This is a genomic window from Paenibacillus antri (assembly GCF_005765165.1).
In the GTDB taxonomy this organism is placed as follows: domain Bacteria; phylum Bacillota; class Bacilli; order Paenibacillales; family YIM-B00363; genus Paenibacillus_AE; species Paenibacillus_AE antri.
The window spans coordinates 1-53,294 of sequence record NZ_VCIW01000034.1; the positions used below are offsets into that span (position 1 = coordinate 1).

Sequence of the window (53,294 nt, forward strand, 5' to 3'; positions counted from 1 at the left end):
CCCGAAGGACAAGATCCGCTCGACTTGCATGTATTAGGCACGCCGCCAGCGTTCGTCCTGAGCCAGGATCAAACTCTCCAAAAAGGGTAGTTCAATATGCTGCGCTCATTACAAGCTAGCTTTACTTCTTTAAAAAAGCATATGCGCTCATGTTCAGTTTTCAAGGAGCAAGCTTGTCTTACTCAACCCCGCCGTTAATTCGACAGGAATTATAGATTATCATGAATTCCGTTCCGTTGCAACTGTTATTTATTTCAAACCGTTGCTATCTTGCCCGACCGCCTGTCTTTCTCAGCGGCGGAAATATAATATACCACGGCATCCGAATGATTGCAACCCGGTATCTTTTTCCAAATGAACAAAAGCCCCATACAAGAATCTCCATGGAGCGCACGGTGGAAGTACCGATATGGAATCCGTTCCGACGGCGATCCGCCTTCGCGGCTCAGACAAATCGCCTCACTTAGCATTCATCGTTCAACAGAAAAAAAGAAGCCGCCCGGGAAACCCGGACAGCTTCTTATTGAATTACTTGGAGATCGTTGCTACAGCGCCTGCGCCAACCGTACGGCCGCCTTCGCGGATTGCGAAGCGCGTGCCTTCTTCGATAGCGATCGGAGCGATGAGCTCAACCGTAACCGTAACGTTGTCGCCCGGCATAACCATCTCCGTGCCTTCCGGCAGGTTGATGATGCCCGTAACGTCCGTCGTACGGAAGTAGAACTGCGGACGGTAGCCCGTGAAGAAAGGCTTATGACGGCCGCCTTCTTCTTTCGTCAAGACGTAGATCGAAGCGGAGAAGTTCGTGTGCGGCTTAACCGAACCCGTCTTCGCCAATACTTGACCACGCTCGATGTCTTTACGATCAACGCCGCGGAGCAATGCGCCGATGTTGTCGCCCGCTTGTGCGGAATCGAGCAACTTACGGAACATCTCGACGCCCGTAACGACCGTCTTGCGAGTTTCTTCGGCAAGACCGATGATTTCGACTTCGTCGCCGACTTTAACGACGCCACGCTCGACGCGGCCCGTTGCAACCGTACCGCGACCCGTGATCGTGAATACGTCCTCGACCGGCATCAAGAACGGCTTGTCTACATCGCGCTCAGGAGTCGGGATGTACGTGTCGATTTGCTCGAAGAGCTCGACGATCTTTTGCGCCCAGTCGCCTTCCGGGTTTTGGAGCGCTTCGCGAGCGGAACCGCGGATGATCGGAGTGTCGTCGCCCGGGAACTCGTACTCGTTGAGAAGGTCGCGGATTTCCATCTCGACCAACTCGAGCAACTCTTCGTCTTCAACCATGTCGCACTTGTTCATGAATACGACGATGTAAGGAACGCCTACTTGGCGGGAGAGCAGGATGTGCTCGCGCGTTTGCGGCATCGGGCCGTCAGCTGCGGATACGACGAGGATCGCGCCGTCCATCTGAGCAGCACCCGTGATCATGTTCTTAACGTAGTCGGCGTGTCCAGGGCAGTCGACGTGTGCGTAGTGACGGTTCGGCGTCTCGTACTCAACGTGTGCCGTGGAGATCGTGATACCGCGCTCGCGCTCTTCCGGAGCTTTGTCGATTTGGTCGAACGCTACGGCTGCACCGCCGTATTTCTTCGACAATACCGTCGTGATTGCTGCCGTCAGCGTCGTTTTGCCATGGTCGACGTGTCCGATCGTACCGATGTTTACGTGCGGCTTCGTGCGTTCAAATTTTGCCTTTGCCATTGGAAAGTCTTCCTCCTTAGAGAAAAAGAATTATAATTAGGCGCCCTTCTTCGCGATGATCGCATCAGCGATAGATTTAGGCACTTCTTCATAGTGAGCAAGTTCCATCGCGAACACGCCGCGACCTTGCGTACGGGAACGAAGCGTAGTCGAGTAACCGAACATCTCGGAGAGCGGAACTTTCGCACGGATAATCTGCGCGCCTGCGCGGCTATCCATACCTTCGATCCGACCGCGGCGAGAGTTCAAGTCGCCCATAACGTCGCCCATGTACTCTTCCGGAACCGTAACTTCTACTTTCATGATCGGCTCGAGCAGAACCGGCTTACACTTGTCCTTCGCCGCTTTAAGCGCCATCGAACCGGCGATCTTGAACGCCATTTCGTTGGAGTCGACGTCGTGGTAGGAACCGTCGACGATCGTCGCTTTGATATCGACGAGCGGGTAGCCGGCGAGAACGCCGTTCTTCATCGACTCTTCGATACCGTTTTGTACGGCTGGGATGTATTCGCGCGGAACGACGCCGCCGACGACCTTGTTTTCGAAGATGAAGCCCGTGCCCGCCTCAAGCGGTTCGAACTCGATCCAGCAATGGCCGTACTGACCGCGACCGCCGGACTGACGCACGAACTTGCCTTCGACTTTCGCCGGGACGCGGAACGTCTCGCGGTACGCGACTTGCGGCGCGCCTACGTTCGTTTCCACTTTGAATTCGCGCTTCATCCGGTCGACGATGATCTCGAGGTGGAGCTCGCCCATCCCCTGGATGATCGTCTGGCCCGTCTCTTCGTCCGTGTAATACCGGAACGTCGGATCTTCTTCCGCGAGCTTCGTGAGCGCGACGCCCATCTTGTCTTGGTCCGCTTTGGACTTCGGCTCGACGGCGATCGAGATAACGGGCTCAGGGAAGTTCATGGACTCGAGGATAACCGGGTTCTTCTCGTCAGTGAGCGTGTCTCCCGTAATCGTGTCCTTCAGGCCAACCGCTGCGGCGATGTCGCCCGCGTACACTTCTTGAATCTCTTCGCGAGAGTTCGCGTGCATCTGCAGGATCCGGCCGATCCGTTCCCGCTTGCCCTTCGTCGCGTTCAATACGTACGAACCGGAGTTCAACACGCCGGAATATACGCGGAAGAACGTCAGACGACCGACATACGGGTCCGTCATGATCTTGAAAGCGAGCGCCGAGAACGGCTCGGAGTCCGAAGACTTCCGAACGACTTCCGTACCGTCTTCCAGAACGCCGCGGATATCCGGAACGTCCGTAGGAGCAGGAAGGTAATCGATAACCGCGTCGAGCATCGGCTGAACGCCTTTGTTCTTGTAGGAAGAGCCCGCGATGACCGGGTAGATTTTAACTGCCACGGTACCTTTGCGCAGAGCAACCTTAAGCTCGTCGACGGTAATTTCTTCGCCTTCGAGGTACTTCATCGTCAAGTCTTCGTCGAGCTCGGCGACCTTCTCGATCAAATGCGTACGAAGCTCTTCGGCTTGATCCTTGTACTCTGCCGGAATGTCCGCCAGTTGTTCGAGGCTGCCCATGTCGTCCGTGAAACGGTAAGCGACGTTGCCGACAAGGTCGATATATCCGACGTAGTCCGCTTCGGCGCCCATCGGCAGCTGAATCGCGACCGCGTTCGCGCCGAGTCGATCTTTCATCGTTTGGATAACGTTCAAGAAGTCGGCGCCGATGATGTCCATCTTGTTGACGTATGCGATCCGCGGTACGCCGTAGCGCTCCGCTTGACGCCATACGGTTTCGGATTGCGGCTCTACGCCTTCCTTAGCGGAGAACACCGCGACCGCGCCGTCGAGTACGCGCAGGGAACGTTCGACTTCGACCGTGAAGTCTACGTGTCCAGGCGTGTCGATGATGTTGACGCGATGGCCTTTCCATTGCGCCGTCGTAGCAGCCGACGTGATCGTGATGCCGCGCTCTTGTTCTTGTTCCATCCAGTCCATCGTCGCGGCGCCTTCATGCACTTCGCCGATCTTATGAACGCGTCCGGTAAAGAACAAAATGCGCTCGGTCGTCGTCGTCTTGCCCGCGTCGATGTGGGCCATGATGCCGATGTTGCGCGTGTTCTGCAAAGAGAACGCTCTTGGCATTCGTTAGCTCTCCCTTCTATCCTAGTTTTGAATAAATCCTACCAACGGTAGTGGGCAAACGCTTTGTTCGCTTCGGCCATCTTGTGCGTATCTTCGCGCTTCTTGACCGATGCGCCCGTGTTGTTGCTGGCGTCGATGATTTCAGCGGCAAGGCGCTCCGTCATCGTCTTCTCGCCGCGATTGCGCGAGTAGTTGACCAACCAACGAAGACCTAACGAAGTGCGGCGCTCCGGCTTCACTTCGATCGGAACTTGGTAGTTTGCACCGCCGACGCGACGAGCTTTGACTTCGAGTACCGGCATGATGTTCTTGATCGCCGCCTCGAATACTTCCATAGGCTCGTTGCCCGTACGTTGACGAATCAATTCGAACGCGTCGTACAGGATCGTCTGGGCGACCCCGCGCTTACCGTCGATCATGATTCGGTTAATGAGACGAGTTACCAACTTGCTGTTATAAATCGGATCCGGAAGCACGTCGCGCTTCGGAACTGGACCTTTACGTGGCATAGTTATCCCCCTTTCGCAACCAATTCATTCCTAGTCGCTATTCTTGTCTTGCAAATTTTTGTAGATTACTTCTTCGCTTTCGGACGCTTCGTGCCGTACTTGGAACGAGCTTGCATCCGGTTGTTAACCCCTGCAGTATCGAGCGCGCCGCGAACGATGTGGTAACGGACACCCGGAAGGTCCTTAACACGACCGCCGCGTACGAGTACGACGCTGTGCTCCTGAAGGTTGTGGCCGATCCCGCCGATGTAGGCAGTAACCTCGACCTTGTTCGTCAAGCGTACACGAGCGTATTTCCGAAGCGCCGAGTTCGGCTTCTTCGGCGTCATCGTGCCGACACGAGTGCAGACGCCGCGCTTTTGAGGAGCGCTGAGGTCCGTCTCTTCGCGACGCAGCGCGTTGTACCCTTTTTGGAGGGCCGGCGACTTCGACTTTACGACTTTCGCTTTACGACCTTTGCGTACGAGCTGGTTAATAGTTGGCATATGTTGCACCTCCTTCAATACGTTTGTAAAACAAATGTTAAGTCCACAGATCCAGGTGAGTCATATGTGAACAAAAGAGAATGTTCTTGTCTCGGAAATCCGCGGACAAAAACATGGTTTCATTCATTCACTATAGCGGCCATTGCGGCGCCGACCTCGATTCCGCAAGCTTTACCGAGTTGTTTCATGGAATCGACGTACGTCACTTCAACGCTCATCTTCTTCGCTAGAGTCACAATTTTGCTCGTCAGCTTCGGATCTGCGTCCCTTGCAACAAACACCTTGGCGGCTGTACCGATCTCCACCGCTTTCGTCGTTTGCTTGGTGCCGATGCGCAGTTGTCTACCGCGCAGTTCTTCATCATAAGACATTGTTGAAATATCCTCCAAAGAACATCTCGCATGAGACCGTACCTTTTTGGCACACTGTAACATATTATCACCGGGTCTAGCCCATGTCAAGACGAAAAGCGTAACGAATATTGGCAGCCATAAGGCCGGCAGGCCGAACGAATTCGACCTGCCGAAAACCTTGCCCTTATTCTACGGCAACGGGCTCCGCAGCCGTATCGACGTCTTCTTCCGGCGCCGCATTCGGGTCTACGACCTTGATGCCGCGGTAACGAGACATCCCCGTACCGGCCGGAATGAGCTTGCCGATAATGACGTTCTCCTTGAGGCCGAGCAATTGGTCTACCTTGCCCTTGATCGCGGCGTCCGTCAATACGCGCGTCGTCTCCTGGAACGAAGCCGCGGAGAGGAACGAGTCCGTCTCGAGCGACGCCTTCGTGATCCCGAGCAAGACGGGACGCGCGACGGCCGGCTCTCTGTCGTCCATAAGGGCGACGCGGTTCGCTTCTTCGTATTCGTGGATGTCGACGAACGAGCCCGGCAAGAGCGTCGTGTCGCCCGCGTCGACGATGCGGATTTTCCGCAGCATCTGACGGATCATTACCTCGACGTGCTTGTCGTTGATTTCTACGCCCTGGTTCCGGTATACGCGCTGCACTTCCTGCAGGATGTAGTTCTGCACCCCGCGGATGCCCTTGATGCGGAGCATCTCTTTCGGGTCGATCGAACCGTCCGTGAGCTCGTCGCCCGCCTCGATCGTCTGGCCGATCGTGACGCGAATCCGAGAGCCGTACGTAACGGAATACGTCTTCGATTCCGCTTCCCCGGTCACTTCGATCTCCCGGCGGTCCTTCGCTTCGCGAATTTCCTTCACGACGCCGTCGATTTCGGAGATGATCGCTTGGCCCTTCGGGTTCCGAGCTTCGAAGAGCTCCTGAATCCGCGGCAAACCTTGCGTGATATCGTCGCCAGCGACGCCGCCGGTGTGGAACGTACGCATCGTGAGCTGCGTGCCCGGCTCGCCGATCGACTGCGCGGCGATGATGCCGACCGCTTCGCCGATTTCGACGAACGCGCCGGTAGCGAGGTTACGGCCGTAGCACTTCTTACATACGCCGTGACGCGTGCGGCACGACAACACCGAACGAATCTGAAGCTTCTCGACGCCCGCGTCAATGATCGCGTTCGCTTCCGCATCGCGGATCAACTGATTGCGGACGACGATCACTTCGCCCGTTTGCGGATGACGCACCGTTTCGAAAGCGTAACGGCCTTCGATCCGGTCGTACAGGTCCTCGATGACTTCTTTGCCGTCTTGGATCTTGCCGACGATGAAGCCCTTATCCGTGCCGCAATCGTCCTCGCGGACGATAACGTCCTGCGCGACGTCGACGAGACGACGCGTCAGGTAACCGGAGTCGGCCGTCCGAAGCGCCGTATCCGCCAGACCCTTCCGCGCGCCGTGCGTCGAGATGAAGTACTCGAGGACGGTCAAGCCTTCGCGGAAGTTCGACTTGATCGGCAACTCGATGATCCGGCCGGACGGGTTCGCCATCAGGCCGCGCATGCCGCCGAGCTGCGTAATCTGAGACTTGTTGCCCCGCGCTTTGGAGTCGACCATCATACTGATCGAATTGAACTTATCGAGCGACTTCATGAGGATGTCGGTCAATTCGTCCTTCGCCTTCGACCAGATCGAGATGACGCGGTCGTACCGCTCTTCGTCCGTGATCAGACCGCGTCGATATTGGTTCGTAACGACGCGTACCTTCTCTTCGGATTCGGCGAGGATACGCACCTTCTCCGGCGGCACGTTCACGTCGGCCACCGCGATCGTGATGCCTGCGCGCGTGGAATACGTGAAGCCCAGCTGCTTGATATTGTCGAGAATGACGGACGTCTGCGTCGTATGATACTTGCGGAAGCACTCCGCAATGATCGCGCCCAGATAGTCCTTGCCGACGGCTCCCTTGAAGTTCGCGGACATGATGCGTTCGCGGACGTTGGCGCCCTTTTCGAAAATAAAGTAATGATCCGTCACGCCGTTCAGCAGGTTCGACTTCGTCGGTTCGTTGATGTACGGGAAGTCCGCCGGGAAGATCTCGTTGAAGATGATCTTGCCGACGTTCGTCACGAGCAACGCCTTCTGTTGTTCTTCCGTGAACGACGTCTTGTTGAGAGCAGAAACCGGGATCGCTACCCGCGCATGGAGCGAAACCGCGCCGCGCTGGTAAGCGGAGATGACCTCGTTCATGTTCCGGAAGATCATGCCCGTACCCTTGGATTCAACGTTATCGAGCGTCAAGTAATAGCTTCCCAGGACCATGTCCTGCGAAGGCGTGACGACCGGCTTGCCGTCCTTCGGGTTCAGGATGTTGCCGGATGCGAGCATCAGGATGCGCGCTTCCGCCTGCGCTTCCGCGGACAGCGGCACGTGCACGGCCATCTGGTCGCCGTCGAAGTCGGCGTTGTACGCGGTACAAACGAGCGGATGCAGCTTGATCGCGCGGCCTTCCACGAGAATCGGCTCGAACGCCTGGATGCCGAGACGGTGAAGCGTCGGCGCGCGGTTCAGCAGCACCGGATGCTCCTTGATGACTTCTTCGAGTACGTCCCACACTTCCGGGGAGACGCGCTCGACTTTACGCTTCGCGCTCTTGATGTTGTGCGCGAGACCTTTGTTCACGAGCTCCTTCATGACGAAAGGCTTGAACAGCTCGAGCGCCATCTCCTTCGGCAGACCGCACTGATACATCTTCAGCGACGGACCGACGACGATAACGGAACGGCCGGAGTAGTCGACGCGCTTGCCGAGCAAGTTTTGGCGGAAGCGGCCTTGCTTGCCCTTCAGCATGTGGCTCAGCGACTTCAGCGGACGGTTGCCCGGTCCGGTGACCGGACGGCCGCGGCGGCCGTTGTCGATGAGCGCGTCCACGGCTTCTTGGAGCATGCGTTTCTCGTTCTGTACGATAATGTCCGGCGCGCCCAGATCGAGCAGACGCTTCAGACGGTTGTTCCGGTTAATGACGCGGCGGTACAAGTCGTTAAGGTCGGACGTCGCGAAGCGGCCGCCGTCGAGCTGTACCATCGGACGAAGCTCCGGCGGAATGACCGGCAGGACGTCCATGATCATCCAATCCGGCTCGTTGCCCGAGTTCCGGAACGCTTCCAACACTTCCAACCGCTTAATGGCGCGGTTGCGGCGTTGGCCTTGGGCGGTCTTCAGCTCTTCCTTCAGGGCGTCGACTTCCTTCGGAAGGTCGATGTCCTGCAGGAGCTTCTTCACCGCTTCGGCGCCCATGCCGGCTTGGAACGCGTAGCCGTACTTCTCCCGGTAGCTGCGATATTCCTTCTCGGAGAGCAGTTGCTTCTTCTCGAGCGGCGTATCGCCGGGATCCGTAACGACATAGGATGCGAAATAGATGATTTCCTCCAAGGAGCGAGGAGACATGTCGAGCGCGAGACCCATCCGGCTCGGGATGCCTTTGAAGTACCAGATGTGCGAAACCGGCGCGGCGAGCTCGATATGGCCCATCCGCTCGCGGCGCACCTTCTGGCGCGTCACTTCGACGCCGCAGCGATCGCAGACGACGCCCTTATAGCGGACGCGCTTGTACTTGCCGCAATGGCATTCCCAGTCCTTCTGCGGTCCGAAGATCTTCTCGCAGAACAAGCCTTCCTTCTCCGGCTTCAACGTCCGATAGTTGATCGTCTCGGGCTTCTTTACCTCGCCGCGGGACCACGAACGGATTTTATCCGGGGAGGCGAGCCCGATCTTCATAAATTCAAAGTTGTTGACATCCATCAAGGAGCAACCCTCCCTGCTATTTTGTTCGATCTATGGCGCCGGTAAGCCGCAAGACGCGGCGGCCCGCCGGCGACGAAACCAAATCCTAGACGGCGGTCGATCGGAAAATTACTCGATGCCGACTTCGGATCCTTCAAGATTCAGGTTCAGCTTGTCGTTGGACACGTCCTCGTCGTCGTCGAACTCTCTCATTTCGATTTCTTCCTCGTTCTCCGACAAGATCTTCACGTCCATGCCCAAGCTCTGGAGCTCCTTGATCAACACTTTGAACGACTCCGGTACGCCCGGCTCCGGCACGTTCTCGCCCTTGACGATCGACTCGTACGTCTTCACGCGACCGACGACGTCGTCGGACTTCACGGTCAGAATTTCCTGCAGCGTGTAGGCGGCGCCGTAAGCTTCCAGCGCCCATACTTCCATCTCGCCGAAGCGCTGGCCGCCGAACTGCGCCTTACCGCCGAGCGGCTGCTGCGTAACGAGCGAGTACGGCCCCGTGGAACGCGCATGGATTTTGTCATCGACCATGTGCGCCAGCTTGATCATGTACATGACGCCGACCGTTACTTCGCGTTCGAACATGTCGCCCGTCCGGCCGTCGTACAGCTTCGTCTTGCCGTTGCGCTGCATGCCCGCTTCTTCCATCGTGTCGAAGACGTCGTATTCGCGCGCGCCGTCGAATACCGGCGTGGCGACGTGAATGCCGAGCGCCTTCGACGCCATGCCGAGGTGAACCTCGAGCACCTGACCGATGTTCATCCGGGACGGAACGCCCAGCGGATTGAGCACGACTTCGACCGGCGTGCCGTCCGGCAGGAACGGCATATCCTCTTCCGGCAAAATCCGTGCGATAACCCCTTTGTTCCCGTGTCGTCCGGCCATCTTATCGCCTTCGGAAATTTTCCGCTTCTGGGCGATGTAGACGCGAACGAGTTGGTTGACGCCAGGAGGCAGCTCGTCGCCGTTCTCCCGCGTGAACACCTTCACGTCTACGACGATGCCGTCGGTACCGTGCGGCACGCGAAGCGACGTATCGCGCACTTCCCGCGCCTTCTCGCCGAAGATCGCGTGGAGGAGACGCTCTTCCGCGGTCAGCTCCGTCACGCCCTTCGGCGTCACCTTGCCGACGAGGATGTCCCCCGCGCCGATCTCCGCGCCGACGCGGATGATGCCGCGCTCGTCGAGGTTCTTCAGCGCGTCTTCGCCGACGTTCGGAATGTCGCGCGTGATTTCTTCCGGTCCGAGCTTCGTATCCCGCGCTTCGGACTCGTACTCTTCGATATGAATCGAGGTGTAGACGTCTTCTTTGACGAGCTTCTCGCTCAGAAGAATCGCATCCTCGTAGTTATAGCCTTCCCACGTCATGAACGCGACGACCACGTTGCGGCCGAGCGCCAATTCGCCCATCTCGGTGGACGGGCCGTCCGCCAAGATGTCGCCGACTCTGACGATGTCGCCCTTGCGGACGATCGGACGTTGGTTGATGCAAGTCCCTTGGTTGGAACGAATGAACTTGTGCAGCTTATGCTTCACGAGATCGCCGTTCACGAGCTTGCCGTCCACCGTCTCCTGGCGGCGAACCCAAATCTCGTTCGCGGACGCGCGTTCGACGAAGCCGTTCACCTTCGAGACGATACATACGCCGGAATCCTTGGCGGACTTGTGCTCCATGCCCGTGCCGACGAGCGGCGCTTTCGGGATGAGCAGCGGCACCGCTTGGCGCTGCATGTTCGAACCCATCAGCGCGCGGTTCGAGTCGTCGTTCTCGAGGAACGGAATGAGCGCCGTCGCGACGGAGACGACCTGCTTCGGCGAGACGTCCATGTAGTCGACGCGATCGCGCGGCAAGATCAAGTTCTCGTCTTTGTAACGGACGATGAGCGAATCGTTCTTGAACGTGCCGTCTTCGGCCAATTCGGCGTTCGCCTGAGCGATAACGTAGTTATCCTCTTCGTCCGCCGTCATATATTGAATTTGATCGGTGACGATCCCGGTCTTCGGATCGACCCAACGGTACGGCGTCTCGATAAAGCCGTATTCGTTAATGCGGGCGAACGTCGACAACGAGTTGATGAGACCGATGTTCGGACCTTCCGGCGTCTCGATCGGGCACATCCGGCCGTAGTGCGAGTGGTGAACGTCGCGAACCTCGAAGCCCGCGCGTTCCCGCGTCAAACCGCCGGGACCGAGAGCGGACAGACGACGCTTGTGCGTAAGCTCCGCGAGCGGGTTCGTCTGGTCCATGAACTGCGACAGCTGGGAGCTGCCGAAGAACTCCTTGATCGAAGCGATGACCGGTCGAATGTTGATCAGCGCCTGCGGCGTAATAACGTTCGCGTCTTGAATCGACATCCTCTCCCGCACGACGCGCTCCATCCGGGATAAGCCGATGCGGAACTGGTTCTGCAGCAGCTCGCCTACGGAACGCAGACGACGGTTGCCCAAGTGGTCGATGTCGTCCGTGCTGCCCACGCCGTAGAGCAAGTTCATGAAGTAATTGATCGACGCGATAATGTCCGCCGGCGTAATGTTCTTCACGTTCTTGTCGACCTGCGCGTTGCCGATGACCTTCACGACTTTGGCGTCTTCGGCCGGCGAGAAGATCGAGATCGTCTGCAGCGGAATCGAATCGTCTTCGGTAAGACCCGAAGCGACGCGATACTCCACGTTCCCGATCCCCTTCTCGATATGCGGAAGCACTTCGTCGAGCAGACGGCGGTCGAGCATTTGGCCCGCTTCCGCGATGATCTCGCCCGTCTCGAAGTCGATCAACGTCTCGGCGAGGCGCTGGTTGAACAGACGGTTCTTGATGTGAAGCTTCTTATTGATTTTATAACGTCCGACGTTCGCCAAGTCGTACCGCTTCGGATCGAAGAATCGCGCGATGAGCAAGTTCCGCGCGTTCTCGAGCGTCGGCGGCTCGCCCGGACGAAGACGCTCGTAAATTTCGATAAGCGCCTTCTCGGTCGAATCGGTGTTGTCTTTCTCGAGCGTGTTGCGAATATATTCGTTATCGCCGAGCAAATCGATGATTTCCGCGTCCGTGCCGAAGCCGAGAGCGCGCAAAAGCACCGTCACCGGAATTTTCCGCGTGCGGTCGATTCGGACGTACACGATGTCCTTCATGTCCGTCTCGAGCTCGAGCCATGCGCCGCGGTTCGGAATCACGGTCGCCGTGTAGCTCTTCTTGCCGTTCTTGTCCAACTTCTTACTGAAGTAAACGCTCGGGCTGCGCACGAGCTGGCTGACGATAACCCGCTCCGCGCCGTTGATAATGAACGTGCCGGTCTCCGTCATAAGCGGGAAGTCGCCCATGAACACTTCTTGTTCCTTCACTTCGCCCGTTTCCTTATTGATGAGGCGAACCTTCACGCGAAGCGGCGCCGCGTACGTGACGTCGCGCTCCTTCGACTCGTCGACCGAATACTTCGGCTCGCCGAGGCTGTAATCGATGAATTCCAACGCCAGATTGCCTGTAAAGTCTTGGATCGGCGAAATATCCTGAAGCAATTCCCTCAGGCCCGTCTCCAAGAAACTCTCATACGACTTCTGTTGGATCTCGATGAGGTTCGGGATTCCCAATACTTCTTTGATGCGAGCGTAGCTTCTACGTTCACGACGACCGAGTTGCACCACATGTCCTGCCAACTTACGTTCACCCCTCATGTCTACTGGACTGCCGAATAGAGTAACGAACAGCGCGAAAACAAGCAAAATTGAAACAAGAGGCGCCATGCTTTCGAATCGGAGCGCATATCCTGTGCGGACAGAGCGTCGAATCGACCCGGATCACGGGCGCCGTCCTATGATGGACCGCGAGACCGTCGTTCCTCGGAAGCGTCTCTTATTGGGTAACGGAATGGGAAAAGAGAAAAAAAGAGCCCCGCCGCGCAGAAGCGCACCCCGCCGCGATATTCCGGCGCAGTCGTTCTTCCTGGCGGTAGCTGAAAAATTCCATATCATTTATCGTAGTCGGAAATCTTTGGCAATATACGTCAAGACGGAAAATTTCGAGGATTTTTTGGCTTCTTTCACGGCGTTAAAAAATTTCTTGACATTTTACCGAACTAAAGACAGGTGAGGCATTTTAATGCTGACAATTACTAATGCTACCATACCGCACATATGAAGTCAACAAAAAGGCGTTGACAAAACGTCAATTATGCTTTATGGCTTGAAAGATCCGATACCCCTTCTCTTTCGTCGCTTCACGTACATCGCCAAATCGTTCTTCCAGCTTCGCGAACGCCGACGGCGCTCCTTGCTTCTTCTGTATGACGACCCATAACGATCCGCCCGGCTTCAATCTCTCGAACGCCCCGTCGAAGATGCTATGAACGATAGACTTCCCCGCCCGGATCGGCGGATTCGTGAGAATCGCGTCGAACGTCGCGCCCGGGTCCAACGCCTCGTACCGATCGCTTTGCAGAATGCGCACGTTGCGAATCCCCAACCGCTCCGCGTTCTCCTTCGCGATTTCGACCGCTCTCTCGTTGACGTCCAGCATCGTGACCGTTCCTTCGCTCGCGAGCGTCGCCGCGACGAGCCCGATCGGCCCGTACCCGCAGCCGACGTCCAGCACGTCCGCGTCTTTCGGTATGCTCATCGCTTCGATCAATACCCGGCTGCCGAAGTCGACTTCGCGCTTCGAGAAGACGCCCGCTTCGGTAACGAACCGGTACGGTTTGCCGCGCAGCGTCGCTTCGACCGTCTGGCGTTGCGATGCTGTAATCGGCGTCTTCGTATAATAATGCTCGCTCATCCTGGGCGGGCTCCTTTCTCTGGTGCGAGTTTGGAAAATGAATGCTTTGCGGCGCCGGGCCGACGGCCTCGTCCCATACCCTCCGCTTGCTCCGTGTAGTTGCGTTGTCTGATTAAACTTTCTCACATGAAACAACGCAACTCCACAAAGTCGCCGCTCCGGCATGGGCCGAGTCCATCGGCTTCGCGCCTAAGTTAAACCCCATCGTCCCCCGAAAGGAGTCCGATCGGAATCGCTCCGCGTGAAGCAAAACCCCCTGCGAGCGCGAACCGCACTCGCAAGGGGCTTTCAAGCCGATAGGCTCTTCGATTACTTCACTTCTACTACTGCGCCTGCTTCTTCAAGCTGCGCTTTGATCTTGTCCGCGTCTTCGCGGGAGATCTTTTCTTTGATCGGCTTCGGTGCGTTGTCGACCACTTCTTTCGCTTCTTTCAAGCCGAGGCCCGTGATTTCGCGAACGACTTTGATAACGTTGATCTTGGAAGCGCCGGCGCTCGTCAAGATAACGTCGAATTCGGTTTGCTCTGCGACTGCTTCCGCAGCTGCGCCGCCGCCAGCCATTACCATAGGAGCTGCTGCAGTTACGCCGAACTCTTCTTCGATAGCTTTCACGAGATCGTTCAATTCAAGAACGGTCATACCCTTAATGGCTTCAATGATTTGCTCTTTGCTCATTTGGATAACCCTCCAATTAATTTGTAAGTTTTATGCTTGTTCTTTCTGTTCTCCGACAGCTTTAACCGCAAGCGCGAAGTTGCGCATCGGAGCCTGGAGTACGCTGAGGAGCATGGACAACAGTCCTTCGCGGGACGGAAGGTCCGCAAGCGCCTTGATTTGAGCCGCGTCTACGACGCGACCTTCGACGACGCCGCCTTTGACCTTGAGCGCATCGTTCTTCTTCGCGAAGTTGCTCAAGATTTTCGCCGGAGCGATGATGTCCGAGCTGAACGCGATCGCCGACGGACCCGTCAGGTGCTCGTCGAGCTCCGTCAGTTCCGTTGCGGCCGTCGCGCGGCGAGTGAGCGTGTTCTTGATTACGTGGAGCTCGACGCCCGCTTCGCGAAGCTGCTTGCGCAGTTCCGTCGATTGCGCGACCGAGAGGCCACGGTAATCGGCAACGACCGTGCACGCGCTGTTGCGGAGCTTATCCGCCACCTCGCTGACGAGTTGTTGCTTTTCCGCTAAAACCTTTGCGTTAGGCATTGGGTGACACCTCCTGTAAGAATGGGTAAGCAGGGTGTAAACGAGAACAGCCTCCGTAGACACGAAGGCTGCATGAGGACGTCGCCGGCCGGGCGTCCTTGCGGACGCAACTCGACCCGGGAAGTCGTATCATAACACCTCGGCAGGGAATTAAGCCGCCGAAGCGGCGCCTGCTGTCTACGGTTGGTTTATTCAAGTTTAGAATGACCGGGAAGATTCCCGTTCCGCTTGCGCGACGATTCGATTAGCGGTACGCTGCCGCGTTCACGCGAGCGCTCGGGCCCATCGTGGACGAAACGGCGATGCTCTTCAAATATACGCCTTTAGCGGATGCAGGCTTCGCACGGTTCAACGCGTCTACAAGCGAACGGAGGTTTTCGACGAGCTTGTCGGCATCGAACGATGCTTTGCCGATCGGCGCGTGAATTTGTCCGGCTTTGTCGAGGCGATACTCGATTTTACCTGCTTTGATTTCTTGCACGGCTTTCGTTACGTCGAACGTAACGGTGCCCGCTTTCGGGTTCGGCATAAGACCTTTACCGCCGAGGATCCGGCCGAGCTTACCGACTTCGCTCATCATGTCCGGCGTAGCTACGCAGACGTCGAAGTCGAACCAGCCTTGCTGGATTCGGTTGATCATGTCTTGATCGCCGACGAAATCGGCGCCAGCCGCTTCCGCTTCTCTCGCCTTGTCGCCCTTGGCGAATACGAGGACGCGCTTCGTCTTGCCTGTGCCGTGCGGGAGCACGACGACGCCGCGAACGGCTTGGTCTTGCTTTCTCGGGTCTACGCCGAGACGAACGGCGACTTCGACGGTTTCGTCGAATTTCGCTTTCGCGGTTTGCTTCACGAGTTCGATCGCTTGAGCCGGTTCGTACACCGTCTCCTTGTCGATCAACTTCGCGGCTTCTTGATATTTCTTGCCTGGCATTGGTTTTCCTCCTTAGTGGTATTAGCGGAATGTCCTCCCACTGTTTGGCGGAATCGATTAGTCTTCGACTACGATTCCCATGCTGCGAGCCGTACCTTCCACCATCAGCATCGCCGCTTCCACGGACGCTGCGTTCAGGTCAGGCATCTTCTGCTCGGCGATTTCGCGCACCTTCGCGCGTTTGACCGTAGCGACCTTCTTCTTGTTCGGTTCGCCCGAACCCTTCTCGATGCCAGCGGCGACGCGGAGCAATACCGCTGCCGGCGGCGTCTTGGTTTCGAAGGTGAAAGAACGATCTTCGAATACGGTGATGACGACCGGAATGATCAAGCCCGCTTGATCGGCCGTACGAGCGTTGAACTCCTTACAGAACGCCATGATGTTAACGCCTGCTTGACCGAGGGCCGGACCGATCGGCGGAGCCGGATTCGCTTTCCCTGCAGGAACCTGCAGTTTGACCATCTTGATGACCTTTTTTGCCATTGTTGTTACACCTCCTCGCCAGAGTGATCCTCGCACCGTCGACGGGCGATTCGCCGTCTCGACGGGCGCGGCGAAACGGGCCGCGAAACTCTCCCACAAGCGACGTCAACGCCGCCAGGAGTGTCGTCTATTAAATCTTCTCCACCTGAGTGTAGTCGAGCTCAAGCGGCGTTTCTCTACCGAACATGTTGACGTGGACCTTCAGCTTGCCTTTGTCCGTAAGAATCTCTTCGATCGAACCGACAAAGTTCGCGAACGGACCCACTTTCACGCGAACCGACTCTTTCAATTCGAAATCGTGCGTCTCGCGCGGCGCCTCTTCCATGCCCATATGCTTTAATATCGCTTCCGCCTCTTCAGGCATTAACGGTATCGGCTTCGAGCCGGAACCGGTAGAGCCGACGAACCCCGTCACTCCAGGAGTGTTTCGCACAACGTACCAAGAATCGTCCGTCTGGATCATCTCCACCATGACGTATCCCGGGTATACTTTGCGCGTCACCGTCTTCCGTTTGCCGTCCTTCGTAACCACTTCTTCTTCCGTCGGAACGAGCACGCGGAAAATTTTGTCCTGCATCTCCATCGATTCGACGCGCTTCTCCAGGTTGGCTTTCACCTTGTTCTCATACCCGGAGTACGTGTGAACGACGTACCATCTCTTCTCCATATTCGGAGCGGCTTTCTCCATCATCTTCGGGTCACCACCGGAATCGATTTGTTATTCCAAAATCGCGCGGATTACGTTGGAAATCCCGAAGTCCAAAACGTAGAAATAGACCGTCACGAAGATGCAGCAGAACAGGACGACGAGCGTGTAGCTGATCAATTCCTTCCGGCTCGGCCATTTCACTTTCTTCAGCTCGGCCCAAGCCTCACCGAAGAACGAGAACGTCGATCCGAAGCTTTGCTTCAAACGAGCTAGCACAACAGCACACCTCCAGAAATTACCGCGTTTCGCGATGGGCCGTATGGGAATTGCAGTACGGGCAGAATTTCTTCAACTCGATGCGGTCCGGATGAGAGCGCTTGTTCTTACTCGTCGTGTAATTCCGCTGTTTGCAGCTTGTGCAAGCCAATGTAACGATTACCCGCATGTGGACACCTCCTGGACTAGCCTTCTAAACAGAAGCGTGATATTTTCGAACCCTTCTTGCGAAAAGGTCCAAACAAAAAAAAGCAGCATATTTTTGGGCTACCTGAACTACTTTATCACAGGGGGTATGCCGTGTCAAGAAAAGTGTTGACATGCAAGTCTTTCCGGGCTTCGCCCGCGATCCGCGAATAGTGTTCAGTATTGGCAATAATTACTCGGGCTAAACCGAAGAAAAAAAAGGACCCGGACGATTCCCGCCCATGGGTCCGCTTTCAGTAGCTGATATTGCGCACTTCCAAATAACGCTCGAGCTTGCGCTTCACTCGCTGCAGCGCGTTATCGATCGATTTCACGTGCCGATCCAAGTCGACCGCGATCTCTTGATACGACCGCCCGTCGAGATATAGCATCAACACCCGGCGCTCCAGATCGCTTAATATTTCGCCCATCTTGTCTTCCAGCCCGCTGAACTCTTCCTGATTGATGATGAGCTCTTCCGGGTCCGACATCTTCGAGCCGCAGATGACGTCGAGCAGCGTCCGATCCGAATCCTCGTCGTAAATAGGCTTGTCCAAAGAAACGTATGAATTCAACGGAATATGCTTCTGGCGCGTAGCGGTCTTAATCGCGGTAATGATCTGACGGGTGATGCACAGCTCGGCGAACGCCTTGAACGACGCCAGCTTGTCCCCGCGGAAATCGCGAATGGACTTGTACAACCCGATCATGCCTTCCTGGACGATGTCTTCCCGGTCGGCCCCGATCAAAAAGTAAGATCGCGCCTTGGCGCGAACGAAGTTGCGATACTTGTTGATTAAGTGCTCCAACGCCTCGCTGCTGCCGGCTCGGACCGCTTCGACCACATCTTCGTCGGGTATAAGTTCGTACTCGGACTTGATTGACGCTCTGAAGTCGACGCTCACTTCTATCCCTCCGGCCTGCTTGGAGCAGCCTTGACGATACCGCTCAAAAGATAAGACAAGTATAACTGATGCTTTAAAGAACCGTCAACCTTCCAAATCCCGAGAACCCTTTATTTTACTGGCCTTTCCGCCATTTTTCAAACAGCTCCCGTAGGTCGCCGCTCAGATGTTTGTCGAACGTGTTGCGCTGCGACAGAGGCTTCTCCTGCACGCGTTCGGCGACCTCCCGCTGACTTTGGCGCACCTTCACGAGCAGCTCGCGCGCCGACAGCCGCAGCGCGCCGCTCCCGAAGGCGACGTTCTGCTCCGTAAAGTCGGACGTCGCCACATAAATTTGCCGCCGCCGGCGCGCCAGCTGCTTCACGAGCCGTTCGATGCATTCGTCGGCGGTTTCCTTCTCCTTGGTATAATACACCTCTACCTTCCGCAGGTTGTATTGGCGTCCCAAGCCGGGAACATTATAGGCGTCGAATACGATGATGCATTTCATCCCGGAATATCCTTGATAGTCGGCGATCGCCTCGATCAGGAGATCCCGGGCCTCGTCCAGGTTGCGCTCGCGCAAATCGCGCAGATGCGGCCACGCACCGATGACGTTATATCCGTCGACGATGAGGACGTCATCCATTCTTCCCGCGTCCCGCCGCCGCAGGAGCCGCGGCCCGGCGTTGACGCACCGCTTCGTACAATAAGAGCGAAGCGGCTACCGATGCGTTAAGCGAGTTGATCCGTCCGAACATCGGCACCTTCACGAGAAAATCGCAGCGCTCCCGCACCAGGCGGCCGAGGCCGTGGCCCTCGTTACCGATGACGATGCCGAGCGGAATTTTCATGTCGGCCGCATACACGTCCTGCGGAGCCGAGCCGTCCGCGCCGGCGATCCAGACGCCGCGTTCCTTCAGCTCGTCGATCGTCTGCGCGAGGTTCGTCACCCGCACGACCGGCACGTGCTCGATCGCGCCGGCCGACGTCTTGGCGACGGTCGCCGTCAGCCCCGCAGAACGTCGCTTCGGCACGATGACGCCGTGCGCTCCTGCGCAGTCGACCGTCCGCAGAATCGATCCGAGATTGTGCGGATCCTCGATCTCGTCGAGCAGCACGAACAGCGGCGGCTCCCCGGACGCCTCGGCGGCCGCGAACAAGTCGTCCAGCTCCGCGTACGCGCGCTCCGCGACCATGGCCACGATACCTTGATGGCGGACGCCGACGGCCGCCTGATCGAGCTTGCGCTTATCGACCTGCTGCGTCACGATGCCGGCGGCCCGCGCCTCCGCGAGCACCGGACCGATCCCCTGCGAATCCGCGCTGTATATGATCTTATGGATCGTCCGCCCGGACCGGACCGCTTCCAGCACCGGATGGCGCCCGGCTACCACTTCTTCACTCATGCGTTAACCCCTTCTCTTCGTTCTCGGCCTCTGCAGGCGGCGCGACCGGCGATTCCAGCCCGACGGAAACCCGCATCAGCCGCTCCAACCGATCGTAGCGCCGACATAAATATAAGTACCCGATCAAACACTCGAATCCCGTGCTGTGCCGGTAGTCGAGCACGTCCGTATTTTTCGGGGCGGCGTGCGACTTCGCGTTCCGCCCGCGACGGAGCATGTCCCGCTCCTCCTCGGACAGCTCCGGCTCGATGAGGCGCACCGCCTTCGCCTGCGCCTTCGCCGAGACGAAGCCCGCCGTCTCCCGATGCAGCTGATTCGGCCGCCGGCTCGGACGCGAGAGCACGTACTGCCGTACGTACATGTCGTATACGGCGTCCCCTAAGTATGCGAGCGCCAGCGGGCTCACGTGGTTCGGAGCTTCCGCCGGCGCGAAAAATTGAAAACCCTTCAAATCGACGATCGCCATGGGCGCCTACCCTACTTTCGCTTCCATCGAATGCCTTGCGGCGTATCCTCGAGCACGATGCCGAGCCCCGACAGCATGTCGCGAATTTCGTCCGCGCGCGCGAAGTTGCGCGCCTTGCGCGCTTCCGTGCGCTCGACGATGAGACGCTCGATCTCGTCGTCGAGCAGCTCCTCTTCGGCCGCTTCCGTCAGTATGCCCAGAATCGCGTCCATTTCTTGAAAGAGCTCCTCGATGCCGCGAAGCGTCGACGCGCTCGGCGTCCCCGCCGCCATCGCCGCGTTCGCCTCCGCGACCAGCTCGAAGACGGCCGTGATCGCGTCCGGCGTATTGAAGTCGTCGCTCATCTTCGCGTGGAACGTCTCGCGGATGGCCGCGAGCCGCTGCGCCGACTCGGCGTCGGCCGCGTCGCCTTCCGCCGTTTTCAACAGATGCTTCAGGTTCGTCCGGCAGTTCTCGATGCGCTCGAGGCCGCCCTTCGCCTGCTCCAGCCCCTCGTCCGTAAAGTTGAGCGGGTTGCGGTAGTGCGTGGACAGCATCAAGAAGCGAATCGTCTCCGGCTTATGCCGGGCCGCCAGCTCGCGCGCGTTGACGACGTTGCCGAGCGACTTCGACATCTTCTCGTTGTTCAGGTTCAGGAACGCGTTATGCATCCAGTATCGGGCGAACGGCTTGCCCGTCGCCGCCTCGGATTGCGCGATCTCGCATTCGTGATGCGGGAACGTCAGGTCCATGCCGCCGCCGTGAATGTCGATCGTGTCGCCGAGATACTTGCGCGCCATCGCCGAGCACTCGATATGCCAGCCCGGACGGCCTTCGCCCCATGGGGACGCCCAGCTGATCTCGCCCGGCTTCGCCGCTTTCCACAGCACGAAGTCGAGCGGGGATTCCTTGCGCTCGTCGACCGCGATGCGGGTGCCGAACTGCAGCTCTTCGAGATTTTGGTGCGACAGCTTGCCGTAGCCCGGGAAGCTCGACGTGCGGAAGTAGACGTCTCCTCCGTTCTCGTAGGCGAAGCCGCGCCCGACGAGATCGGCGATGAAGTCGATGATCTCCGGCATGTTCTCCGTCACCCGCGGATGGATCGTCGCCGGCGGAACCTTCAGCGACCCTGCGTCCGTCAGGAAGTCGGCGATATTTTGCTCGGCGAGCTCCGGCACGGCGCGGCCCGTCTCTTCGGCGCGGCGGATGAGCTTATCGTCGACGTCCGTGAAGTTGACCGCGTACGTAACTTCATAGAATTGCTGTAAATACCGGCGGACCACATCGAAAAAGATCAACGGCCGCGCGTTCCCGATATGGATCAAATCGTATACCGTCGGCCCGCATACGTACATCGTCACGCGTCCGGGGACGAGCGGTTCGAAAAGCTCTTTCCTGCGCGCCATCGTATCGTAGATATAAATCTTCGGCTCGATCGTCGATTTCGTCATGATTCTCATTGCTCCTTCGTTATCTCGCTTCGTACTCGCTTCCAATTCGAATGCTTCAAGCGTGTTCGGGCTCCGGCTGCTCCGGCTTCGACGCGCCGCCGCCTTCGCGGCGGTCGCCCCGCTCCCGAGCCAGCTCCTCTCGCAGCCGTCCGACTTCGTCCCTCAACTCCGCCACCTCGGCGGACAGCTGCCGGTGCAGCTCTAGGATCGGGTCCGGAATGTTGCCGTGGTCCAGCTTGTTCGCGACCTTCTGGCCGTTGCGCCGGACGACGCGTCCGGGGATGCCGACGACGGTGCTGTCGGGCGGCACCTCGTGCAGCACGACGGCGTTCGCGCCGATGCGCGAATTTTCGCCGACGGTGAACGATCCGAGCACCTTCGCGCCGGAGGCGACGACGACGTTGCTGCCGATCGTCGGGTGGCGCTTGCCCTTCTCCTTGCCGGTGCCGCCGAGCGTAACGCCTTGGTACAGCACCACGTCGTCGCCGATCTCGCACGTCTCGCCGATGACGACCCCCATGCCGTGGTCGATGAACAGCCGCTCGCCGATCCGGGCGCCGGGGTGGATTTCGATGCCGGTCATGAAGCGGCTCGCCTGCGAGATCATCCGCGCGAGTCCGTACCACCGGCGGCGGTACAACGCGTGCGCGACGCGATGCGCCCAGATGGCGTGCACCCCGGAGTAGGTCAAGACGACCTCGAGCACGCTCCGGGCGGCCGGGTCGTTATCGAAGACGGCGTCGATGTCCGAGCGCATCGCCGCGAGCCAGCTTCTGCGTGTTCCCATGTGCGTCCATCCCCCTCCCTGTGTCGATGATCGTTCAAATAAAAAAGCCCCCGCAGCCGTCGTTCGGCTGCAGAGGCGTCTAAGTCGCAACGCGGTTCCACTCTGCTTCGGGCCGCCGCCGCGCCTTACGTAAAGTCGTATTGCGCGCATCGTCCCGCTTTCATCGGTTCGTAACGGGGACCACCCGGACTCGCCTACCGGGAATCCGGTTCGGCGGTCGGCTCACAGGCGCAATTCGGTCGGGGCGATCCGGACGGATTTCAGCGAGACCGTCCTCTCTGGGGAACCGCGTTCCAACGTACTTCTCCTGCTCGTTGCCTCTTGCATATGTTACCAACCAGTATAGCCACAGTCCGGCGGTTTGACAACCCCGAACGGCGCGAACCTACATCCGTTCCCGCAGACGCGCCAGCACCTTCTCCTTGCCGAGCAGCCACAACGTCTGATTGAGGTCGCGGCCGTGCGTCTGCCCCGTGAGCGCCGCGCGGATCGGCATGAACAGCTGCTTGCCCTTGAAGCCGGTTTCCGTCTGCACCGCCTTCAGCGCCGCTTTAATGGCGTCGGCCGAATACGCTTCGTCCGGGATCGCCCTCACCTGCTCCGCGAACGCGCGCACCACCGTCGGCACCTGCTCCTCCGTGAGCACGACCGCCGCTTCTTCCTCGACGGAAGGACGCTCCTCGAAGAACATCGGCGTCAAGTCGACGATCTCCGCGGCATACCGAAGCTGTTCCAAGTACAACGCCACGAGCGCGGTCACCCATTCGCGGCCCGCCGCGTCGAGCTCGGCCGGGATGCGTCCGGCGCGCGCGAGATGCGGAATCGCCAGATCGACGACGCGGTCCAAGTCGGCCGCGCGCAAGTAGTGGTTGTTCATCCAGTTCAGCTTCTCCGTGTCGAACACGGCGCCGCTCTTCGAGACGCGGTCCAACCCGAATTGCCCGATCAGCTCTTCCTTCGAGAAGATCTCCTGCTCTCCGCCAGGTGACCAGCCGAGCAGCACGATGAAGTTCACGATCGCTTCAGGCAAGTAGCCTAGCTCGCGATACTGCTCGATGAATTGAAGGATCGACTCGTCGCGCTTGCTCATCTTCTTCCGGTCTTGGTTCAAGATGAGCGGCAGATGGCCGAATTTCGGCGGCTCCGCGCCGATCGCTCGATATACCATAAGCTGGCGCGGCGTGTTGGAGAGATGCTCCTCGCCGCGTACGACGTGGGTGATCTTCATCAGATGGTCGTCGATCACGACGGCGTAGTTATATGTCGGGATACCGTCCGGCCGCACCATGATCCAATCGCCGATGTCGTTCGATTGGAATTCGACCTGGCCGCGCACCTCGTCCTCGAACGCGTACGTCACGTCCGCCGGCACGCGGAAGCGAATCGTCGGCTTGCGCCCCTCGGCGCGGAACGCCTCGGCCTGCTCCGCCGTCAGCGAGCGGCAGCGGCCGCCGTACCGCGGCATTTCGCCGCGCGCTTCCTGCGCTTCCCGCTCCGCGTCCAGCTCCGCCTCGGAGCAATAGCAATAGTACGCATGCCCGCCGGCGATCAACTTGTCCGCGTACTCTTTATAAAGATCAAGACGCTCGAGCTGGCGATAAGGGCCGTACGGACCGCCGACGTCCACGCTCTCGTTCCAATCGAGACCGAGCCACTTCAGCCCGTTCAGCTGGCTGTCGACGCCCGTCTCGACGTGCCGCGTCTGATCCGTATCCTCGATCCGGATAATGAACTCCCCGCCCCGATTCCGAGCGTACAAATAACTGAATAATGCCGTCCTTGCCCCGCCGATATGCAGATGCCCCGTCGGGCTCGGCGCATAACGAGTGCGCACCGTTCCGTTGCCCATCATAGTGTATAGGTCACGCCCTTCCACGATTACCGAAAATGATTTATTTCCCTATCATACCGCTTACGGAAGCTTCGTCAAGCATACGGTCGCCATCGCCGCGATGCCTTCTTCTCGCCCCGTGAAGCCGAGCTTCTCCGACGTCGTCGCTTTCACGTTCACCTGCGACGGCTCGGCGCCCAGCGCTCGCGCGATGTTCGCGACCATGCTCTCGATGTGCGGCGCCATCTTCGGCCGCTGCGCGATGACCGTGCAGTCCGCGTTGCCTAAGCTGTACCCTCGTTCCCGCGCCAACCCCCACACATGCTCGAGCAGCTTCATGCTGTCTGCGTCTTTGAAGGCAGGATCCGTATCCGGAAAATGCTTCCCGATGTCCCCCAGCCCCATCGCGCCGAGCACCGCGTCCGCGACCGCGTGCAGCAGTACGTCGGCGTCGGAATGGCCGAGCAGCCCCTTCTCGAACGGAATGTCCACGCCGCCGATGATGCACTTGCGTCCTTCCGCGAACGCGTGCACGTCGAACCCTTGCCCTACTCGTATCATCTCTCTCGCTCCCCCATGTTCTCCGTTTTCCCCAGCAGCCGCTCCGCGAGCTCCAGATCGTCCGGCGTCGTCACCTTGATATTGCGGTAATCGCCCTCGGCGATCTTCACGCGTACGCCGAGCCGCTCCACGAGCATCGCGTCGTCCGTGCCGAGGAAGCCGTCCGCCGCCGCGCGCCGATGCGCTTCGAGCAGCAAATCAACGCGAAAAGCTTGTGGGGTTTGCACCGCCCACAAGCTGCTCCGCTCCGGCGTCCCGGCGACTAAGCCGTTCGCGTCCGCGATTTTGATCGTATCCTTCACCGGCACGCCCGGCACCGATGCGCCCGTCTCCGCCGCCGCGGCGAGGCAGCGCTCGACGACGTCCGGCGTCACGAGCGGCCGAGCTCCGTCGTGCACGAGCGCCCACGCCGTCTCCGGCCGCCGCTCGAGCAGCGCCTCGAGACCGCGCAGCACCGAGTGCTGCCGCTCCGCGCCGCCCGAGACGACGGCGACGACCTTGCGGAGGCCGTACGTCTCGACCAGCTCCCGCCCGTACGCTTCGTCGCCCGCGCCGACGACGAGCGCGACCGCGTCTACCGACGCGGTCCGCTCGAACGCCTCGAGGGCGTGTACGACGACCGGCTTCCCGCCGACAGGTATGTATTGTTTGCTAACCGCCGCGTTCATTCGTTTCCCGACGCCCGCGGATACGATGACGGCACCTGCTGTCGCCACGTTGCCTACCCCCAGCCGATATTTCCGTCTATCTTACCATAAGCGGCGGAACGATTTCGAGCGGGGGACGGGGGCGGTTATTGCGCGGCCTTTTCCAACTGCTTCGGTTTCGCGAAAATCATGCGTCCCGCCGACGTCTGCAGCACGCTCGTCACCAGCACCTCGAGATGCGAGCCGATGTAATCGCGCCCGCCTTCCACGACGATCATCGTGCCGTCGTCGAGGTACGCGACGCCTTGCCCGTGCTCCTTGCCGTCCTTGATGACCTGCACCATGATTTCTTCGCCCGGCAGCACGACCGGCTTCACCGCGTTCGCGAGGTCGTTGATGTTCAGCACCGCCACGCCCTGCAGCTCGCACACCTTGTTCAGGTTGAAGTCGTTCGTGACGACCTTGCCGTGCAGCGCCTTCGCCAGCTTCACCAGCTTGCTGTCGACCTCGGAAATTTCGTCGTAGTCGCCCTCGTAAATGAGCACCTTCACGTCCAGTTCCTTCTGGATCTTGTTCAGGATGTCGAGGCCGCGGCGCCCCCGGTTGCGCTTGAGCAGGTCGGACGAATCCGCGATGTGCTGCAGCTCCTCGAGCACGAATTCCGGAATGACGAGGGTGCCTTCGAGAAAGCCGGTCTTGCAGATGTCCGCGATGCGGCCGTCGATGATGACGCTCGTATCGAGAATCTTATGCTCGTAGATGCGCTTCGGCTCTTCCTTGACGACCGGCGTACGAGCCGCGTCGATCCAGCCGAGGACGTCGGGGCGCTTCGCGACGGCGAACCGCGCGCCGAGCGCGCCGAGCGCCAGCGTCGCCAGCACCGCGAGCCACGGCGCGGCCGCGCCGAACGCGCGGAACGCCGGGTAGAGCAGCGCCGCGACGACGAGCCCGACGACGAGCCCGACGATGCCCGCGGCCGCGTCCGCCGCCGGCAAGCCGTACAGCCGCTCCTCCGCCTTCGCTAACGCGCGATTCCCGATCCGAGCGATCCATGAGTAGCCGAAATAGAAAAGAATAGCAAACGCGCCCGCCAAGCCGTAGCTCTGGCCTTCGATCGAGCCGAACGCAACGCCGGGAACGAGATACCCCAGCATGTCGTGCTGAAACGCCGCCGAAATTTGATAGCCGAGGAAACCCCCGAAAACCGTAAATACTGAGCGAAATGTGTTGGTCCACATCACGTGCTCACCTCCTTAATTGTGTCCTTAGAAGTATGGTCCACTTTTTGGAAGGTTAATCTCGGGTCGAAGAAATTCTTGGAGGAGGAGCACGGCACGCGTTCCCTCTCGTCACCTGCGCGCCCACGGGCGGCACTGCACTCCGTTGGTGCACCTTTCGCACCGCTCCGGTTCGCTTTCTACACTCTCGTGGTGCACTCCGTCCCCCGGCTGGCCGCCCGCAGGCATCCTCTTCGCGCCGTACTGCACTCCGTTGGTGCACCTTTCGCACCGCTCCGGTTCATTTTCTGCACTCCCGTGGTGCAACCCGCCCCGGCTGGCCGCCCGCAGGCATCCTCTTCGCGCCGTACTGCACTCCGTTGGTGCACCTTTCGCACCGCTCCGGTTCATTTTCTGCACTCTCGTGGTGCACTCGTCCCCAAGCTGCCGCCAATACGACCGCACGAAAAAATCCGCCCCCGGTCGCGTTCGCACGCGGATCCGAGAGCGGATTCCCGACTACAACCTATTCGCTTTTCCGACTCGGCGGCGGAGGCGCCTCGTCCTTCGCGTCGGCCCCGCCTTTCGGCCCGCCCCTGCGCAGCTTCCAGCCCCGCCGCGCGAGCAGCGGCTTCTGCCCGTCCGCGCCGCGCGCCCGCACCCCCGGCACGCGAACGTTCCGCACGCGGCGGCCCGCCGCGCGGGCGATCACCTCCACGTTCTTCCGGAGGCCGAACAGCGCGTACAGCAGCAGCGGGATAAACAGCAGCTTCGACGCCCAGCCCGGGTACAGCACCGCGACCGACGCCGCGCCGATAATGATGATCGGCGTAATCCAAATCGCCTTCTTGGACAACGCGAGCTTCTTGAAGCTCGGATATTTCACCGTGCTGACCATAAGGAACGACAACGCGAGCGACGACAGCACCATGACCCAGATCGGGATCGAATCGGAGAACAGCGCCAGCGTGCAAAGCACCCCGCCGGCCGCCGGAATCGGCAAACCCAGGAAGTACCCCGGCAAGCCGTCCATGACGTTGAACCGGGCGAGGCGCAGCGCGCCGCAGATCGGGAACAGCGCCGTCACGATCCAGCCGAGCGCCTCGTGCAGCCCTTGGAACGCGGCGACGTACATGACGAACGCCGGCGCCACGCCGAAGGAGATGACGTCGGACAACGAATCGAGCTCCTTGCCGAATTCGCTCTGCGCGTTCAGCGCCCGGGCGACGCGGCCGTCCAATCCGTCGAGCAGCATCGCGATGATGACGAGGATGGAGGCCATGTCGGACCGTTCGTTAAACACCATGATTATGGCGAGAATCCCTAGAAATAAATTTCCGACCGTGAACCAGTTCGGAAGCTGTTTCCAACCCATCGGCTACACACCTCTGCCCTTTATGATACCCGAAATGCTCGCCGAACCCAAAGCTTCGCGAAATTCCCTTAAATATGACGGTCGACCAGCACCTGCTCCTGGATCCGCTTCAGCCCTTCCTTGATCGTCCGCGCCCGCACCTCGCCGATGCCGTCGACCTCGTCGAGCTCCTCGATCGTCGCCATGAGCACGTGCGGCAGCTGGCCGAACTGCTCGACCAAGTTGCCGATAATGAGCGTCGGAAGACGCGGAATTTTGCTGAGCATCCGGAAGCCGCGAGGCGAGAGCGACTCTTCCATCATCGCCGTCGTGTTCGGGTAGCCGAGCATCCGCACGACGTGATGGTCTTCGAGCAGCTCGTCGTCCGTCATGCGCATGAGCCCCGCCACGGCGTCCCGAAGCTTCTCCTCGACGGGATCGCGCATGTAATCCTTCAGCAGCAGGTAGGTCTCGTCCTCCACGCCGGTCACGAGCTCCTCGAGCTGCATGGAGATGAGTCTTCCCTCGTTGCCGAGCTCGTTGATGTAGCGGTTAATCTCCGCCTTGATGCGCAGCACCATCTCGGCGCGCTGCACGACGTTCGTGACGTCGTGCAGCGTGACGATCTCCTCGAATTCGGCGGCCGACAAGTTCGTCAGCGCTTGGTCGAGAACGGCTTTATACTTTTCCAACGTTTGGATCGCTTGGTTCGCCTTCGTCAGAATGACGCCCATGTCCTTGAGCGCATATCGCAGCTGCCCTTGGTACAGCGTAATGACGTTCCGCCGCTGCGAAATCGAGACGACCAGCTTGCCCGTCTGCTTCGCGACGCGCTCCGCCGTCCGGTGCCGAATGCCCGTCTCCGACGATGCGATCGACGAATCCGGAATGAGCTGCGTATTCGCGAATAAAATACGTCTTAAATCCTCGCTTAATATAATAGCGCCGTCCATCTTGGCCAGCTCGTACAGATAGTTCGGCGAGAAATCGCAATTGATGGAAAATCCGCCGTCTACGAGGTCCATGACCTCCGGCGAGTAACCGCAGACGATAAGTCCTCCGGTTTTCGCGCGGAGCACGTTCTCGAGTCCTTCCCGGAACGGCGTCCCCGGCGCGACGAGCTGCAGCAGTCCGCTCATGATTTCTGGCGTATGCTCTTCCTTGACCATGTGTACCCTCCTGACGATGCGGACGTTCGATCCGAAGAAACTTCTAATAACTATTGTATATAAAAAGGACCGAAGTTTGCACTTCGTTTTCGTCTTTTTTCGGAAAACGTTCCCTACGCCCTACGGCAGCAGCAAATTCAGCGCGTCCCGCACCGTTCCGACGGGGACGACCTCGATGCCCCGAGGCGGCGTCCACTGCTTCATGCTCTTGTCCGGCACGATGACGCGCTTGAAGCCGAGCTTGAGCGCCTCGTTCACCCGCTGATCGACGCGGGAGACGCCGCGCACCTCGCCGGTCAGGCCGATCTCCCCGAAGACGACGTCCTCCGGCCGGGTCGGCTTATCCCGGAAGCTCGACGCGAGCGCCACGGCGATGCCGAGATCGGCCGCAGGCTCGTCCAGCTTCACGCCGCCCGCGACGTTCAAGTACGCGTCCTGCGTCTGCAGATGCATGCCGACGCGCTTCTCCAGCACCGCGATGATCAGGTTCAACCGGTTGTAATCGACCCCCGTCGCCATCCGGCGAGGGGACGGAAAGTTCGTCGACGACACGAGCGCCTGCAGCTCGACGAGCACCGGCCGCGTCCCCTCCATCGAGGCGACGACAGTCGACCCCGCGACGCCGAGCGGACGCTCGGAGAGGAACAGCTCCGAGGGGTTCTTCACCTCGGTCAAGCCGTTCTCGATCATCTCGAAAATGCCGATTTCGTTCGTCGACCCGAACCGGTTCTTCACCGCGCGCAGCATGCGGTACGTATTATGCCGCTCGCCCTCGAAGTACAGCACGGTGTCCACCATGTGCTCGAGCAGCCGCGGGCCCGCGATGGCGCCTTCCTTCGTCACGTGGCCGACGAGCAGGGTCGCGACGCCGCGCTGCTTGGCGATCCGCATGAACAGCCCGGTGCATTCCCGCACCTGGGACACGCTGCCCGGCGCCGACGCGACGCCCGGCTGATACACCGTCTGGATGGAGTCCACGACGAGGATGTCCGGCCGCACGTCGTCGAGCGCCTCGAAGATGTGGTCCGTGTTCGTCTCGCACAACACGAACAGCGAATCGGCTTCCGCGCCGAGCCGCTCCGCGCGCATCTTGATCTGACGCGCCGACTCCTCGCCCGTCACGTACAGCACGCGCTGCCCCGCGCGCGCGAGATGATGCGACGTCTGCAGCAGCAGCGTCGACTTGCCGATGCCGGGGTCCCCGCCGACGAGGATGAGCGACCCCGGCACGAGACCGCCGCCGAGCACGCGGTTCAGCTCCCCGCTGCCCGCGTCGATCCGGGGCTCCTGCGAGCTGACGATCTTGGTGATCGGCTGCGGCCGCTCCTTCGCGCCGGAGAGGCCCGGCACCGCGACACCGGCCGTCTTCACGACCGTCTCCGTCTCCTCGACGAACGTATTCCAAGCGTTGCAGCCGGGGCACTTCCCCAGCCACTTCGGCGATTCCGTGCCGCAGTCTTGGCAGACGAATTTCGTTTTACTTTTCCCCATGGTCGTTTCCTTCGCTCCGCTTTCTTTCGCTATCCGGTACTATTCTCCGTCAACTGACAAAATCCTGCACCTTTAGACAGATTCCGCAAGGAAATCGGTCGAATCGATGCGGTATTTCGCCGGATTGACGACAGTTACGCCCTATTGCCGCTAGACCCATTCTCTCCGATTCCCGATCGAAGAAACATACCCCATACGTCAGGGACCGTTCGCCCTATGTATTCAAGTTTTCTACTTTTTTACATGCGGTTTACATTGCCATCATGTCCGGTTAACACGAGACGATTATGATGTGAGGGCATATACCTTGATGATAACGGAGGGGTCCATTCATGAAAAAGCCGATCCAACGATGGACGACCGGCGCGATCGCCGCCGTCGTCGCAGCAAGCGGATGGTCCGGCGCGGCATTCGGCGCCTCGGCGGGCGCCGAAGCGAAGCCGTTCCTGTCCGTCCCCGCCGCCTCGGAGCTGAAGGTGCACTACCTCGGCCGGTACGTCAGCGGCGCCGGACTGGACGAAGCCGGCGCGGAGATCGTCGCGTACGATCCTGCGACGCAGCGCGGCTTCGCGGTGAACGGCGCCGAGGAAGCGCTCGACATCTTCGATCTGGCCCCGCTGCGCGATCGGTCGACGGTCGTCGAAGCGCTGCCGCTCGTCAAGCGTCTCCCCGTCGAGACGCTTACCGCCGGGCGGGTGCAAGCCGGCGACATTACGAGCGTCGCGCTTCATCCGAAGGGCGGCGTCCTCGCCGTCGCCGTGCCGAACGATCCGAAGCAGGAGAACGGGCACGTCGTATTCGTCGATACGAACGGCGCCCTGCTCGGCTTCGTCGAGGTCGGCGCGCTGCCGGACATGCTGACGTTCACCCCGGACGGCGGCTACGTGCTCGTCGCGAACGAAGGCGAGCCGAGCGACGACTACAGCGTCGATCCGGAAGGCAGCGTCTCGATCATCGACGTGCGCGGCGGCGTGGAAGGGCTGACGGCCGAGCATGTCCGGACCGCCCGGTTCACGGACGATATCGTCGCCGGCGACGTCCGCAAGGCGAAAGCCGACGTGCCGTACGCGCAAGATTTGGAGCCGGAGTACATCGCGGTCGCCGAGGACGGCAAGAGCGCCTTCGTCGCGCTGCAGGAAGCGAACGCGATCGGCATTCTCAACATCGCCTCCGCTTCGTTCACGGCCGTCCGCAGCCTCGGGTACAAGCCTTACGCCGAGGACGGCGGCTTGGACGCGTCCGACAAGGACGACGACGCTTCGATCCGGCCTTGGCCGGTGCTCGGGATGTACATGCCCGACGGCATGGACGTATTCTCGAGCGGCGGGAAGCAGTACGTCCTGACGGCGAACGAAGGCGACTCCCGCGATTACGAAGGATACTCGGAAGAGACGCGCGTCGAAGACTTGGTCGAGCGATACGCCTTCGCCTCGGACGCCTTCGGCGAAGAGGCGCTCGGCCGATTGAAGACGACGATCGCCGCCCCGACGAACGCGGAAGGCAAATACGACGCGATCTATAGCTTCGGCGCTCGCTCCTATACGATCTGGGAAGCGTCCGCGGACGGCCGGGTCGCGCGCGTCTACGACAGCGGCAGCCGGCTCGAACGGTTGACGATGGAAGCCGCCGAGACGGCGGCGAAGACGAAGTCCGCGTCGTGGGGCGCGATGTATAACGCGGACAATACGGAGAACGCGTTCGACGATCGAAGCGACGACAAGGGGCCGGAGCCGGAAGCGGTCGCGACGGGCGTCGTCGACGGCGAACGGTACGCCTTCGTCGGACTCGAGCGGACCGGGGGCATCTACTGGCAGAACGTCACGAATCCCGAGAAGCCCGGCGCGGACGGCTACTTCACGACGCGCGACTTCGGCTCGGAGGAGCCGCGGGGCGACCTGGCGCCGGAAGGGATGGCGTTCGTTCCCGCCGAAGACAGCCCGAACGGGATGCCGCTGCTGCTCGTCGCGCACGAGGTTTCCGGCACCGTAGCGGTATACGGCTTCGAGACGGCCTCGGCCGCCGAAGCGAACGGGACCGCCGACGCGACGGCACCCGCGTCGACTTCCGGCGTCTACGTCGTGAAGCCCGGCGACACGCTGACGGGCATCGCCGCGAACTACGGCTTGACGTGGCGGCAGCTGCAAGCGATCAACCGGTTCCGCGATCCGAACCTAATCTACCCCGGGCAATCCGTGAAGCTCCCGCGGTAATCGATCCGCCTCTTAACAACGCGCGAAGCGCCCCTCCGATCCCGGAGAGGGCGCTTCGCATTATTTATAGCGGCTTAACTTCGGGGCGGCGGTCAGCTCCTTCTTCACCTTCCGCCACCAAAGCAGCTGCGTCTCCATGTCTCCGATCAACTCGGAGACGTCTTGCAGCAAGCGGGCGCGGCGTTCGATCGGCACATGCCGCACGTCTTCGACGATCCGCTCCGAGAAATGGGCCTCCTTCGGAAATTTCCGGCGGAGCCGGGCGAACCGCTCCTCCACCGAGCATTCCCAGATCGGCTTCCGCGATCCGTCGCCGTCGGGCCGCCGCACGGATTCGAACGTCCACAGCTTAAGCGCGGCTTCCTCCGACGTCGATGCGCAGGACAGCAGCTCGCCGTCCGCATACGCCGACCATAGCCCCGATCGCTCCGACCGCACGACTTGGCCGATGCAGCGTTTCTTTCCTTTCGAATTCGCATACACATAATACCGTTCGCCGTCGGCCGTGCGACCGGCCCGGTCCAGCTCGAATTCCATCGTATCCCTCGCTCCGCCTTGGAATGTATTCTCATTATTTCCAGGCGGAGCGTTTCCATGCTTAGCGATTAGTCTCTCTCTTTCCCCTTGCCTTTGTCCTTCCCCTTCCGCTCTTCTTCCTTCTCATCATCGTCGTCGTCATCATCGTCGTCATCCCGCTCGTCTTCGCGATCCTCGTCGTCCCGGTCGTCCTTCCGTCCCTTTCCTTTCCCTTTGTCTTTCTTGTCCTTCTTGTTCTTCGATTCTTCCTCTTTCTTCCCGTCCCGGTCCCAATCCGCCCGGAAGCCCGGCGGCGGCACGAAGTCCGCCGGCGCCGTCTCCGCGAGCGCCCGCGTCGCCACTTCCCGGAAGACGGCGGCCGCCGCGGCGCTGCTCGTCTTCATGTAGTGCTCCCGGTCGGTCTTGTCGTACCCGATCCATACCGCCCCCGTCAGCGCAGGCGTATATCCCGCGAACCACAAGTCTTTCGCCCCGCCGTCGATGCCGGCGAACTCCTCCGTCTCGGGCAGCTCCGTCGTGCCCGTCTTGCCGGCCGTCGCCCAGCCCGGGACGGCGCCCTGCTTGCCGGTCCCTTCCTCCACGGCATGCCGCAGCAGCAGCGTCATCGTATACGCCGCGTTCGGATCCATCGCCTGCACCGGCTCCGCGTCCGCTTGACCGACGACGGCGCCGTCGTGCGAGACGATCTCGCGGATCGTGTGCGCCTCGTGCATCGCCCCGCCGTTCGCGAACGCGGAGAACGCCTGCGCCATCTGCAGCGGCGATACCCCTTCCGACAAGCCGCCGAGCGCGAGTCCTAGATTGCGGTCCGCGTCGCCGAGCGGAATGCCGAGCCGAGCCGCAAACTCCAGCCCCTTGTCGATGCCGAGCTGCTGCAGCAGCCACACCGGCGGTACGTTCCACGACTGCCGGATCGCCTCCGCCATCGTCACGTCGCCGTGGTAGCGGCCGTCCCAGTTGCGCGGGCGGTAGCCGTTCGCGTCGAACGGTCCGTCGTACAGCTCGGAGTACGGCGTATACCCCGCCTCCAATGCGGGGCCGTACACCGCGATCGGCTTGAACGCGGAGCCCGGCTGCCGCTTCAGCTGCGTCGCCCGGTTGAACGCCCGGTACGGCCCGCTCTCCCGCGAGCCGATCAATGCGCGGATGCCGCCCGTCGTCTGGTCCAGGAACACGGCGCCGCTCTCCACCGTTTGCCCGTTCTCGGACGGCGGAAACATCGCCGGATCGGCATACACCGCGGCGGCGGCCTCCTGCATTCGACGATCCATCTCGGTCCGGATCGTGAACCCGCCCGCCATCAGCTGTCTCTCCGTAATGCCGTGCTTCTCCTCGGCCTCCGCGACGACCGCATCGATATACGACGCGAACGACGCCCGGCGCGCCTCGTCGGCCGCGCCGTCGTGAAGCGCCAGAGGCGTCGCGACGGCCGCCTCATACTCCGCTTCGGTAATCAACTTTTGCTCGGCCATAAGCGAAAGCGCCAGATTCCGCCGTTCCGCCGCCCCTTCCGGGTTGTCGACCGGCGAATACCGGCTCGGCGCCTTCGGCAAGCCCGCGAGCAGCGCCGCCTCAGGCAGCGTCAGCTCCGAGACGTCCTTCCCGAAATACGTCCGGCTGGCCGCTTGGACGCCGTACGCGCCCTCCCCGAAATAAATCGAGTTCAAATACCGCTCGAGCACTTCTTCCTTGTCGTACGTCATCTCGATCTTGAGCGCGTACGCGGCCTCCTTCAGCTTGCGCTCGATGCTCTTGTCCGGCGTCAGGAACGCCCGCTTCGCGAGCTGCTGCGTAATCGTGCTCGCGCCTTCCACGTATTCCCCCGCTTGCAAATCCTTATATAACGCTCTCGCGATCGAAGCGATATCGACGCCGGGGTGGTCGTAATACCGCCGGTCCTCGACCGCGATGATCGCTTCCAGCAATACCTCGGGCATCCGATCGATCGAGACCGGCTCGAACTTGCGCACCGACAGCTTGAATATCTCCTCGCCGTCGCGATCCAGTACGACCGTCGGCGACGGGAGCGGCTCGCCGAGCTCGTCGACGTCGAGCGACGTTACGTACGACGCCGCCGTCAGGAACAACAGCGCGGCGCCCGACAACGACGCGAGCAGTCCCCAGGCCGCGATTCGTTTCCATTTCCGTTTCATGTATGGCAGCAACCTCTCGACCCGTTTTTCGGATAACATTCGAAAGGGAGTTCGAATTTCGGGGCGTACGGCGTCGCAATGAAGAAACCCCGAACGCCGGAATCGTTCCGAGGTTCGGGGCTTCGATTATTTCATGCGCAGCGCATTGTCCAGCATATAGTGCAGATTGCCGTGCGCGTCGTAGAACAGATGCGTCGCCTTGGCTAACGACAACGTCTCCAGCTTCTCGAATGTCGTCAGGTCGTAGATGCCCGTCTTCCCGGCCGCGCGGTCGCCGTTCGGGCTGACGGCATAGATCGGCTCCGGGAACTCATGGATCACTTGCGATAAGTCGGCACTGGAAAATACTTTGTCCTTGGCGATCACCAAGCTCTCGTCTTTCGCGAGGAGCACCGGGGCATCGAGCGGATCCCGATCCATATTCGGGTAACCTAACGACGAGGCGTCCGTCTTCGCGAGCGACGTTCCGTTCACCGAAACCTCGTATACGTCGGATCCCGCGTAACCCGCGCCCCAACCGTACTGATGCCAATAGTAGAACTTGCTCTCCCCGCTTGCGAAGGCGATGCCGCCCACGCTCTTCATCGACGGCGCGTACGCGACCGGCGCGAACGTCGCCGCATCGAACAGTAGCAGCGTCGGGTCCCATTGACCCGTAACGACGAACAGCTTGCCGGCGTAGTCGTACACGTGGCGGTGGGCATTCTCTTCGTCGCCGGCCGCGGAGACTGCGTTCAGATGTCGTACGATCGAGTAATCGGGTAAGCTCACTTCCGTTACCAGTTGGCGTTCCGCGTCGTTGACGATATACAGCTTCGTCCGGTCTTCCGAGAGATCGATGCCAGACGGCCGGTAAGGAAGCTTCAAGGTATGGACGATGGCTCGGCTCTCCAAGTCTACCGTATACAAGTTCCAGAACGCCTTGTCGACGGCATACAAAAGATTCGAGGCGACATCGACGGCGATGTCGGCGATGATGCCGTCGAACGCGACACCCTGACTCGCGACGGGCGGCAGCGTCTCGACGGCGTCCTTTTCCACGATTTCAATTATAGATTTCCCGTTCAGGGCGGAGACGACCGCCAGCTTATCCGTTCCGTTCGCGAGCCGCGCCGTCGTTCCATCCGTATGATATTGGCCGGTTTGCTCGAAGCTGCCATAATCGTATACGCCGATCAGCTTGTCTTTCGCCGTGTAGAAAGAACCGTCTGCCAGCTGGAACGCGATATCCGCGAAGCCCCGGTTCAGCGCGTACACGTACCGCATGTCGTCATACTTGCTGTCCGTCGTACGGAATACGGTGCCCGCGCCGTTAAAGGCGTATCGCCCGTCCGGGGACAATTCGAAATTCGTGCTCATCGCATAATTCCCGTGGTACGGGGAGTCGTACCCGTCCGCGTCCGCGAACGCCCCGTTCGCTACGGGGAAGGCGGTCAGATCCCGGGGGGACGTATCCGTCGTGACCGCGTAAAGTTTATTTAGCGTCGGATGCATATGGATAAAGCTCTGCTGTCGGATGCCGGTCGTTGCGATTTCCGTCATGGTCGCCCTTGCATAGGACTTGATATCCGTCCACTGCGAAGAGCCCGACGACACGTAGAAGGTTCCGCTGCGATCGACCGCGATGTCGTACGGATCGATAGCGACGTCCGCCAACGCTTTCGTCTCGAGCGTCGACGCGTCCAAGACGGCGATCGCGCCCGATTGATCCTCCCTGTACGACGAATGCTCGCCTTTCAAAAGCCCGACGTACAACTCCCCGTCGGCGTAAGCGATGCTCTCGGGCGGCAACGGGAGGGCGACCGTAACGATTTCTTCCGTGTCGTAGTTTACGGCGTGCAGCGCTTGTCCTGCCTTATCCGTCATGAAGAGAATCGGTTCGGTCGGATGCTCGATCAGATCCGTCGGCGTAAAGTCCAACGGAATGTGTTTATTGTAATAGGTCGTCGCCCATGCGGCCGCGCTGAACGCCGATTCCGTCATCGCCGCCCCTGCAGTTACCTTATAGTATCTTGTGCTGTGCGGAGCGTTCGTCGGATCGACGACGAGCGGTTCGTCCATCCGCTCGATTCGCGTCTTATTCCCGGTTTCGTCGAGGAACGGCCGGTATTCTCCGTCCTGCGAATCGCTGTAGTACACGTAGTAATATTCCGCGTGTTCCACGGCGTCCCACAGCAATCCCAACTCGGTGTTGGAAATCGCGAATGCCGCGACGTTCTCCGGCGCGTTCAACCGAATGCGTTCGCTGAACCGCTCGAACTTCCATAGCCCCGTCGCTTGGTCCCACACCGCCTCGAATACGATCGTATCCCCATAGAACAGCTTCATCGCGTCGCCGTCCCGCAGCGGTACCGCCCCATCCGCCGGATGACGGTCCAAGGTTGCGACATATCCGTCGTTGATCGCGTAACCGACGGCTTCGGTTCCTCCGTAATAAACGGCCGCGTACACCGATCCGGACACGGTGATCGAGGACAGGAACACGCTAGGATGAGCTTCGCTCGAGCCCTCGCGCGTCGCCGTGTAGACGCCGCCGTCCAGCGGAACGCTCGCTTGGACCGCGAAGATGCCGTAAGTCGCTCCCGCCGCCGTATACACGGCCTCGTAGACGGAGTCCGATACGCTGTTCTTCAACGTCCATCGATGCTGGGTCGCGTCGCCCGGGATGTCGTATGCCGCAACCAGCTTGTCGCCCGTTACGAAGACGGCTTGCGCCGTAGGCGCCGGAGCCTCGGGCTCGCCCGACCCCGGTTCGCTCGGCACGGTCGGCACGGTCGGCACGGTCGGTACGTTCGGCACGGTCGGCACGGTCGGCGCCGTCGGCGACGACCCCTCCGGAGCGCTTACAGGATCGTCCGGCTCCGTACCAACGCCGCCGCTCGCCCCTTCTCCGCCGATGATAATCTCGGTCACCCCTTCGGACAGTTCGTATCGGACTACGGTCTGCTCGAAGCTGACGCCCTCGATGTGAACGGCCGCGAAGAGAATCTTGCCTTCCCCCGTTACCGCGATCGCCGCGTGCACGACGATCTCTTCGACCACGGAGCCTTCCGCAATGTCGATTTTGGCGGCGGAGACGACGGTAACCATACGGAAATCGCCGACGAGACGAACCGAGGCGGACGCTTCGGTCGTCATGACCTCGACCTCGAGGAAGCCCTGCGTCGCGTTGTTTTCCTCCAGCTTTACGCCCGTCTTTACGACAGTGCGATGGATGACGGTGCCGCCTTGCGCGACTAAGCGAACCTCGCCCGTCACTTTCTCGACGATCACGTCGTTCAAGGAGGAGTCGGAGATCACGATGCTGTTCTCCCCGCCCCCGGCGACGATCGTTCTCCCTTCCACCGTCACGCGGTCGAGATACACTTCGCCTTCCCCGATCCCGGGAGCCAAGTACAGATCGCCCTGAATCACCGTGTTTTTCAACGTGACGTCCGGACTGCGGACCGTTACGTTCCCGGCCACGACGGTTTGCTCCTCGTCCTTCCCGAAAGCAGCCGGTTTATGTAGGATCTTGCCCGCCGCCCTGTCCAGCAGCGCGACGGCTTCGGCCCGCGTGATCGGCGACGCCGGACGGAACGCACCGTCGGGATACCCTTGCAAATATCCTTCGGCCGCGATCGCGTCGACGTACCCGATGCTCCACGCCGGGATGTCGCCGCGGTCCGTAAACGCGGACGCAGTCCCGCCGCCTTCCGCCGCCGCTTCCAGCTTCAGCAGCGCAGCAACCATTTTCGCAGCCTCTTGTCTGCTGATTTCGCGATCCGGACGGAACGTGCCGTCTTCGTACCCGGACGCGTATCCGGCCCTCGCGGCCTTCGCGACGTCGTCGGCGAACCATGCGTCCGCTTCGACGTCCAAGAAGGCGGAATCCGAAGCGTGGGCATATCCGTATACGCGATTGACGAGCGCGACGAATTCCGCCCTCGAGATCGTCTCATCCGGACGGACGCTCCCATCGGCGTACCCTTTCACAAACCCGCTGTCGGCCCATTCCGCAAGCTGCTCCTTGGCCCAGCTTTGCTCCATGTCCGTAAATACGGGCGGTTCTTGCGCAACGTCCCCCGCGAGCGCGCTCGCCGGCGCAAGCGAAGCGAGCGACAGGCAGCCCGCCATCAACAGGGACAACAATTTTCTAATAGCCAACTCGGTCTCTCCCTCTCCTGTGTCGAAAATGTAGTCAAAAAAGCAGTCAAAAAAATAGACTCTCCCCGTTACCGGGAACAGTCTATTGTTGCGGATGATGACGATCTCCATCGGTAACCCGGCGATCGTAGCTTATCGGAAGGATAAGCGGTAGACCCGTAGCTTTGCGTCCATTGCTTTCGCAATGTTTGCCTTTAGTTATTTAGTTGCATGCCGAACGTTCCGCAATATTTCTTAAGCTCCATTTTACTGTTGAAGGATGTCGAACGCAATCGATTTTTGCTATATTTTGCAATAATAAAGAAGACCCGAGTCCCCCTTGGGGGCATCGGGTCTTCGCTTCGTTACTTCTGCGTCACTTCGCTGTGCACGGACAGCTCGCCGTCTTTCTCGTCGATGAGCACCGTGTCGCCCTTCTTGATCGTGCCGCGGAGCAGCTCCTCGGACAACCGATCCTCGATGTGCTTCTGGATCGCCCGGCGCAGCGGACGCGCGCCGTACGTCGGATCGAAGCCTTCCTTCGCGAGGAACGCCTTCGCCGAATCCGTCAGCGAGAAGTCGATGTCTTGCGACTTCAGGCGCTTGCGCAGCTCCTCGGACATGAGCGAGACGATCTCCGAGATATGCGATTGCTCGAGCGGATGGAACACGATCGACTCGTCGATCCGGTTCAGGAACTCCGGACGGAAGCTCTTCTTCAGCTCCGCGAGCACCTTCTCGCGCATCGCCTCGTACGCGTTCTTCGTCTGCTGCGCCGCGTCGCCCGTCGTGAAGCCGAGCGTCGCGTTCTTCTTGATCGTGTCCGCGCCGACGTTCGACGTCATGATGATGAGCGTGTTGCGGAAGTCGACCGATCGCCCCTTGGAGTCCGTCAAGCGGCCGTCCTCGAGCACTTGCAAGAGGATGTTGAACACTTCCGGGTGCGCCTTCTCGATTTCGTCGAGCAGCACGACGCTGTACGGCTTGCGGCGCACCTTCTCGGTCAGCTGGCCGCCTTCCTCGTAGCCGACGTATCCCGGAGGTGCCCCGACGAGGCGGGACGTGGAGTGCTTCTCCATGTACTCCGACATATCGATGCGGATGACCGCATTTTCGTCGCCGAACATCGCTTCGGCAAGCGCCCGCGCCAGCTCCGTCTTACCGACGCCCGTCGGTCCAAGGAAGATGAAGGAGCCCATCGGACGCTTCGGATCCTTCAATCCGGCGCGGGAGCGGCGTACCGCTCGAGAAATCGCCTTGACCGCTTCGTCTTGGCCGATGACGCGGTTATGCAAGATTTCTTCCATCTTAAGCAAGCGCTCGGTTTCTTCCTCCGCCAGCTTCACGACCGGGATCCCGGTCCAGCTTGCGACGACCTGGGCGATATCGTCCGGCGTCACCTCGGAGTCCGTGCGGCCTTGCTTTTCCTTCCACTCGTTCTTCGTTTCCTCGAGCTCGTCGCGCAGCTTCTGCTCCGTGTCGCGGAGCGAAGCGGCCTTCTCGAACTCTTGGCTTTGAACGGCGGCGTCCTTCTCCTTGCGGATATCTTCCAGACGGGACTCGAGCTGCTTCAGGTTCGGCGGTACCGTGTACGTGCGCAGGCGCACCTTCGAGCCCGCTTCGTCGATCAAGTCGATCGCCTTGTCCGGCAAGAACCGGTCGCTGATGTAGCGGTCGGACAGGCGCACCGCTTGCTCGAGCGCATCGTCCGTAATTTTCACCCGGTGATGCGCTTCGTAGCGATCGCGCAGGCCGCGAAGAATGAGGATCGCTTCGTCGACCGTCGGCTCGTCGACCGTGATCGGCTGGAAGCGGCGCTCGAGCGCGGCGTCCTTCTCGATATATTTCCGATACTCATCCAGCGTCGTCGCCCCGATGCACTGGAGCTCGCCGCGCGCGAGCGCCGGCTTCAGAATGTTCGACGCGTCGATCGCGCCTTCCGCGCCGCCCGCGCCGATCAAAGTGTGCAGCTCGTCGATGAACAGGATGATGTTGCCCGCTTGGCGGATCTCATCCATGATCTTCTTGAGGCGATCTTCGAATTCGCCGCGGTATTTCGTGCCCGCCACGACGGAGCCCATGTCGAGCGTCATGACGCGCTTGTCGCGCAGCGTCTCCGGAATTTCGTTCGCCACGATGCGTTGGGCGAGACCTTCCGCGACGGCCGTCTTACCGACGCCCGGCTCCCCGATGAGCACCGGGTTGTTTTTCGTCCGGCGGCTCAGCACCTGAATGACGCGTTCGATCTCCTTCGAACGGCCGATGACCGGATCGAGGTTGCCGTCCTTCGCCACCGCCGTGAGATCCCGCGCCAGCGAGTCCAGCGTCGGCGTATTGACGTTCGCCGGCGTATTGCCGTGTCCGCTCGAGGACGCTTCGCTGCTGCCGAGCAGCTGGAGCACTTGCTGGCGCGCCTTGTTCAGGCTTACCCCGAGGTTGTTCAGCACGCGCGCCGCGACGCCTTCGCCTTCGCGAATCAGGCCGAGCAAGATATGCTCCGTGCCGACGTACGTATGGCCGAGCTTGCGCGCTTCGTCCATCGACAGCTCGATGACCTTCTTCGCGCGAGGCGTATATGCGATATTCGTCGGCTGCTCTTGACCGCGGCCGATGAGCGATTCCACTTCGTCTTGAATTTTCTCGAGACCGAGACCGAGACCGATCAGCGCCTTCGCGGCGATGCCGTCGCCTTCGCGAATGAGGCCGAGCAAAATATGCTCCGTGCCGATATTGTTATGGCCTAACCGTACCGCTTCTTCCTGCGCGAGGGCGAGCACCTTCTGGGCGCGCTCCGTGAAACGTCCAAACATCATAAGTAGACACCTCCGAATATATAGAAATGAAATTTACTACCGTCCGCTCGGATTCAGCCGCTCCCGGAACAGCTTCGCGCGATGCGCGTCGCGTTCGTCGGGGCTTAAGGGGCGGCCGTAGTGGTGTTGAAGATAGCCCGGCTGCGTCATCACGAGCAGCTCGTTCATGACCTTCGGCGAGAGCCCCTCGATCAGGCCGAGGTCGATTCCCAGCCGGACGTCGGACAGCCGCTGGGCCGCCTCCTTCGAATCCATGATCTCAGCATAACATAAAATGCCAAACGAGCGTCGAATCCGATCCGTCAATTTCGCGCGGGATTCGTTCAGCAGCTTCTGCCGCGCCGCCTTCTCGTGCTCGATGATTTGCCGGGCGACCCCATGCAGGTTGTCGATGATCTCCTCTTCGGTCTGGCCGAGGGTGATTTGGTTCGAAATTTGGAAGATGTTCCCCATCACCTCGCTGCCTTCTCCGTACAGCCCACGGACGGCGAGGCCGACCTGTTGGATCGCTTGGAGAATCCGATTCATCTGCTGCGTCATGACGAGGGCGGGCAGATGCATCATAACCGAAGCCCGGATGCCGGTGCCGACGTTCGTCGGGCAGCTCGTCAAGTACCCATGCTTCTCGTCGTAAGCGTAATCGACGACCGACTCGAAGATGTCGTCGATGCGTCCCGCGACGTCCCAAGCCTCCTTCAGCTGAAATCCGGGGTACAACACCTGTATGCGCAGATGGTCCTCTTCATTCACCATAATGCTGACCGCTTCGTTGCCGCTGAGAATGACGGCCCCGTTCCGCGCCTCGTTCGCGAGGTTCGGCGAGATGAGATGCTTCTCGACGAGCACTCGCTTCTCCAGCTCGCTCATGCCGGTCAGCGGCACGAGATCGAAGTCGCCGATTACCTTCAGCTCCTCATCCTTCAGCACCGACGCGACGCGATTCAGCACCTCTTCCGACTGCTGATTCGTCGCGAGCATCGGGAACGGTTCGTTGCTCACGTTGCGGGCGATGCGGATCCGGCTCGAGATGACGATGTCCGAATCCGGCCCGTCCGCCTGCATCCAGCTGCTGACCGCATGCTCCGTGTATCTGCTCATGCTCCTGATCTCCGCCTCCTTCCCGCTATAACGCCGACTGCCGCTCAAGCTCGCGGATTTGGTCGCGCAGCTTCGCCGCCGCCTCGAATTCCTCCTGCTCGACCTTAAGGGCCAAGTCGCGCTTCAGCTGCTCGATCTGCCGGCGCAGCTGCACCTTCTTGCCGACCCGCTTCGGCACCTTGCCGACGTGCGTCGTGTTGCCGTGCACGCGCTTGAGCAGCGGCGTCAGCCGATCTTGGAAGTGCCGATAGCATTCCCCGCAGCCGAAGCGGCCGATCTTGCTGAACTGCGCGTACGTCATGCCGCAGAAATCGCAGCGCGGCTGCGCCGCCTTCTGCTGCGCGGTAGCCGGCTTGCCGGTCGGGTCGAGCTCGAGCAAGCCCGAGAGGAGGTTGTGGATCGAGAACCCGCCCGCGGTGCCGGGGATGAGCTCTCCCTTCTCCCGCGCGCAAGGCTCGCAGAAATGAAACTCCGTCTTGTCGCCGTTCACGATCTTCGTAAAATGCAACGTCGCGGGACGCTTCCCGCATTCCTGACAGAGCATACCGTTCGTCCCCTTTCCTTCGGATCAACGTATCGGGCGCATTACTTGGTGAGAAGCGCCACCAGCATCGCCTTCAGCATGCGAGCCCGAACCTCGTCCCGCAGCGGGAGCTTGAGGCCGATCGTCTCGCGATGCATCGCCGCCTTCATGAGGTTCGCCTCGCGGCAGGAGACGAGCTTCGCTTCCTCGAGCCGATAGATCAGCCCTTCCGCGGCGGATTGGTCGATCTCGGAGCCGATCGTCTGCGACACCTCGACGTGAATCATCTCGTGCATGCCGAGATCGACCTTCTGAATCCGGATGTATCCGCCGCCCCCGCGCTTGCTCTCGACCAGATACCCCTTATCGAGCGTGAAGCGGGTGCTGATGACATAATTGATCTGCGACGGAACGCACTGGAATTGCTCGGCCAGCTCGTTGCGCTGCAGCTCGATGATGCCGTCGGCGCTTTGCTGCAGAAGCTGCTTCAAATATTGTTCGATCATGTCGGACGTATTCCGCATGACGTGACCTCCAATGGGTCGAGTCGGCGAAAGTCGGCGCCGAGCTCATTCGTTGACTTTGACTTTCTTTGACTTTAACAACATTATATCCAAAAAAAATTCCTTTGCCAAGTATGGGACGCGAAGCGAATCGCAGTTCTTTTTCCTACCCTCAGTATAGACAAAAAAGCCCCCGGCTACTTACTCCGGAGGCAAAGTTTCGTTCATCTTCATAGAATTTCGCACGCGCAGCGCGCCGCCGCCGCGCCGCCGCCGTCCGAACGCCCCGAGCAGGCGGTCCCCCTGGGACAGGACGAACGTCAATGCGAGACCGGCGGCGACCGCCGTCGTAAGGTTGGAGAAGACGGTCAGCAGGAATGTGACGACGAGCACGAGCGAATCCGGCGACCTCTCGCGGAGGATCATCGCGAAATGCCTGCGCTCGCTCATGTTCCAGGCGACCGTCATCAGGACCGGAGCCATGCCGGCGAGCGGGATGTGGGACGCGTACGGCGCGAACAGAAGCAGAACGAGCAGCACGACGAGGCCGTGAAATACGCCGGATACCGGCGACGCGGCGCCGTTCTTGATGTTCGTCGCGGTTCGCGCGATCGCGCCCGTCGCGGGGATGCCGCCGAACAGCGGCGCCGCCATGTTGGCGATGCCCTGACCGATCAGCTCCTTGTTGCTGTCATGCTTATCGCCCGACATCCCGTCCGCGACGACCGCGGACAGCAGCGACTCGACGGCGCCGAGCAGCGCGATCAGCAAGGCGGGCAGAAGAAGCGTCTCGATGCGGTGCCACGACAGCTCCGGGAATCGGAGCGCGGGGAGCGCGTTCGGAATGGCCCCGTACGCCGAGCCAATGGTAGCCACTTGGTCCCGGAAGAGGAGGAAGGCGGCCGCCGACGAAAGGAGCAGGCCGACGAGCGAGCCCGGCACGCGAGGCAGCAGCTTCGGCGTCAGCAGGATGGCGGCCAGACTTAGACCGCCGACGGTAAGACTGTACGGGTTCGTCGTCCCGAGCCGTTCCGCGATTTCCCCCATGTTGGCGAGGAACGCCTCGTGCCGTTCCACGCCGGTCAGGCCGAGGAAGCCGGGCAACTGTCCGGCGAAGATGATGACCGCGATGCCCGCCGTAAACCCGACCGTGACGGGCTTCGGCATGAACTTGATCCATCCGCCGATTCGGACCAGTCCCATGAGCACGAGCATCATCCCCGCCAGGAAGCCGGCGATCAGCAAATTCTCGTACCCGTACTGCAGGACGACGGCGAACAGCACCGGGATGAACGCGCCCGTCGGACCGCCGATTTGGAACTTGGAGCCTCCCAGAAGCGAAATCAAGATGCCCGCGACGATCGTCGTGTACAGCCCGTACTCCGGCTTCACGCCCGAATGAATCGCGAACGCCATGCCGAGCGGGATGGCGACGATGCCGACGATCGACCCGGAGACGAGGTCTCTGCGCAGCGCCGACGCGTCGTAGCCCTCGAATCTCCCTCTCCACCTCAACCCCATGCGGATCAAACCTTCTTTATTTTGAATATTTGATTATTTGAATATATAGCGAATCATACACCCATTCCGCCCCGTCGGCAAGGGGGGATGCGCGTACTTTTTTCTGCGGTTTACGACTCTTTCCGCATGTCCTCGAGCAGCGAGATGGCATCGACCAGATGATTGTCGAAGATTCGCTTCGCGACCTCGAGCAAATCCTTGATCAGCGGATCCCGCAGCGAGTAGACGACCGTCGTGCCTTCCTTCACGCCGAAGACGACGTTCTTGTTCCGGAGCACCGCGAGCTGCTGCGACACCGCCGAGCCCTCGGAGCCGAGAATCGTCTGCAGCTCGTTCACGTTCTTGCTGCCCTCGCTCAGCACTTCGAGAATGCGGATCCGCATCGGGTGAGCCAAGGCTTTGAAAAATTCCGCTTTGAATTGTTGAATCGTCCGGCTCATCGCGCAGCCCTCCGCTTTTTCCATAATCATTAGTGTTGTAAAGATCATAGCACAGATGCAGGGGCGGTAAAATCGAGAAAAGTGCGCACACTATTTTTCGGGGGTGATTTGTCATGACGGGACGAAATTCGCATCCGAAACGAGACGGCCGGCAAGCGCAGCCTTCCCGCCTCGACCAGCACGGCGAGACGATGGCGGAGGATAACGATTTCCAGGACTTCACGAAAGAGCAGCAAGCCGCGATTACGAGCGACGCTTGCGAACGGAAGGATTAACGACGCCGTCGTCGGCGTTCCTTCGCGATATCGCGCGAAGCAGAGCCATACCCGGTTGCGAAGACACTCGCCGCGACCGGGTATTTTCGCTTGCCCAGAAATTTCCACATGTTGAATTCTACAAATCTTCGACATCAGGTCCTGGATTCCGATAGGAAAGATTTCTCGTCTAGAAATTGTAGAGTTCGCGGAGTTCTAATATGATTCATGGAGGGAGGTTGGAATATTGGTTTCTACTAAAAAAACGATCGTCATCCTTGCCTTGTTTCTGATCGCCATTACGGCGTTACGATTAACGGTGCTGCATTCTCAGAAGCCGATCGAGCATCCCCGGGTTACGGGCGGCGTCTTGGACCTGCGGGGATGGACGTTGCCGCATAAGCAGACGATCCCGCTTACCGGGGAGTGGGAGTTTTACCCCTCGAGACTCGTCGAGCCCGGTTCGACGGACCGTTTCGAAGCGCGGTCTATCCAAGTCCCCGGGAAATGGGAGCCTGCGTTTCGGGATCAGGCGCCGTCTTCCTTCCGCTTCGGCACGTATCGTCTTCGGATCCTTCTCGATGACGATGAAGATGTACGGCCCTCGCTTAAGTTACGATTCAATCGCGTTAACAATGCATCCGCCGTCTATGTGAACGGCCGATTGGCCGCGCAAGAAGGCTCGCCGTCCGAAGAGCGGGAGGAACATCGGGCCGGTAACCTCCCCTTCTCCATCGCGCTCGACGGCGACGAACCGACGATCGAGCTTCTCGTTCACGCTTCGTCCCATGCGGGTCCCGGCGGCATTACGCAAGCGGTCCGCTTCGGAACCGTGGACGCAATCAATTCCCGAACGCTGCTATCGACCAGTTTGCAAATCGGGTTATGCGTCGTCTTTTTGATCCACGGCATCTACGCGGCCATGCTGTTCTTTTTCGGGGTCGCCAATAGAGGATTGCTTTATTTTGCGCTGGTCATGCTCTTGGCGATTCTCATCGTACTGGTTGCGGACGATCGGCTGCTCTTCGTTTGGTTTCCGCTTCCTTACGAATTCACGACCAAAATATGGGTCTTGTCCTATACAGGCGTCGTCGCTTTCCTGCCCCCTTTGCTGAACCGTATGTTTCCCGGATGCGGTAAGCCCGGATTGTTGCGGAGCTTCGCCGCGTACTGCGTCGTCTACGCCTTGTTCGTATTGCTGACGCCGGCCAGCTACGTCATGTCCGCCTTGTTCGTGTTGACATCCATTCTTATCATTTCTACGATCCTCTCGGGACTCGTCTTGAAGAATGCGATTCGGAAGAGCAAGGATGTGATGTATGTGCTAATCGGCATCGCCGCGATCGGCGCGAATATCGTGTGGACCATTATCGAAAGCAGAACGACGTTGGAGATGATGCACTACCCGTTCGATCTCGCCATCGCCGTCCTGGCTTTCGCGGCCTTTTGGTTCAGGCGGTTTTTCCAGGCCAAACGCGAAGCGGTCCTTCTTGCGGACAAGCTTCAACAGGCCAATCGGGAAAAGGATCGCTTCCTCGTGAATACGTCGCACGAGCTTCGAAATCCGCTGCACGGCATTATGAACATTACGCAAAGCGTGTTGGACGACCCGGTTCGTCCGGTCCCGGAAGAGCACAAGCGAAGATTGGAAATCCAGGTAGCGGTAGCCAGACGAATGTCCTTGATGCTGGACGATTTAATCGACGTCACGCGTCTGAGAGAAAGCACCGTCCGACTGCAGGTCGGCAGCGTGCGCATTCGGCCTGTCGTCGACGGCATCCTCGAGATGCTCCGATTCATGTTGGACGGCAAACCCATCGCTTTGCTCATCGACGTTCCCGAAGACTTCCCGGCCGTCCAAGCCGACGAAAATAGACTCGTACAAATTTTGTTTAATCTTCTGCACAATGCCATCAAATTCACGGATGAAGGCAGCATCTCCGTCTATGTCGAGCGGACGGACGCGACGGCGCATATTCATATTCTGGATACGGGGATCGGAATGGACGAGAACACGCGGCAGCGGATCTTCCTGCCGTACGAGCAAGGGGATTCGGAACGGGCGTATGCCGTCGGCGGCTTCGGACTCGGGTTAAGCATCGCCAAGCAGTTGGTCGAGCTCCATGGCGGAGACTTGAGCGTCGCTTCCGTTCCCGGAGAAGGCTCCCGATTCACGGTCGCGCTGCCTCTGGCCGAAGAGATGGATCGCGCCGAAAGCCCGGAAGCGTCTCGGAACCTCATTGCTGGCGAGAGCGCCGACTTCGCCGCGGATCGACCGGAGGTCGTCCACCTCCCGGCTTCTTCCGCCGATTCGGAACATCCGAAAGTATTAGTTGTGGACGACGACAGCATCAATTTAGCGATTCTGGCGGATATCCTGCGCACCGCTCCGTATCGCGTCGCGACCGCCATGAACGCGGCGGATGCGTTCGCCAAACTCGAGACGGCGACATACGATTTGATCATCACCGACGTCATGATGCCGCAGATGTCCGGGTACGAATTCACGAGGCGGATTCGCGAGCGCTTCTCCATGACCGAACTGCCGATCCTGCTGCTAACGGCAAGGAGCCGTTCGGAGGACGTCCTCGCCGGGTTTCAAGCCGGAGCGAACGACTACGTGACGAAGCCGGTCGACTTCTGGGAGCTCCGTTCCCGCGTCCGCGCGTTGATCGAGTTGAAATTATCGATCGAGGGACGGCTCCGAATGGAGGCCGCCTGGCTCCAAGCGCAGATTCGGCCGCATTTTCTATATAACACTATTAATTCGATCGCCGCGCTGGGAACGATGGATATCAAGAAAATGCAAAGACTGCTCGAAGAGTTCAGCAACTACCTTCGGACCAGCTTCGATTTCCATAATACCGACCGATTGGTATCCATCGACCGGGAGCTCGAACTCGTGAAATCTTATTTATTTATCGAACGGGAGCGGTTCGGAGACCGACTGGACGCGCAGTGGGAATTGGAAGCGGATCTAACGTTCCTATTGCCGCCGCTGGCCATCCAGACGCTTGTGGAGAATGCCGTAAATCATGGAATTCTAAAGCGCGCCAGCGGGGGAACGATTCGCATTCGGACGGCGCGTTCGGGGGATCGGATCGTCGTGTCCGTCAGCGACAACGGCGTAGGCATGAGCGAGGAGGACATCGCCCGAGCGCTTGAAGCGCCGGCCGATGTCAGCGAGGGAATCGGTTTGCGAAATACGGACCGTCGATTGAAGCAGCTGTACGGGAGCGGCATTCGCATCGAGAGCGTTCCGGGACAAGGCACGACCGTGAGCTTTCGGCTTCCGAGATAAGGAATGATCCCTGCGATCATTCCTTATTCTCCATTTTCCATTGCAGGTACCACTCGGTAATATACGGACTCGGGCGTTCGCCGACTTCCTCCAGCAGCACGGTCGTAAGCTCGCGATACTGCCGGTGCACCGATAAGTGATTATTCGTTGCGGCATATAGCTTCATCAAGGCGAAGCGGGCTTCTTCCGCCAAGGGCTGCCGGTTGCAGATCTCGAAGTATTTCTCGATCGCCTTCATATAGTTACGGCAAGAGGCATACCATTCGGCCGACTCCGTCATGGCGCGGACCCACAGCAATTTTAACCGAAACCGCTCGCTCTCCGCCCATACGTATTCGTAATCCTGCAAGTAATCGCCGGTGTATGCCGCCATGACCTGCTCGATTTCCTCGATCGTCCGGTCGTCGACCGGCAAGAGCGTCTGCAGGCGCTGCTCCCATTCCTCCACGTCCAGTCGGACATGGTCCACATCCAGAATGTACCCTTCCGTCGCGTTCGATAAGTGAAACCGGGTATTCATCGGTTCCAGCGTTTTTCGAATATGATAGACCGCGGTGTACAACTGCGAGAACGCCTTATTCGGTTCGTATTCCGGCCACAGCAGCTCGACGAGCGCGGATTTGCGAACCAGTTGACCCCGGTGCTGCAATAAATACAAGAATAACTCCTGGGCTTTGGCGGTTCGCCAACGAATGGGCGCGAGCGGCTTGCCGTCCGCCTCGATCAAGACTTGTTGGAACAGCTTCATCCGAAGGGGCGCAGTCGCCGAGGCTCCCGAGTCCGCATCCCCTCCAAGACGCTCCTGAATCCGCTGCAGCGTGACGGCCAAGCGTTCTTTCCCTACCGGCTTCATTAAATAATCCAAAGCGTTCAGCTCGAAAGCTTTGATCGCGTATTCATCGTAGGCCGTGCAAAACACGACGTTCAGCTTCGGCTTCCGCTCCAACAGCCGTTCGGCCAATTCGACTCCGTTCACTTCCGGAAGATGGATATCCAGGAACGCCACGTCTACGTCGTGATCGAGAATATAGGCCGTTCCCTTCTCGGGATCGACGAACTTCGCTGCGACGTCGATGTCGGCGATGTCTTGAAGTTGATGTTCCAGATAGCTTAACGCTAATAGTTCATCGTCGATCAGGACGACTTTCATCGTTATCCCCTTCCACCCATAATTGATAGGAACTTTACATTCTCCCCTATCGTACTACTTAAGAGGTTTAATGAACAAGGAGGAACATCGATCATGAAAATGAAACGCCTCGCGGCCTCCGCCGCCGCTCTCGCGCTGCTCGCGAACGCCGTCCCGGCGGCCGCGGCGGACGACCGCTCCCCCGTCGCCTTGTGGGTGAACGGAAGCGCATTGACGTTCGCGGACGCGTCGCCTTACGAAGAAGCGGGCGCCGTCCTCGTTCCGGTTCGCGCCGCCGCCGAACGGCTCGGCTTCCGCGTCTCGTTCGACCCCGGTACATACGCGGTCTCCTTGTCCTCGTCGAACGTCGACGTCTCCTTCCGCGTCGGAGCCGCCTCCGCGACCGTCAACGGACGCGAGACCGCCTTCGCGCCCGCCTCCGCCGTCGTCTCGAACCGCGTCTTCGTGCCGCTGTCCTTCTTCGAGACCGTACTCGGATTCGAGACGGCCTATCGGGCCGACGTGAAAGCCGCCGAGGTTCAAGGCGGCGCGCTCGACCCGAAAGCCTTGGTGGCCGACATCCTTCGGCTCCTCATCGATGGCAAATACCAACAGCTGTCCGACGAATGGTTCGCGGACGAGATGAAGGCGGCCGTCCCGGTCGAAGCGCTCGCTTCCGGCTGGGAAAGCGCGGCGCCGATCGCCGGAGCGTTCCTCGGCGTCGCGGCCGTGCAATCGGCGCCGCTCGACGCGGAAACGCTCGGCGTCGAAGCGGTCGCCGCCTTCGAACGCATGAACTTCAAAGTGTCCCTAGCGATCAATGGGGAACGTCAGCGATTGGTCGGCCTGCTGCTGCAGCCGGCCGCGGCGGAAGCCGAGGCGCCCGACGCCGTCGTCGAGGAAGAGGTCGTCGTCGGAGCCGGCACCGCTTACGAATTAGGCGGCACGTTGACGCTGCCCGCGGCGGCGGAAGGGCCGGTCCCGGCCGTCGTGCTCGTCCAAGGCTCCGGTCCGAGCGACCGGAACGAGACGGCAGGCGCGTATACGCCGTTCCGCGACCTCGCTTGGGGATTGGCGCAGCAAGGCATCGCCGTGCTGCGGTACGACAAGCGGACGTACGCTTACGGCGACGCGTTCACGCCGGAGGAAGCGGCCGCGATCACGGTCGCGGAGGAGTCGGTCGACGACGCCGTCGCCGCGGCGGAGCTGCTCAAGCGGGACGAGCGCATCGACGCGTCTCAGGTGTATGTAATCGGCCACAGCCAAGGCGGCATGCTGGCGCCTCGCATCGACGCCGAGGGCGGCGACTTCGCGGGCTTGGTGCTGCTCGCCGGCTCCCCTCGCACGCTGTGGGAGCTGATCTACGATCAGAATATGGCGTTCATCGAAGCGATGGACGACGCCGATCCCGCGAAGCGGGCGAACCTGGATTACGTCGAAGCGGAGTATAAGAAGGCGCAAGGCGTGGCGGCGATGAGCGTCGAAGAAGCGAAGAACAGTACGGTTTTCGGTTTCCCGGCCTATTACTTCAAAGAGATGGACGCCTTCGACCTCCCCGCCTATGTCGACGGGCTGAAGAAGCCGGTGCTCGTCCTCCAGGGCGAGGACGACTTCCAAGTGTATGCGGAGAAGGACTTCGCCAAGTACAAGGAGATCTTCGGAGAGCGGGACGACGTGACTTATAAGCTGTATCCCGGGCTGAATCACTTCTTCGTCGATTACGACGGTCCCGGCGCGGGAACGCTCGGCGAGTACAACGTGCCCGGCGCCGTTTCGCAGCACGTCATCGACGACATCGCGGCATGGATTTCGAAGATGAAATAATAAAAAGCCGCGGGCGTGCAAGGGGTGAACTGTGACCCCATTGGCGGACAGTTTAAAGAAAGCCCTCGGCGGCTAAGCCGCCAAAAGATGACTCCTGTATTCATTGGGGGTCATCTTTTTTAATGACCATTGGTAGCGCCCCGTATTGTA

Annotated in this window: 42 protein-coding genes, 1 rRNA gene, 1 pseudogene, 1 riboswitch and 1 other annotated feature; of the genes and pseudogenes, 5 read left to right on the plus strand and 39 right to left on the minus strand. The window is 60.0% G+C overall.

The features are described 5' to 3' along the window. The 8 genes from FE782_RS30160 to rpoB all read right to left on the minus strand — a co-directional run. Positions 1-84: ribosomal RNA gene (locus tag FE782_RS30160) — 16S ribosomal RNA — on the minus strand; the annotation flags it as partial. 444 nt (positions 85-528) lie between these two features. After that, on the minus strand, positions 529-1,719 hold the full coding sequence (tuf, locus tag FE782_RS30165) for an elongation factor Tu (protein WP_138198071.1): 1,191 nt from the start codon (positions 1,717-1,719) through the stop codon (positions 529-531). Positions 1,720-1,755: 36 nt separating this feature from the next. Next, positions 1,756-3,828, minus strand: coding sequence for an elongation factor G (fusA, locus tag FE782_RS30170; protein WP_138198072.1), 2,073 nt, complete (start codon positions 3,826-3,828; stop codon positions 1,756-1,758). A 38-nt stretch (positions 3,829-3,866) separates the two neighbouring features. Beyond that, the gene (gene rpsG, locus FE782_RS30175; protein ID WP_138198073.1) at positions 3,867-4,337 is read right to left on the minus strand and encodes a 30S ribosomal protein S7; all 471 of its coding nucleotides are present in this window, start codon (positions 4,335-4,337) and stop codon (positions 3,867-3,869) included. Positions 4,338-4,402: 65 nt separating this feature from the next. After that, entirely contained in the window at positions 4,403-4,822 is a 420-nt protein-coding gene (gene rpsL / locus FE782_RS30180) for a 30S ribosomal protein S12 (protein ID WP_138198074.1), read from the minus strand. A 119-nt stretch (positions 4,823-4,941) separates the two neighbouring features. Beyond that, the gene (locus FE782_RS30185; protein ID WP_138198075.1) at positions 4,942-5,193 is read right to left on the minus strand and encodes a ribosomal L7Ae/L30e/S12e/Gadd45 family protein; all 252 of its coding nucleotides are present in this window, start codon (positions 5,191-5,193) and stop codon (positions 4,942-4,944) included. 166 nt (positions 5,194-5,359) lie between these two features. After that, a complete protein-coding gene (gene rpoC / locus FE782_RS30190; RefSeq protein WP_138198076.1) occupies positions 5,360-8,980 on the minus strand; it encodes a DNA-directed RNA polymerase subunit beta' in 3,621 nt (1,206 codons plus the stop codon). A gap of 108 nt (positions 8,981-9,088) precedes the next feature. Further along, positions 9,089-12,643: a DNA-directed RNA polymerase subunit beta gene (gene rpoB / locus FE782_RS30195; protein ID WP_138198077.1), complete on the minus strand. Its 3,555-nt coding sequence runs from the start codon at positions 12,641-12,643 to the stop codon at positions 9,089-9,091. A gap of 139 nt (positions 12,644-12,782) precedes the next feature. On the opposite strand from rpoB, the gene FE782_RS30200 reads away from it, so the two are divergent. After that, positions 12,783-13,058 (plus strand): hypothetical protein, encoded by a 276-nt coding sequence (locus tag FE782_RS30200; RefSeq protein ID WP_138198078.1) that lies wholly within the window; start codon positions 12,783-12,785, stop codon positions 13,056-13,058. Positions 13,059-13,133: 75 nt separating this feature from the next. Here the strand turns inward: FE782_RS30200 and FE782_RS30205 are convergent, their stop codons facing one another. From FE782_RS30205 to radA, 21 genes are all read right to left on the minus strand, one after another. Next, the gene (locus FE782_RS30205) at positions 13,134-13,739 is read right to left on the minus strand and encodes a class I SAM-dependent methyltransferase (protein ID WP_138198079.1); all 606 of its coding nucleotides are present in this window, start codon (positions 13,737-13,739) and stop codon (positions 13,134-13,136) included. A 309-nt stretch (positions 13,740-14,048) separates the two neighbouring features. Further along, positions 14,049-14,414: a 50S ribosomal protein L7/L12 gene (gene rplL / locus FE782_RS30210; RefSeq protein WP_138198080.1), complete on the minus strand. Its 366-nt coding sequence runs from the start codon at positions 14,412-14,414 to the stop codon at positions 14,049-14,051. A gap of 30 nt (positions 14,415-14,444) precedes the next feature. Then, positions 14,445-14,942, minus strand: coding sequence for a 50S ribosomal protein L10 (rplJ, locus tag FE782_RS30215; RefSeq protein ID WP_138198081.1), 498 nt, complete (start codon positions 14,940-14,942; stop codon positions 14,445-14,447). Positions 14,943-14,974: 32 nt separating this feature from the next. Beyond that, positions 14,975-15,143 (minus strand) — a sequence feature (ribosomal protein L10 leader region). Positions 15,144-15,186: 43 nt separating this feature from the next. Next, entirely contained in the window at positions 15,187-15,873 is a 687-nt protein-coding gene (rplA, locus tag FE782_RS30220) for a 50S ribosomal protein L1 (RefSeq protein ID WP_138198082.1), read from the minus strand. A gap of 57 nt (positions 15,874-15,930) precedes the next feature. Beyond that, a complete protein-coding gene (gene rplK / locus FE782_RS30225; RefSeq protein WP_138198083.1) occupies positions 15,931-16,356 on the minus strand; it encodes a 50S ribosomal protein L11 in 426 nt (141 codons plus the stop codon). 130 nt (positions 16,357-16,486) lie between these two features. Continuing rightward, positions 16,487-17,023: a transcription termination/antitermination protein NusG gene (nusG, locus tag FE782_RS30230; protein ID WP_138198107.1), complete on the minus strand. Its 537-nt coding sequence runs from the start codon at positions 17,021-17,023 to the stop codon at positions 16,487-16,489. 51 nt (positions 17,024-17,074) lie between these two features. Continuing rightward, the gene (secE, locus tag FE782_RS30235; protein ID WP_238392721.1) at positions 17,075-17,281 is read right to left on the minus strand and encodes a preprotein translocase subunit SecE; all 207 of its coding nucleotides are present in this window, start codon (positions 17,279-17,281) and stop codon (positions 17,075-17,077) included. Between the two features lie 19 nt (positions 17,282-17,300). Next, entirely contained in the window at positions 17,301-17,450 is a 150-nt protein-coding gene (gene rpmG / locus FE782_RS30240) for a 50S ribosomal protein L33 (protein WP_138198084.1), read from the minus strand. 271 nt (positions 17,451-17,721) lie between these two features. Beyond that, the gene (gene sigH, locus FE782_RS30245) at positions 17,722-18,372 is read right to left on the minus strand and encodes an RNA polymerase sporulation sigma factor SigH (RefSeq protein WP_138198085.1); all 651 of its coding nucleotides are present in this window, start codon (positions 18,370-18,372) and stop codon (positions 17,722-17,724) included. Positions 18,373-18,487: 115 nt separating this feature from the next. Beyond that, on the minus strand, positions 18,488-19,000 hold the full coding sequence (locus FE782_RS30250; RefSeq protein ID WP_138198086.1) for an NYN domain-containing protein: 513 nt from the start codon (positions 18,998-19,000) through the stop codon (positions 18,488-18,490). After that, positions 18,993-19,760, minus strand: coding sequence for a 23S rRNA (guanosine(2251)-2'-O)-methyltransferase RlmB (gene rlmB, locus FE782_RS30255; protein WP_138198087.1), 768 nt, complete (start codon positions 19,758-19,760; stop codon positions 18,993-18,995). Before rlmB ends, FE782_RS30250 begins: the two co-directional genes overlap by 8 nt. Next, positions 19,753-20,226, minus strand: coding sequence for a Mini-ribonuclease 3 (locus tag FE782_RS30260; RefSeq protein WP_138198088.1), 474 nt, complete (start codon positions 20,224-20,226; stop codon positions 19,753-19,755). Before FE782_RS30260 ends, rlmB begins: the two co-directional genes overlap by 8 nt. A gap of 11 nt (positions 20,227-20,237) precedes the next feature. Then, complete coding sequence (cysS, locus tag FE782_RS30265) at positions 20,238-21,656, minus strand: cysteine--tRNA ligase (RefSeq protein WP_138198089.1); 1,419 nt, start codon at positions 21,654-21,656, stop codon at positions 20,238-20,240. 55 nt (positions 21,657-21,711) lie between these two features. Further along, entirely contained in the window at positions 21,712-22,443 is a 732-nt protein-coding gene (epsC, locus tag FE782_RS30270; protein WP_138198090.1) for a serine O-acetyltransferase EpsC, read from the minus strand. Between the two features lie 385 nt (positions 22,444-22,828). Next, a complete protein-coding gene (gltX, locus tag FE782_RS30275) occupies positions 22,829-24,295 on the minus strand; it encodes a glutamate--tRNA ligase (RefSeq protein WP_439116474.1) in 1,467 nt (488 codons plus the stop codon). A gap of 60 nt (positions 24,296-24,355) precedes the next feature. Next, positions 24,356-24,835, minus strand: a complete 480-nt coding sequence (gene ispF / locus FE782_RS30280) for a 2-C-methyl-D-erythritol 2,4-cyclodiphosphate synthase (protein ID WP_138198091.1) — start codon at positions 24,833-24,835, stop codon at positions 24,356-24,358. Further along, complete coding sequence (gene ispD / locus FE782_RS30285; protein ID WP_138198092.1) at positions 24,832-25,551, minus strand: 2-C-methyl-D-erythritol 4-phosphate cytidylyltransferase; 720 nt, start codon at positions 25,549-25,551, stop codon at positions 24,832-24,834. Before ispD ends, ispF begins: the two co-directional genes overlap by 4 nt. A 77-nt stretch (positions 25,552-25,628) precedes the next feature. After that, complete coding sequence (locus FE782_RS30290; RefSeq protein ID WP_238392722.1) at positions 25,629-26,720, minus strand: PIN/TRAM domain-containing protein; 1,092 nt, start codon at positions 26,718-26,720, stop codon at positions 25,629-25,631. Between the two features lie 505 nt (positions 26,721-27,225). Further along, positions 27,226-28,074: a CDP-diacylglycerol--serine O-phosphatidyltransferase gene (pssA, locus tag FE782_RS30295; RefSeq protein ID WP_138198093.1), complete on the minus strand. Its 849-nt coding sequence runs from the start codon at positions 28,072-28,074 to the stop codon at positions 27,226-27,228. A gap of 68 nt (positions 28,075-28,142) precedes the next feature. After that, complete coding sequence (gene disA, locus FE782_RS30300) at positions 28,143-29,222, minus strand: DNA integrity scanning diadenylate cyclase DisA (RefSeq protein WP_138198094.1); 1,080 nt, start codon at positions 29,220-29,222, stop codon at positions 28,143-28,145. A gap of 120 nt (positions 29,223-29,342) precedes the next feature. Then, positions 29,343-30,713 carry a DNA repair protein RadA gene (radA, locus tag FE782_RS30305; RefSeq protein ID WP_138198095.1) on the minus strand — a complete coding sequence of 457 codons (1,371 nt, stop codon included), beginning with the start codon at positions 30,711-30,713 and terminating at the stop codon, positions 29,343-29,345. Positions 30,714-31,045: 332 nt separating this feature from the next. Between radA and FE782_RS33040 the strand changes: the two genes are divergently transcribed. Further along, positions 31,046-32,923, plus strand: coding sequence for a choice-of-anchor I family protein (locus FE782_RS33040; protein ID WP_158299616.1), 1,878 nt, complete (start codon positions 31,046-31,048; stop codon positions 32,921-32,923). Positions 32,924-32,983: 60 nt separating this feature from the next. On the opposite strand, the gene FE782_RS30315 is transcribed toward FE782_RS33040, so the two are convergent. The 9 genes and pseudogenes from FE782_RS30315 to FE782_RS30355 all read right to left on the minus strand — a co-directional run bounded on the left by FE782_RS30315 (position 32,984) and on the right by FE782_RS30355 (position 46,636). Continuing rightward, positions 32,984-33,460, minus strand: coding sequence for a hypothetical protein (locus tag FE782_RS30315; RefSeq protein ID WP_138198096.1), 477 nt, complete (start codon positions 33,458-33,460; stop codon positions 32,984-32,986). Between the two features lie 68 nt (positions 33,461-33,528). Continuing rightward, the gene (locus FE782_RS30320) at positions 33,529-35,613 is read right to left on the minus strand and encodes a transglycosylase domain-containing protein (protein ID WP_158299617.1); all 2,085 of its coding nucleotides are present in this window, start codon (positions 35,611-35,613) and stop codon (positions 33,529-33,531) included. A 126-nt stretch (positions 35,614-35,739) separates the two neighbouring features. Further along, entirely contained in the window at positions 35,740-39,759 is a 4,020-nt protein-coding gene (locus tag FE782_RS30325) for an S-layer homology domain-containing protein (RefSeq protein WP_158299618.1), read from the minus strand. Between the two features lie 109 nt (positions 39,760-39,868). Then, positions 39,869-39,962: riboswitch (cyclic di-GMP riboswitch) on the minus strand. A 141-nt stretch (positions 39,963-40,103) separates the two neighbouring features. Continuing rightward, positions 40,104-42,551 (minus strand): ATP-dependent protease ATP-binding subunit ClpC, encoded by a 2,448-nt coding sequence (clpC, locus tag FE782_RS30330; RefSeq protein WP_138198099.1) that lies wholly within the window; start codon positions 42,549-42,551, stop codon positions 40,104-40,106. Between the two features lie 36 nt (positions 42,552-42,587). Further along, positions 42,588-43,649, minus strand: a complete 1,062-nt coding sequence (gene mcsB, locus FE782_RS30335) for a protein-arginine kinase McsB (RefSeq protein WP_138198100.1) — start codon at positions 43,647-43,649, stop codon at positions 42,588-42,590. A gap of 25 nt (positions 43,650-43,674) precedes the next feature. Beyond that, positions 43,675-44,193, minus strand: a complete 519-nt coding sequence (mcsA, locus tag FE782_RS30340) for a protein-arginine kinase activator protein McsA (protein WP_138198101.1) — start codon at positions 44,191-44,193, stop codon at positions 43,675-43,677. Positions 44,194-44,234: 41 nt separating this feature from the next. Beyond that, positions 44,235-44,696 (minus strand): CtsR family transcriptional regulator, encoded by a 462-nt coding sequence (locus FE782_RS30345; protein WP_138198102.1) that lies wholly within the window; start codon positions 44,694-44,696, stop codon positions 44,235-44,237. Between the two features lie 288 nt (positions 44,697-44,984). After that, positions 44,985-46,190 (minus strand): annotated as a pseudogene (locus FE782_RS30350) (SulP family inorganic anion transporter); the annotation flags it as partial. 116 nt (positions 46,191-46,306) lie between these two features. Then, a complete protein-coding gene (locus FE782_RS30355; protein WP_138198103.1) occupies positions 46,307-46,636 on the minus strand; it encodes an ArsR/SmtB family transcription factor in 330 nt (109 codons plus the stop codon). Positions 46,637-46,749: 113 nt separating this feature from the next. On the opposite strand from FE782_RS30355, the gene FE782_RS32695 reads away from it, so the two are divergent. Together FE782_RS32695 and FE782_RS30360 are read left to right on the plus strand one after the other, a co-directional pair. After that, positions 46,750-46,911: a hypothetical protein gene (locus FE782_RS32695; protein ID WP_202914642.1), complete on the plus strand. Its 162-nt coding sequence runs from the start codon at positions 46,750-46,752 to the stop codon at positions 46,909-46,911. 226 nt (positions 46,912-47,137) lie between these two features. Continuing rightward, positions 47,138-50,191: a hybrid sensor histidine kinase/response regulator gene (locus tag FE782_RS30360; protein ID WP_138198104.1), complete on the plus strand. Its 3,054-nt coding sequence runs from the start codon at positions 47,138-47,140 to the stop codon at positions 50,189-50,191. Positions 50,192-50,207: 16 nt separating this feature from the next. On the opposite strand, the gene FE782_RS30365 is transcribed toward FE782_RS30360, so the two are convergent. After that, a complete protein-coding gene (locus tag FE782_RS30365; protein WP_138198105.1) occupies positions 50,208-51,341 on the minus strand; it encodes a response regulator in 1,134 nt (377 codons plus the stop codon). A 93-nt stretch (positions 51,342-51,434) separates the two neighbouring features. Here FE782_RS30365 and FE782_RS30370 point away from each other — a divergent pair, with 93 nt between their 5' ends. Further along, complete coding sequence (locus tag FE782_RS30370; protein WP_138198106.1) at positions 51,435-53,144, plus strand: alpha/beta fold hydrolase; 1,710 nt, start codon at positions 51,435-51,437, stop codon at positions 53,142-53,144. Positions 53,145-53,294 lie beyond the last annotated feature (150 nt).

Excerpts from the sequence above, each read along its gene's own strand:
- rpsG (WP_138198073.1), bottom strand. The coding sequence starts at position 4,337 with ATGCCACGTAAAGGTCCAGTTCCGAAGCGCGACGTGCTTCCGGATCCG.
- FE782_RS33040 (WP_158299616.1), top strand. The coding sequence starts at position 31,046 with ATGAAAAAGCCGATCCAACGATGGACGACCGGCGCGATCGCCGCCGTC.
- FE782_RS30200 (WP_138198078.1), top strand. The coding sequence starts at position 12,783 with ATGATGGACCGCGAGACCGTCGTTCCTCGGAAGCGTCTCTTATTGGGT.
- radA (WP_138198095.1), bottom strand. The coding sequence starts at position 30,713 with ATGGGGAAAAGTAAAACGAAATTCGTCTGCCAAGACTGCGGCACGGAA.
- FE782_RS30365 (WP_138198105.1), bottom strand. The coding sequence starts at position 51,341 with ATGAAAGTCGTCCTGATCGACGATGAACTATTAGCGTTAAGCTATCTG.
- fusA (WP_138198072.1), bottom strand. The coding sequence starts at position 3,828 with ATGCCAAGAGCGTTCTCTTTGCAGAACACGCGCAACATCGGCATCATG.
- mcsA (WP_138198101.1), bottom strand. The coding sequence starts at position 44,193 with ATGCTCTGTCAGGAATGCGGGAAGCGTCCCGCGACGTTGCATTTTACG.
- rpmG (WP_138198084.1), bottom strand. The coding sequence starts at position 17,450 with ATGCGGGTAATCGTTACATTGGCTTGCACAAGCTGCAAACAGCGGAAT.
- FE782_RS30315 (WP_138198096.1), bottom strand. The coding sequence starts at position 33,460 with ATGGAATTCGAGCTGGACCGGGCCGGTCGCACGGCCGACGGCGAACGG.
- FE782_RS30345 (WP_138198102.1), bottom strand. The coding sequence starts at position 44,696 with ATGCGGAATACGTCCGACATGATCGAACAATATTTGAAGCAGCTTCTG.
- rplA (WP_138198082.1), bottom strand. The coding sequence starts at position 15,873 with ATGCCAGGCAAGAAATATCAAGAAGCCGCGAAGTTGATCGACAAGGAG.
- rpsL (WP_138198074.1), bottom strand. The coding sequence starts at position 4,822 with ATGCCAACTATTAACCAGCTCGTACGCAAAGGTCGTAAAGCGAAAGTC.
- FE782_RS30185 (WP_138198075.1), bottom strand. The coding sequence starts at position 5,193 with ATGTCTTATGATGAAGAACTGCGCGGTAGACAACTGCGCATCGGCACC.
- FE782_RS30320 (WP_158299617.1), bottom strand. The coding sequence starts at position 35,613 with ATGAAACGGAAATGGAAACGAATCGCGGCCTGGGGACTGCTCGCGTCG.
- rplK (WP_138198083.1), bottom strand. The coding sequence starts at position 16,356 with ATGGCAAAAAAGGTCATCAAGATGGTCAAACTGCAGGTTCCTGCAGGG.
- rlmB (WP_138198087.1), bottom strand. The coding sequence starts at position 19,760 with ATGAGTGAAGAAGTGGTAGCCGGGCGCCATCCGGTGCTGGAAGCGGTC.
- FE782_RS30355 (WP_138198103.1), bottom strand. The coding sequence starts at position 46,636 with ATGAGCCGGACGATTCAACAATTCAAAGCGGAATTTTTCAAAGCCTTG.
- rplJ (WP_138198081.1), bottom strand. The coding sequence starts at position 14,942 with ATGCCTAACGCAAAGGTTTTAGCGGAAAAGCAACAACTCGTCAGCGAG.
- disA (WP_138198094.1), bottom strand. The coding sequence starts at position 29,222 with ATGGTCAAGGAAGAGCATACGCCAGAAATCATGAGCGGACTGCTGCAG.
- FE782_RS30370 (WP_138198106.1), top strand. The coding sequence starts at position 51,435 with ATGAAAATGAAACGCCTCGCGGCCTCCGCCGCCGCTCTCGCGCTGCTC.
- gltX (WP_439116474.1), bottom strand. The coding sequence starts at position 24,295 with ATGATGGGCAACGGAACGGTGCGCACTCGTTATGCGCCGAGCCCGACG.
- FE782_RS30290 (WP_238392722.1), bottom strand. The coding sequence starts at position 26,720 with ATGTGGACCAACACATTTCGCTCAGTATTTACGGTTTTCGGGGGTTTC.
- FE782_RS30260 (WP_138198088.1), bottom strand. The coding sequence starts at position 20,226 with ATGGCGATCGTCGATTTGAAGGGTTTTCAATTTTTCGCGCCGGCGGAA.
- cysS (WP_138198089.1), bottom strand. The coding sequence starts at position 21,656 with ATGACGAAATCGACGATCGAGCCGAAGATTTATATCTACGATACGATG.
- clpC (WP_138198099.1), bottom strand. The coding sequence starts at position 42,551 with ATGATGTTTGGACGTTTCACGGAGCGCGCCCAGAAGGTGCTCGCCCTC.
- epsC (WP_138198090.1), bottom strand. The coding sequence starts at position 22,443 with ATGGGAACACGCAGAAGCTGGCTCGCGGCGATGCGCTCGGACATCGAC.
- tuf (WP_138198071.1), bottom strand. The coding sequence starts at position 1,719 with ATGGCAAAGGCAAAATTTGAACGCACGAAGCCGCACGTAAACATCGGT.
- FE782_RS30205 (WP_138198079.1), bottom strand. The coding sequence starts at position 13,739 with ATGAGCGAGCATTATTATACGAAGACGCCGATTACAGCATCGCAACGC.
- FE782_RS30250 (WP_138198086.1), bottom strand. The coding sequence starts at position 19,000 with ATGGATGACGTCCTCATCGTCGACGGATATAACGTCATCGGTGCGTGG.
- nusG (WP_138198107.1), bottom strand. The coding sequence starts at position 17,023 with ATGGAGAAGAGATGGTACGTCGTTCACACGTACTCCGGGTATGAGAAC.
- ispF (WP_138198091.1), bottom strand. The coding sequence starts at position 24,835 with ATGATACGAGTAGGGCAAGGGTTCGACGTGCACGCGTTCGCGGAAGGA.
- rplL (WP_138198080.1), bottom strand. The coding sequence starts at position 14,414 with ATGAGCAAAGAGCAAATCATTGAAGCCATTAAGGGTATGACCGTTCTT.
- mcsB (WP_138198100.1), bottom strand. The coding sequence starts at position 43,649 with ATGAGCAGATACACGGAGCATGCGGTCAGCAGCTGGATGCAGGCGGAC.
- rpoB (WP_138198077.1), bottom strand. The coding sequence starts at position 12,643 with ATGAGGGGTGAACGTAAGTTGGCAGGACATGTGGTGCAACTCGGTCGT.
- FE782_RS32695 (WP_202914642.1), top strand. The coding sequence starts at position 46,750 with ATGACGGGACGAAATTCGCATCCGAAACGAGACGGCCGGCAAGCGCAG.
- pssA (WP_138198093.1), bottom strand. The coding sequence starts at position 28,074 with ATGGGTTGGAAACAGCTTCCGAACTGGTTCACGGTCGGAAATTTATTT.